This is a genomic window from Synechococcus sp. MU1611 (assembly GCF_020514255.1).
In the GTDB taxonomy this organism is placed as follows: Bacteria; Cyanobacteriota; Cyanobacteriia; order PCC-6307; family Cyanobiaceae; genus Parasynechococcus.
Window position 1 is genome coordinate 112099 of sequence record NZ_VTLC01000004.1, and the last position, 57671, is coordinate 169769.

General features: G+C 55.8%; 51 protein-coding genes (2 of these 51 only partly in view). 19 read left to right on the plus strand and 32 right to left on the minus strand.

Going from position 1 to position 57671, the window contains the following annotated elements; translation table 11 throughout:
- Positions 1–710 carry the 3' portion of a type II secretion system F family protein gene (locus tag FZZ92_RS09395; protein WP_226423076.1) on the plus strand. 556 nt of this gene lie to the left of the window's left edge, so the window shows 710 of its 1266 coding nt (coding positions 557–1266); the start codon falls outside the window, past its left edge; it ends in the stop codon at positions 708–710.
- Positions 711–734: 24 nt separating this feature from the next.
- Here the strand turns inward: FZZ92_RS09395 and FZZ92_RS09400 are convergent, their stop codons facing one another.
- From FZZ92_RS09400 to folK, 3 genes are read right to left on the minus strand one after another with little or no spacing between them, the layout of a single operon-like run.
- Positions 735–2168: an FAD-binding domain-containing protein gene (locus FZZ92_RS09400; protein WP_226423077.1), complete on the minus strand. Its 1434-nt coding sequence runs from the start codon at positions 2166–2168 to the stop codon at positions 735–737.
- Positions 2168–2728 carry an NUDIX hydrolase gene (locus FZZ92_RS09405; protein WP_226423078.1) on the minus strand — a complete coding sequence of 187 codons (561 nt, stop codon included), beginning with the start codon at positions 2726–2728 and terminating at the stop codon, positions 2168–2170. Before FZZ92_RS09405 ends, FZZ92_RS09400 begins: the two co-directional genes overlap by 1 nt.
- A gap of 18 nt (positions 2729–2746) precedes the next feature.
- Positions 2747–3244: a 2-amino-4-hydroxy-6-hydroxymethyldihydropteridine diphosphokinase gene (gene folK, locus FZZ92_RS09410; RefSeq protein WP_226423079.1), complete on the minus strand. Its 498-nt coding sequence runs from the start codon at positions 3242–3244 to the stop codon at positions 2747–2749.
- 87 nt (positions 3245–3331) lie between these two features.
- Between folK and FZZ92_RS09415 the strand changes: the two genes are divergently transcribed.
- A complete protein-coding gene (locus FZZ92_RS09415; protein ID WP_226423080.1) occupies positions 3332–4738 on the plus strand; it encodes a hypothetical protein in 1407 nt (468 codons plus the stop codon).
- A gap of 8 nt (positions 4739–4746) precedes the next feature.
- Positions 4747–6855, plus strand: coding sequence for a magnesium chelatase ATPase subunit D (gene bchD / locus FZZ92_RS09420; protein ID WP_226423081.1), 2109 nt, complete (start codon positions 4747–4749; stop codon positions 6853–6855).
- 50 nt (positions 6856–6905) lie between these two features.
- Here the strand turns inward: bchD and FZZ92_RS09425 are convergent, their stop codons facing one another.
- Positions 6906–7766, minus strand: a complete 861-nt coding sequence (locus FZZ92_RS09425; RefSeq protein WP_226423082.1) for an MlaD family protein — start codon at positions 7764–7766, stop codon at positions 6906–6908.
- Positions 7767–7771: 5 nt separating this feature from the next.
- Positions 7772–8530, minus strand: coding sequence for an ABC transporter ATP-binding protein (locus tag FZZ92_RS09430; protein ID WP_226423148.1), 759 nt, complete (start codon positions 8528–8530; stop codon positions 7772–7774).
- Between the two features lie 149 nt (positions 8531–8679).
- Here FZZ92_RS09430 and yvcK point away from each other — a divergent pair, with 149 nt between their 5' ends.
- Positions 8680–10035, plus strand: a complete 1356-nt coding sequence (gene yvcK / locus FZZ92_RS09435; RefSeq protein WP_115024898.1) for a gluconeogenesis factor YvcK family protein — start codon at positions 8680–8682, stop codon at positions 10033–10035.
- A 7-nt stretch (positions 10036–10042) separates the two neighbouring features.
- Here yvcK and FZZ92_RS09440 read toward each other — a convergent pair whose 3' ends face one another.
- Genes FZZ92_RS09440 through FZZ92_RS09450 form a run of 3 tightly spaced genes read right to left on the minus strand, consistent with a single transcriptional unit; the run spans position 10043 to position 11711 of the window.
- Positions 10043–10609 (minus strand): NAD(P)H-quinone oxidoreductase subunit J, encoded by a 567-nt coding sequence (locus tag FZZ92_RS09440; RefSeq protein ID WP_115024897.1) that lies wholly within the window; start codon positions 10607–10609, stop codon positions 10043–10045.
- Entirely contained in the window at positions 10606–11346 is a 741-nt protein-coding gene (locus FZZ92_RS09445; protein WP_115024896.1) for an NADH dehydrogenase subunit K, read from the minus strand. Before FZZ92_RS09445 ends, FZZ92_RS09440 begins: the two co-directional genes overlap by 4 nt.
- Positions 11347–11348: 2 nt before the next feature.
- Entirely contained in the window at positions 11349–11711 is a 363-nt protein-coding gene (locus FZZ92_RS09450) for an NAD(P)H-quinone oxidoreductase subunit 3 (protein ID WP_011363234.1), read from the minus strand.
- Positions 11712–11794: 83 nt separating this feature from the next.
- Here FZZ92_RS09450 and FZZ92_RS09455 point away from each other — a divergent pair, with 83 nt between their 5' ends.
- From FZZ92_RS09455 to FZZ92_RS09490, 8 genes are all read left to right on the plus strand, one after another.
- Positions 11795–12193: a rubredoxin gene (locus FZZ92_RS09455; protein WP_115024895.1), complete on the plus strand. Its 399-nt coding sequence runs from the start codon at positions 11795–11797 to the stop codon at positions 12191–12193.
- Positions 12194–12202: 9 nt separating this feature from the next.
- Complete coding sequence (locus FZZ92_RS09460) at positions 12203–13204, plus strand: photosynthesis system II assembly factor Ycf48 (protein ID WP_226423083.1); 1002 nt, start codon at positions 12203–12205, stop codon at positions 13202–13204.
- 71 nt (positions 13205–13275) lie between these two features.
- The gene (gene psbE, locus FZZ92_RS09465; protein ID WP_166015668.1) at positions 13276–13524 is read left to right on the plus strand and encodes a cytochrome b559 subunit alpha; all 249 of its coding nucleotides are present in this window, start codon (positions 13276–13278) and stop codon (positions 13522–13524) included.
- Positions 13525–13527: 3 nt separating this feature from the next.
- Entirely contained in the window at positions 13528–13668 is a 141-nt protein-coding gene (gene psbF / locus FZZ92_RS09470) for a cytochrome b559 subunit beta (protein ID WP_226423084.1), read from the plus strand.
- 8 nt (positions 13669–13676) lie between these two features.
- Complete coding sequence (locus tag FZZ92_RS09475) at positions 13677–13796, plus strand: photosystem II reaction center protein L (protein WP_006852026.1); 120 nt, start codon at positions 13677–13679, stop codon at positions 13794–13796.
- A gap of 10 nt (positions 13797–13806) precedes the next feature.
- Positions 13807–14007 carry a photosystem II reaction center protein J gene (locus FZZ92_RS09480; RefSeq protein ID WP_226408986.1) on the plus strand — a complete coding sequence of 67 codons (201 nt, stop codon included), beginning with the start codon at positions 13807–13809 and terminating at the stop codon, positions 14005–14007.
- A 523-nt stretch (positions 14008–14530) separates the two neighbouring features.
- Positions 14531–15532 carry a sulfotransferase family 2 domain-containing protein gene (locus FZZ92_RS09485; protein ID WP_226423085.1) on the plus strand — a complete coding sequence of 334 codons (1002 nt, stop codon included), beginning with the start codon at positions 14531–14533 and terminating at the stop codon, positions 15530–15532.
- 349 nt (positions 15533–15881) lie between these two features.
- Entirely contained in the window at positions 15882–17660 is a 1779-nt protein-coding gene (locus FZZ92_RS09490) for a GSCFA domain-containing protein (protein WP_226423086.1), read from the plus strand.
- Between the two features lie 169 nt (positions 17661–17829).
- On the opposite strand, the gene FZZ92_RS09495 is transcribed toward FZZ92_RS09490, so the two are convergent.
- The 12 genes from FZZ92_RS09495 to FZZ92_RS09550 all read right to left on the minus strand — a co-directional run bounded on the left by FZZ92_RS09495 (position 17830) and on the right by FZZ92_RS09550 (position 34711).
- Complete coding sequence (locus tag FZZ92_RS09495; protein WP_226423087.1) at positions 17830–18864, minus strand: hypothetical protein; 1035 nt, start codon at positions 18862–18864, stop codon at positions 17830–17832.
- A gap of 78 nt (positions 18865–18942) precedes the next feature.
- Positions 18943–20034, minus strand: a complete 1092-nt coding sequence (locus tag FZZ92_RS09500) for a hypothetical protein (RefSeq protein ID WP_226423088.1) — start codon at positions 20032–20034, stop codon at positions 18943–18945.
- A complete protein-coding gene (locus FZZ92_RS09505; RefSeq protein ID WP_226423089.1) occupies positions 20031–21584 on the minus strand; it encodes a hypothetical protein in 1554 nt (517 codons plus the stop codon). Before FZZ92_RS09505 ends, FZZ92_RS09500 begins: the two co-directional genes overlap by 4 nt.
- Positions 21581–23572 carry a hypothetical protein gene (locus FZZ92_RS09510; RefSeq protein ID WP_226423090.1) on the minus strand — a complete coding sequence of 664 codons (1992 nt, stop codon included), beginning with the start codon at positions 23570–23572 and terminating at the stop codon, positions 21581–21583. The genes FZZ92_RS09505 and FZZ92_RS09510 overlap by 4 nt, the downstream gene beginning before the upstream one ends.
- Positions 23573–23781: 209 nt before the next feature.
- Positions 23782–24804, minus strand: a complete 1023-nt coding sequence (locus FZZ92_RS09515) for an NAD-dependent epimerase (RefSeq protein WP_226398727.1) — start codon at positions 24802–24804, stop codon at positions 23782–23784.
- Positions 24804–26207 carry a nucleotide sugar dehydrogenase gene (locus tag FZZ92_RS09520; RefSeq protein WP_226398728.1) on the minus strand — a complete coding sequence of 468 codons (1404 nt, stop codon included), beginning with the start codon at positions 26205–26207 and terminating at the stop codon, positions 24804–24806. Before FZZ92_RS09520 ends, FZZ92_RS09515 begins: the two co-directional genes overlap by 1 nt.
- Positions 26204–27154: a UDP-glucuronic acid decarboxylase family protein gene (locus tag FZZ92_RS09525; RefSeq protein WP_226398729.1), complete on the minus strand. Its 951-nt coding sequence runs from the start codon at positions 27152–27154 to the stop codon at positions 26204–26206. The genes FZZ92_RS09520 and FZZ92_RS09525 overlap by 4 nt, the downstream gene beginning before the upstream one ends.
- A 2-nt stretch (positions 27155–27156) precedes the next feature.
- A complete protein-coding gene (gene hisS, locus FZZ92_RS09530) occupies positions 27157–28449 on the minus strand; it encodes a histidine--tRNA ligase (RefSeq protein ID WP_226398730.1) in 1293 nt (430 codons plus the stop codon).
- A gap of 41 nt (positions 28450–28490) precedes the next feature.
- Positions 28491–29741, minus strand: coding sequence for a glycosyltransferase family 4 protein (locus tag FZZ92_RS09535; protein WP_226423091.1), 1251 nt, complete (start codon positions 29739–29741; stop codon positions 28491–28493).
- Positions 29742–29745: 4 nt separating this feature from the next.
- Positions 29746–30999, minus strand: coding sequence for an HlyD family secretion protein (locus FZZ92_RS09540; protein ID WP_226423092.1), 1254 nt, complete (start codon positions 30997–30999; stop codon positions 29746–29748).
- Positions 30999–33929, minus strand: a complete 2931-nt coding sequence (locus tag FZZ92_RS09545) for a type I secretion system permease/ATPase (protein WP_226423093.1) — start codon at positions 33927–33929, stop codon at positions 30999–31001. The genes FZZ92_RS09540 and FZZ92_RS09545 overlap by 1 nt, the downstream gene beginning before the upstream one ends.
- Positions 33926–34711: a peptidylprolyl isomerase gene (locus tag FZZ92_RS09550; protein ID WP_226423094.1), complete on the minus strand. Its 786-nt coding sequence runs from the start codon at positions 34709–34711 to the stop codon at positions 33926–33928. The genes FZZ92_RS09545 and FZZ92_RS09550 overlap by 4 nt, the downstream gene beginning before the upstream one ends.
- Positions 34712–34811: 100 nt before the next feature.
- On the opposite strand from FZZ92_RS09550, the gene galE reads away from it, so the two are divergent.
- Together galE and selD are read left to right on the plus strand one after the other, a co-directional pair.
- Entirely contained in the window at positions 34812–35846 is a 1035-nt protein-coding gene (galE, locus tag FZZ92_RS09555; protein ID WP_226398735.1) for a UDP-glucose 4-epimerase GalE, read from the plus strand.
- Entirely contained in the window at positions 35843–37867 is a 2025-nt protein-coding gene (selD, locus tag FZZ92_RS09560; protein WP_226398736.1) for a selenide, water dikinase SelD, read from the plus strand. Before galE ends, selD begins: the two co-directional genes overlap by 4 nt.
- Here selD and FZZ92_RS09565 read toward each other — a convergent pair.
- Both FZZ92_RS09565 and FZZ92_RS09570 read right to left on the minus strand, forming a co-directional pair.
- Entirely contained in the window at positions 37812–39305 is a 1494-nt protein-coding gene (locus FZZ92_RS09565) for a hypothetical protein (RefSeq protein WP_226423095.1), read from the minus strand. The two genes, selD and FZZ92_RS09565, sit on opposite strands and share 56 nt — an antisense overlap.
- Entirely contained in the window at positions 39233–40444 is a 1212-nt protein-coding gene (locus FZZ92_RS09570; RefSeq protein WP_226398738.1) for a CCA tRNA nucleotidyltransferase, read from the minus strand. The genes FZZ92_RS09565 and FZZ92_RS09570 overlap by 73 nt, the downstream gene beginning before the upstream one ends.
- 18 nt (positions 40445–40462) lie before the next feature.
- On the opposite strand from FZZ92_RS09570, the gene FZZ92_RS09575 reads away from it, so the two are divergent.
- Together FZZ92_RS09575 and FZZ92_RS09580 are read left to right on the plus strand one after the other, a co-directional pair.
- The gene (locus FZZ92_RS09575) at positions 40463–41476 is read left to right on the plus strand and encodes an SIS domain-containing protein (RefSeq protein WP_226423096.1); all 1014 of its coding nucleotides are present in this window, start codon (positions 40463–40465) and stop codon (positions 41474–41476) included.
- On the plus strand, positions 41473–42024 hold the full coding sequence (locus FZZ92_RS09580) for an HAD family hydrolase (RefSeq protein WP_226423097.1): 552 nt from the start codon (positions 41473–41475) through the stop codon (positions 42022–42024). The genes FZZ92_RS09575 and FZZ92_RS09580 overlap by 4 nt, the downstream gene beginning before the upstream one ends.
- 10 nt (positions 42025–42034) lie before the next feature.
- Here FZZ92_RS09580 and kdsB read toward each other — a convergent pair whose 3' ends face one another.
- From kdsB to FZZ92_RS09595, 3 genes are read right to left on the minus strand one after another with little or no spacing between them, the layout of a single operon-like run.
- Positions 42035–42814 (minus strand): 3-deoxy-manno-octulosonate cytidylyltransferase, encoded by a 780-nt coding sequence (kdsB, locus tag FZZ92_RS09585; RefSeq protein WP_226398741.1) that lies wholly within the window; start codon positions 42812–42814, stop codon positions 42035–42037.
- A complete protein-coding gene (locus tag FZZ92_RS09590) occupies positions 42814–43524 on the minus strand; it encodes a hypothetical protein (protein ID WP_226398742.1) in 711 nt (236 codons plus the stop codon). Before FZZ92_RS09590 ends, kdsB begins: the two co-directional genes overlap by 1 nt.
- 25 nt (positions 43525–43549) lie before the next feature.
- Entirely contained in the window at positions 43550–45940 is a 2391-nt protein-coding gene (locus tag FZZ92_RS09595) for a UvrD-helicase domain-containing protein (RefSeq protein WP_226398743.1), read from the minus strand.
- Between the two features lie 138 nt (positions 45941–46078).
- Here FZZ92_RS09595 and FZZ92_RS09600 point away from each other — a divergent pair, with 138 nt between their 5' ends.
- The 3 genes from FZZ92_RS09600 (at position 46079) to FZZ92_RS09610 (ending at position 49703) form a co-directional block, all read left to right on the plus strand.
- Positions 46079–47887, plus strand: coding sequence for a hypothetical protein (locus tag FZZ92_RS09600; protein ID WP_226423098.1), 1809 nt, complete (start codon positions 46079–46081; stop codon positions 47885–47887).
- Between the two features lie 112 nt (positions 47888–47999).
- On the plus strand, positions 48000–48848 hold the full coding sequence (gene kdsA, locus FZZ92_RS09605) for a 3-deoxy-8-phosphooctulonate synthase (RefSeq protein WP_226423099.1): 849 nt from the start codon (positions 48000–48002) through the stop codon (positions 48846–48848).
- 24 nt (positions 48849–48872) lie between these two features.
- Complete coding sequence (locus FZZ92_RS09610) at positions 48873–49703, plus strand: sulfotransferase family protein (RefSeq protein ID WP_226423100.1); 831 nt, start codon at positions 48873–48875, stop codon at positions 49701–49703.
- Positions 49704–49708: 5 nt separating this feature from the next.
- Here FZZ92_RS09610 and FZZ92_RS09615 read toward each other — a convergent pair whose 3' ends face one another.
- The 7 genes from FZZ92_RS09615 to FZZ92_RS09645 all read right to left on the minus strand — a co-directional run.
- Entirely contained in the window at positions 49709–50569 is an 861-nt protein-coding gene (locus FZZ92_RS09615; protein ID WP_226423101.1) for a sulfotransferase, read from the minus strand.
- On the minus strand, positions 50566–51690 hold the full coding sequence (locus FZZ92_RS09620; protein ID WP_226423102.1) for a glycosyltransferase: 1125 nt from the start codon (positions 51688–51690) through the stop codon (positions 50566–50568). The genes FZZ92_RS09615 and FZZ92_RS09620 overlap by 4 nt, the downstream gene beginning before the upstream one ends.
- Positions 51687–52955 (minus strand): glycosyltransferase, encoded by a 1269-nt coding sequence (locus tag FZZ92_RS09625; protein ID WP_226423103.1) that lies wholly within the window; start codon positions 52953–52955, stop codon positions 51687–51689. The genes FZZ92_RS09620 and FZZ92_RS09625 overlap by 4 nt, the downstream gene beginning before the upstream one ends.
- Positions 52955–54094 (minus strand): glycosyltransferase, encoded by a 1140-nt coding sequence (locus tag FZZ92_RS09630; RefSeq protein WP_226398750.1) that lies wholly within the window; start codon positions 54092–54094, stop codon positions 52955–52957. The genes FZZ92_RS09625 and FZZ92_RS09630 overlap by 1 nt, the downstream gene beginning before the upstream one ends.
- Positions 54091–55038, minus strand: coding sequence for a hypothetical protein (locus tag FZZ92_RS09635; protein ID WP_226423104.1), 948 nt, complete (start codon positions 55036–55038; stop codon positions 54091–54093). Before FZZ92_RS09635 ends, FZZ92_RS09630 begins: the two co-directional genes overlap by 4 nt.
- 221 nt (positions 55039–55259) lie before the next feature.
- Positions 55260–56447, minus strand: coding sequence for a glycosyltransferase (locus FZZ92_RS09640; protein WP_226423105.1), 1188 nt, complete (start codon positions 56445–56447; stop codon positions 55260–55262).
- On the minus strand, positions 56447–57671 hold the 3' portion of the coding sequence (locus FZZ92_RS09645; RefSeq protein WP_226423106.1) for an ABC transporter ATP-binding protein. It continues 614 nt past the right edge of the window; the window shows 1225 of its 1839 coding nt (coding positions 615–1839); the start codon falls outside the window, past its right edge; the stop codon is at positions 56447–56449. The genes FZZ92_RS09640 and FZZ92_RS09645 overlap by 1 nt, the downstream gene beginning before the upstream one ends.

Here is a 57671-nt window from a genome sequence, read left to right on the forward strand (position 1 = left end):
CTTACCCCATTGGCATCTCTGTGATCACGTTTGTTGTTGTCATCATCATGCTGGTCTATGTCATGCCAGTTTTTGTTGAGATGTATTCAAAGTCGGGAGCTGATCTTCCTGGTTTGACTCAATTTCTTGTGGATGCCTCCACTATCATCACTGATCCAATGTTTCTGGCGAAGCTGCTGCCGATCAGCATTATCAGTTTTTTCGTCATTCGTATTTTATCCAGACAAGAACCGGTTCTTCTATGGAAAGACCGCCTGTTTCTCAAGATTCCAGTTGTTAGTGGTCTCGTAACCAAGTCATCTCTGGCCAATTTTTCCAGAACACTGTCATCCCTCAACGATGCTGGTGTCCCCATCTTGGAGGCACTCCAAATATCAAAAAGAACATTATCAAATCGAGTTTTCAAGAATGTGATCACCAAAATGTATTACGAAATTGAATCTGGACAGCCAATCCATAAGGCTTTAGAAAGAGACAAAATCATCCCAGTAATGTTCACCTCAATGTTCCGCATTGGCGAAGAGACTGGAGAGCTGAGCGAAATGGTGAACAAATTGGCTGATTTTTACGAAGATGAGGTTTCTGAAAGCGTCAAAGCTCTTACATCAATTATGGAACCGCTGATGATCGTCTTTGTTGCAGGAGTTGTTGCCGTCATGCTCATCGCGATGTATCTACCCATGTTCTTCATGTTTGAGACGATCCAATAGAAGACCCCTGTATCAGAGGGATCCTCAAGACCGAATCGTCGCGTAAAGCGCCTTGAACTTGGCCTGCTGCCTCTTGTGATCCACCAGTGGTTCGGGGTAATCCCTCCGCTCGAGTGCACCGATCTCTCCGCTGAGCAAATCCTTGGTGTTCACATGGTGCAGCTCCGGCACCCACTGGCGGATGTAATCACCGGCTGCATCGAACTTGGAAGCCTGGGTGGCGGGGTTAAAGATGCGCAACGGCTTGGGATCCATGCCGCTGCTGGCACTCCACTGCCAACCACCATTGTTGGCGGCTAGGTCGCCATCCACTTCCAGCTCCATGAAGGCCCGCTCACCCCAACGCCAGTCGCAGATCAGATCTTTAACCAGATAAGAGGCCACGATCATGCGGCAGCGGTTGTGCATCCAGCCGGTCTGATTCAGCTGACGCATGGCAGCATCAATAATCGGCATTCCGGTCTGGCCCTCCTTCCAGAAGTCGAACCAGTCTTCGTTGTTCTCCCAAGGGAAACGGCGCCACTGCTCGCGATAGGGGCCATCGGCCAGTTCGGGGAAATGGAACAGCGCCTGCTGGTAAAACTCACGCCAGCACAACTCTTGTTCCCACACGGCGATGGCATGGAGCTGCTCCTCGGAGCGGGCCAGCGCGCGGGAGTCTTGGGCGGCACTCCAAGCCTGCCGAGGGCTGAGGGTGCCCACACTGAGGGCAGCACTGAGGGTCGAGGTGCCGGCGGTACCGGGAAAATTGCGATCAGGCTCGTAGCCGAGTAGCGGTCCATCACAGAACCTCGTGAGTTGCTCCAAGGCCGCCGCCTCTCCGGGAAGGCAGGGGCAGATCTCGGTGCCCTTGAAACCATGGCTCTCCCGCAATGCCGCAAGGAAATTTCCCGCCGGCACGTGGACGGGATCCAGATCCACCAGCCCGGTGGGGGCGGCAACGGTGCTGGGCTGCTTGGCCAGCACTTGGCCGCGCCAGTTACGCAAAAAGGGGCCGTAGACCCGGTAAGGATCACCACCACCGGTCTTGACCAGCTCAGGAGCGATCAGCAGCTGATCCCAGTCCACCACCACCTTCCGACCATCGGCCTGGAGCCGCTTCGCCACCTGGCGGTCACGCTCACGGGCGTAGGGCTCCACATCGCGGTTCCACACCACGGCCTCGGCGCCGATTTGCTCTGCCAGCTGTGGCAGCACAACCGGAGGATCCCCCTCGAGAATGACCAGACGGCTACCGGCCTCCCGCCAGCGCTGCTGTAATTCCACCAGGCTCTCGATCAGAAACCACAGACGAGCCGGCGCCATCGCCGGCAGATGCTCCGGAGGATCGATGACCTTGGGGTCGAGCACATACACGCCGGTCACCGCCGGGCTGATCTCCCCAGCGACGGCCAAACCCAGATTGTCCGCCAGGCGCAGATCGCGGCGGTGCCAGAACAAAACGCGAGGGGTCGTCATCAGAGGCCGAGAAGCTGCTTGGCTCGGAACCAGGCGGTGACGCTCTTTCCATCAAGCCATTCATCACCCGAAGCCAGCGCCGCATCCAGTTGCGCTGGACTCATCAGCACCACCTCCAGGTCTTCGTCGTCGTCGCCGGCTGGTGGGTTTTCCAAGGGGGTGAGCTCCCGGGCCAAAAAGCAGTGGATAACCTCATCGGAGTATCCCGGGCACGGGAGCATCGGCCCCAACTCATCCCAGCGGGTCGCGCTGTAGCCGGCTTCTTCACCCAGCTCCCGCTGCATCGACTCCAAGGGATCTTCCCCCTCCTCCAAGGTGCCGGCAGGGAACTCGAGCAAACGTGCCTGCACCGCGAAGCGGTACTGCCGCAACAGCACCACCTGACCGTCATCGGTGAACGGCACCGCAAGGGACGCACCAGGATGTCGGATCATCCCGAAGGTGGCCTCCACCCCCATCGGCAGCTTGATCCGATTGCGTTCAAAACGAATCTTTCGAGCATCGACCGCTTCAACGGTGTCGAGCAACTCAAAGGGTTCCGGGGCCGGCAGCGGCGCCATGGGAGCAGGCGAGAAGGCTCACCAGCATGGCGGGTGAACGCCCTGCATCGCCTGGAGCAGGGGCTCTAAAACAAAGTTGCGCAGGTGCATCCGCGGGTGGGGCAACACCAAACGTGGTAAGTCAAGCCTCAACTCACCCCAAAACAACAGGTCGAGATCAAGAGTGCGGGGTCCCCAGCGCTGCTCCTGCGCACGGTCACGGCCACAGCTCTGTTCCAAACACTGCATTTCCTCCAACAGCTCAAGTGCCGCAACTTCAGACGGCGGACGCTCGATGCGGGAGATCAGGAGAACTGCATTGCAGTACTCGTCTTGACCTGGAGGACCGCCAAGCGGCTGGGTCTTCAGAAACGCAGAACAGCGAACATCTTGAGCTTCCGCATTGCCCCACTCCACAAGAAAAGCCGCCAAGCGGGGTGCAATCCAACGCAGGGTGGATTCAGGAGGTCCGTGAGAGCTGCTCAGGTTCGCCCCGAGCCCAATAGCAAGCGCTCTTTCCAAGGGGAACGATGCCATTGCGATCGTGGCGGCAAAGCACAACTCGACCCTAAGAGCCGAAGCATGCAATGATCAGCCAAAGGGCTTATTCAACGACTCAAGGAAATGTTTTTGGTTCCATTCTTTACAAGATTCCGAACCTCCTTATTCAAGGCAACAACAAAGCCAGAAATCATAACCAAAAAGAATTCACAAGCCGCTAAAAAAATAATCGAGAATTTTCGCCTTCAGGTCACCAAAAATTCTGAACCAACAAATAACACCAATAAGGCACTAGAAGACATAAACAAAACCATCCAAAGCGACGGAGCCACCAATCAACTACTACTCAAGAAATCAGAAATACTTTTAAGCAAAGGAAAAATCCGGCAAGCCCGACAAATACTACAAGACGTCAGCCAGAATAAACGAGACCAAAAGGCAACCACCGAAGCGAAAAAATTACTCGAAATATCACTCCTACTACAACAAGAAGCCAATGAAAACAAATTCAAGAAACTTGTCAATGATTTGCACGAAATAGCACATAGGTACGAAAAAAAACTGCCGCTGCCCGAAGAACTGCTTAACGACCAAGACATCACACCGATAGTTCGCGAAGAAGCTCGCTTAGCTCGATCCGCCGAACTGCCAAAGCTTTCCTATGAGCTTATTGATCAAATCTTGCAAAGCGGGCAAGAATCGCCGTGGCTACTTCAAGACAAAGCCTTATCCCTCAGCATGATGGGACAAAAATCAGCAGCATTGGATATGCTAAGGAGCCTGAAAAAAATAGCCAAAGGGTCAAAACTCACTACTTCAATCAATAAAAGCATCGAATATATCAAGGAAAATTCAAAGTATCATCAATCAAAATCAAAGCTCTATCTCGCCAAACAAACACAATTGATCGCCAGAACCAATGACCTCGACCTTGAATTCATAGCCGATCCCAGCAAAATTGATAACAGAAATCATATAAAATTTTTGATTTTCAGGAAAGCCCGTTCAGTCCTCGAAGACAAACCCAAAGCCTCTCTTTACCTTGTGAATTCAATATTAGATTACTTCCAAGACGATCTCGCAGCTCTGCAGCTAAAAGGTGAAGCGCTCGCTGCACTCAGAAGAAGCGAAGAAGCCATTCAGATTTGGGAAAATTTAGCCCACTCAAAAGACGAAAATATCGCCAACAAAGCATGTGAGCTGATTTCTCAAACCCTTTCGCTGAAAGCAAAACAAATCAGCGCCAACAAGCCTCCAAAAGAAGCACTTTTTTTCTTTATCGAAGAGCACCTCAAACTCAATCTCGCTCCTACCGTGAACGATGAGGTAGAAAAAATCCTTACACAACTTGAGCCATCAAACCCCGATTCATCTGACCCCGAGCTGCAGCAGCACCGGATCCAACTGCTTTTCAACACTCTGGTGATCGAATGCTTTGAGACGCAATGGCGCGATCGGGGCCGTTTGGATGCCAGCGCAACAGCTCAAAAGCCAGGCACGATAAGCAAGACTGCCCTGGAAGCGGGTTGAACGCGTCCATGGCGGCAAGCGGTGTAGCACTCAAGAACGACCAAGCGACCCGCGCTTTTCCTCTGGCCGCAATTACCGGCCATGGAACGCTCAAGCTTGCCCTTTTGTTGGCGGCAGTCGACCCAGGCTTGGGCGGCGTGGTGATCGCCGGGGGACGCGGCACCGGTAAATCTGTCTTGGCCCGGGGGCTGCATGCCCTTCTGCCACCCATCGACGTTCTGGATGCAGAGGGTGGCGTGGGCCGCAACCTCGACCCACAGAACCCAGAGGAATGGGATTCGGCCACCCGAAAGCGGATCTCAGGCGAAGCCCCCTCCACGGTCATCGCCGCCCCCTTCGTCCAGATCCCGCTCGGCATCACCGAAGACCGTCTAGTAGGTGCCGTGGATGTGGCCGCCTCGCTCTCCAGCGGCAGTGCCGTTTTCCAGCCGGGCCTGCTGGCGGATGCCCATCGCGGCGTGCTCTACGTCGATGAACTCAACCTGCTGGACGACGGCATCGTCAACCTGATGCTGGCGGCCGTAGGCAGCGGCGAGAACCGTGTTGAGCGGGAAGGCCTCAGCCTCAGCCACCCCTGCCGTCCCCTGCTGATCGCCACCTACAACCCCGAGGAAGGCAACATTCGCGATCACCTGCTGGATCGCTTTGCCATTGTGTTGTCGGCCAACCAGTTGGTGAGCACCGAGCAGCGGGTGGAAATCACCAATGCGGTCATCAGTCATGGCCAATGCAGCCGCAGCTTTGCCGAAAAGTGGGGGGAAGAAACGGATGCCCTGGCCACCCAGCTGCTACTGGCACGCCAGTGGCTGCCGGATGTGCAGATCAGCCGCGAACAAATCGAATATCTGGTGACTGAAGCCATCCGCGGCGGCGTGGAAGGCCACCGCTCCGAGCTCTACGCAGTACGGGTGGCCAAGGCCCATGCGGCCCTCAGCGGCCGGGATCGGGTGGACGCCGAAGACCTCCAGGTGGCCGTCGCCCTTGTGATCGCACCGCGGGCCTCCCAGATGCCGCCACCGGACCAGCAGATGGAACCGCCGCCGCCGCAAGACCAGGAGCCACCGCCACCGCCGCAGGACCAGGGGGATCAGCAACAGGACAACCCACCCCCACCACCGGAGGGATCGGACGACGAGGAGGCCGACCCACCGGAGGACAACAGCGAGGACGACAGCAGCGACGACGACGAGGGAGACGGCGAGGAGGATCAGGCTCCACCGGCGGTTCCCGAAGAGTTCATGCTCGATCCGGAAGCGATCGAGGTAGACCCCGACCTGCTGCTGTTCAACGCCGCCAAAACAAAAAGCGGCAACAGCGGAAGCCGTTCGGTGGTGCTCAGCGACAGTCGTGGTCGCTATGTGAAACCGATGCTGCCGCGCGGTCCGGTCCGCCGGATCGCCGTGGACGCCACCCTGCGGGCCGCCGCGCCTTACCAGAAGATCCGGCGGGAACGGGAACCCGGTCGCACCGTGATCGTGGAAGAGGGCGACCTCCGGGCAAAGCTTCTGCAGCGCAAAGCCGGTGCCCTAGTGGTGTTCCTGGTCGATGCCAGCGGCTCGATGGCCCTGAACCGGATGCAGAGCGCCAAGGGCGCCGTGATCCGACTGCTCACCGAGGCCTACGAAAACCGCGATGAAGTGGCCCTGATCCCCTTCCGAGGCGATCAGGCCGAAGTGCTTCTGCCCCCCACCCGCTCAATCACGGCAGCCCGCCGCCGGCTGGAATCGATGCCCTGCGGCGGCGGTTCACCACTGGCCCATGGCCTCACCCAGGCCGCCCGTGTCGGTGCGAACGCACTGGCCACTGGCGATCTCGGCCAGGTGGTGGTGGTGGCGATCACCGACGGACGCGGGAACGTGCCACTCAGCACCTCTCTGGGCCAACCCGAGCTGGAGGGCGAGGAGAAACCCGACCTAAAGCAGGAGGTGCTGGATGTAGCAGCCCGTTACCGGATGCTCGGGATCAAGCTGCTGGTGATCGACACCGAGCGCAAGTTCATCGGCAGCGGCATGGGGAAAGATCTCGCCGAAGCCGCCGGAGGCAAATACGTGCAGCTGCCCAAGGCAAGCGATCAGGCGATCGCAGCTGTGGCGATGGATGCGATCACCAACATCTAAACAGAACGATATCGTGAATAAATCGTGAAATCAGAGGCACAATATCGTGCCTATTGAGCGGTCTGGGCCGGGTAAATCTCACCAAACAACTCACCCAAGCCAATGGTGAGATTGCGCACGCCCTGCATGAACTCAGGATCCCCTGTGAGTTGAGCCACATCGCCGCCGACCGCATCGATCTTGGCGGTGAGCTGTGCGGCATTGGCGGCCGTCTGCTTGAGCTCACTCAACGTCTGGGGATTATCGAGAGAGGACGCAATGTTGTTCAGATGCGCCGTCGCCGCCTCCAGATTGCGAATCACCGGAACAGCCTGGGCCAGCTCCTCCTGGAGCTGCACGGTCAACAGCTCAAATTCCTTTGTGGTGGCCTCAATCTGCTCAAGTGATGCAGCCACATTTGGGATGACCCGTTCCTGCTGAGCCTGGGCCAGCAGCTCTTGCAGGGTTTCCGTCACTGTCGAAAGGCTGGCCGCCTCACTCCCTTCCACAGTGCTGCCATCACAGAGTTGCTGTTCAGCCCGGCAGTCAGCAGCACGCGGGAGAGGGGCACCTTTGGGCAACGGTGTGCCGCGACTGACAAGTGAGACCTGCGCATCTCCCCCCAGCAGGGAACCGGAGGCCACCGTGGCCGTGACGGGCAGCGACAGGAGCAGATCACCTTTGTCGATTTCGAGCTCAGCCACCACCGCTTCGGGCGTCACCGCAATCGAGCGCACCGAACCCACCAGGATCCCCCGATAGGTCACAGGGGAGCGCTCCGCCAGCCCAGCCGCATCGTTGAAACGTGCGGTCAGGGTCCAGTGGCTGGAGCCCAAACGAACACCTCGCAACCACAAGGCCGTGGAAGCAAAGCCGATGATGCCGCCGATCACAGTGAATCCGACGATGGCATCACGAACGCTGCGTCGCATGGTGATCAGTGCTCCGCCGGTTGCATCGGTCCGCGCAGGCTACCCGTCCTGAACTGCACGACATAGGGGTTGTCTGTGGTGCGGAACGCATCCACTGAGCCTTCCCACTGAAACTGGCCGTCGTAAAGCATCACCACCCGTTCCGCAGACCGTTCGATCGTGCTGCGTACATGACTCACCACCACCGAACACCCCTGCGCCACGGTGGTGGTTTTCACAATCAAATCCTCAATCCGCGTGCAGGCCACAGGATCGAGGCCTGCCGTGGGCTCGTCGTATAGCAGCAAGGGCATCGACTGATCCCCCCTCTGGGGATCATCAATCAGCGCACGGGCGAAGCTCACCCGCTTCTGCATACCACCACTCAATTCCCCGGCGTAGAGATGGGCCACGTCATAGAGCCCAACAGCTTCGAGGCAGGCATTCACACGATCACGAATCTCCTTCTGCGACAGCTGCGCCCTTTCGCGCAGCAGGAAACCAACGTTCTCCTCCACCGTGAGGGAGGCCAGCAAGGCGGGGTTTTGGAACACCAGCCGAACGTCGGGCGGATCGCTCTGATCCAGCCGTAGATACGTCTGTGGTTGGTCGAACACGCGCAGTTCACCGCTGGTGGGCAACTGCAGACCAGCCAGCAGGCGCAGCACCGTTGACTTTCCCGCACCCGATGGGCCCACCACGGCCAACCGCTCCCCCGGGCGCAGGGTCAGATTGACCCGATTCAGCACAGGCTTAGGTCCCCACTGCATCGTGAGGTCCCGCATCTCCACGACGGGTTCAGACTGCGGCACGATCTGGGCCGAAAAACACAGACATCCTGCCGCCTTTCGACAAGCTCCGTACAGTTTGGTGAACTAGCGGACCAAGTCTTTCCTTGGCGCCAAAGACCCCGAAAAGTAGACGCCAGGCCCGGATGATGCGCGACATGCGGCGTCGGGATCTGATGACCCGATCCCAAAGGGCAGTGCGCTGGCTGCAACCCGGCCTGGTGGTCAAGCGCTGGCTGCTCACATCTGGGTTGGGGCTGTTGATGGCTCTGCTGGGTGCCGCCATCTGGGCCGATCTGAAGCCGATTTACTGGATTTTGGAAACCCTCAGCTGGCTGCTGGGCACCCTCACCACCGTGTTGCCCCGTGAATTTACGGGGCCACTGGTGGTCTTGATCGGCAGTGGCCTGCTCCTCTGGGGTCAAAGCCGCAGCTTCGGCTCGATTCAACAGGCTCTCGCCCCCGACAAAGACACCGTGCTGGTGGATGCCCTGCGGGCCAAGAGCCGCTTGAACCGGGGCCCCAACATCGTGGCCATCGGCGGCGGCACCGGCTTATCGACCCTGCTGAGTGGTTTGAAGCGCTACAGCAGTCACATCACCGCCATCGTCACCGTCGCGGATGACGGCGGCAGCAGCGGTGTGCTCCGGCGGGAATTGGGGGTGCTGCCCCCAGGTGACATCCGCAACTGCCTGGCAGCACTCTCAACAGAAGAGCCTCTGCTCACACGCCTTTTCCAGTACCGCTTCTCGGCCGGTAGCGGCCTGGAAGGTCACAGCTTTGGCAATCTTTTTCTTTCAGCCCTAACGGCCATCACGGGCAATCTGGAAACAGCCATCACCGCCTCCAGTCGTGTTCTGGCAGTTCAAGGACAAGTGGTCCCTGCCACCAATGTGGATGTGCGGCTCTGGGCAGAGCTCGAAAACGGTCAACGGATCGAAGGAGAGAGCAACATCGGAAACGCCCCCAGCCCCATCGTTCGTCTGGGCTGCATTCCGGAACGCCCGCCTGCCCTACCAAGAGCGCTCGAAGCGATCGCCAACGCCGACCTGATCGTGCTCGGGCCGGGCAGCCTCTACACGTCTCTGCTCCCAAATCTGCTGGTGCCGGAGCTAGTGAGTGCCATCAAACGCAGCCGAGCACCACGGCTCTACATCTGCAACCTGATGACACAGCCCGGCGAGACCGACGGCCTGGATGTGCGCGGTCACATCCGGGCGATCGAAGCGCAGCTGGCCAGCCTCGGCATTGAACCCAGGCTGTTTAATGCCGTTCTTGCCCAAGACGACCTTCCACCTTCAGACCTGGTGCGCCACTACCAAAGCCGGGGTGCGGATCCGGTGCGTTGTGATGCCGAAGGGCTTCGATCAGATGGTTATGACGTCACCCAAGCACCTCTGCAGGGAATCCGACCTACAGCGACCTTGCGTCACGATTCCCGCAGCCTGGCTCTAGCGGTCATCAGGTTTTACCGGAGCCATCGCTCCCAACACGCATCCTGAGACGCGATCAATAAGCGTCCTGCATTTCGTAAAAATCTGGCTGGACGTAGTCCTTGCGCAACGGCCAACCTTTCCAGTCCTCCGGCATCAAAAGACGCTTGGGATGGGGATGGCCCTCGAATTGAATGCCGTACATGTCGAACGTTTCACGCTCCTGCCAATCAGCTCCACGAAATAGGCCGTAGATCGATGGAAGCGACGGAGTGCCCTCCCGGCTGAGGAACACTTTGATCCGCACTTCCCGCAGCTTTGCGGAGGGATCAGCCGCCATGGCTTCAACCTGTTCCGCCATTGCTAACAGGTGGTAAAAACAAACCAACTGCTCGCCAGGGCCTTCGTCATACCCGCCCTGGCACTGCAGATAATCGAAGCCATTGCTCTTGAGAGCCGCAGCAATCATCGGGAGAACGGGAGCTTCCACACCGATCTGCTCGACGCCAAGATGATCGGGCTCAAGGCTGTTGTGATCGAAGCCTTGCTTGTTCAGCCATTGGCTGACCGGACCAGGCTCCGGCGCAACGACAGCACCAGCTTCATCGGAAGCGGCAGGTTTTTTGGAGGGGGTTTCGCTCATGACTCGACGGGTTCAGCAGCAGGGGTGAGCACGGCGGCATCTGTGGCCAAGGTCTGACCGGCTGGAGCAGCAGCGAGGGCAGCTTTTTGGGATTCAGCCCGGAGGTAGGCGCCGGTCACAACAGGCTCCACACGCTTCATCTGATGGGAGACCGTCATGTAGCGATGGGTCTGCTGATGCTTGCGCCGCTCCGCCAGCGACTCATCCCCGACTTTCTTGCGCAGCTTGATGACGGCGTCAAAAATGGCTTCGGGGCGGGGCGGGCAGCCAGGTAGATAAAGATCCACCGGAATCAACTTGTCGACGCCGCGCACAGCTGTGGTGGAGTCAGCGCTGAACATGCCGCCTGTGATGGTGCATGCGCCCATGGCGATCACATACTTCGGCTCTGGCATCTGCTCATAGAGCCGTACGAGAGCCGGAGCCATCTTCATGGTGACGGTGCCGGCCACGATCAAAAGATCGGCCTGACGTGGGGAACTGCGAGGAACAAGACCAAAACGGTCAAAGTCGAAACGGGAGCCGAGCAAAGCCGCGAACTCGATAAAGCAGCAGGCCGTTCCATAGAGGAGGGGCCAGAGACTGCTCAGACGTGCCCAGTTATGCAGGTCATCCAAGCTGGTGAGGATGACGTTCTCGCTGAGGTCGTTGGTGACCGTCGGGGCACCAATCGGACCGCAGCTGGCTTCGCGCAGATCGCGAACAGCAGAAATGGAGGGGGATGTGTTTTCAGACATGACTAGCTCCACTCGAGGGCGCCTTTGCGCCAGGCGTAGGCCAAAGCCACCAGGAGAATGGCAATGAAAATCAAGGCTTCAATGAAGGCCAACAAGCCGAGACGGTTGAACGCAACAGCCCAGGGGTAAAGAAACACGGTCTCCACATCAAAGATGACGAAGACCAGCGCGAACATGTAGTAGCGGATATTGAATTGAATCCAGGCGCCGCCAATGGGTTCCATGCCGGATTCGTAGGTGAGCTGGCGCTCACCGGCACGGCTTTTCGGCGCCACCAACTTGTTGGTCACGAGAGCCAACACAGGCACTGCTGCTGCAATCAGCAGAAACCCCAGGAAGGCGTCGTAGCCGGGCAGGGCAAACATGGAGGTCCCCGTAGACGGAACCAGTCTGGCATTCACTGCCAGGAGTTGTCGCCGATAGAGTCAACCCGCCAAGCAACACAGCGGTGAGCGACGAACAACAGTCCGTCCAGCCGGTCGAAGCGACCGAAGCGGTGGAGCCAGCGGTTGAAACCGCCCCGGAAAGCGATCCACGGACCCACCGTTTCGAATGTCGCAGCTGTGGCTACGTCTACGACCCTGAGGAAGGAGTCAAAAAGGTTGGTATCGAAGCCGGAACGGCGTTCGAAGATCTCGACCCGATGTCGTTTCGTTGTCCGGTCTGCAGGAGCAGGGTGGCCGCTTTCCGCGACATCGGCCCGCGCGCCAAAGCCAGCGGCTTCGACGAAAATCTGAATTTTGGCCTCGGTGTCAACCGAATGACCCCAGGACAGAAGAATGTTCTGATCTTTGGCGGCCTTGCCCTCGGCTTCGCCTTCTTCTTATCCCTTTATTCCCTGCGCTGAGGCCAACTCATGAAACGTCTGTTGAACTCTGCGACTCAGCTTTTGCTGGTTCTTGTCCTGGGGGTCAGCCTCAGCGGGTGCGTCACGACTCATGTTCCGATGGCGACATCGAGTCCATGGCAAGCCTTGGACCTCGACACCCAAGCGAATCCATTGGATGTGGCCTTCACCGACAGCCGCCACGGCTATCTGGTGGGCAGCAATCGCATGATTCGAGAAACCAACGACGGCGGAGCTCACTGGAACGAACGCAGCCTTGATCTTCCCGACGAAGAGAACTTCCGGCTGATCAGTATCGATTTCAATGGTGATGAAGGCTGGATTGCCGGACAACCGGGATTGCTGATGCACAGCGAGGACGGCGGCCAGAACTGGACACGACTTTTCCTCGACACAAAACTGCCCGGCGAGCCTTACCTGATTACAGCTTTGGATCGTCACTCAGCGGAGCTAGCCACCAACGTGGGTGCTGTCTACGAGACCCACAACGATGGGTCGAGCTGGGAAGCGAAGGTGACCGATGCGGCGGGAGCCGTGCGAGATCTGCGACGCAGCAATGACGGAAGCTATGTGAGTGTGAGTGGCCTGGGCAACTTCTATGCCACTTGGGAACCGGGCGATTCTGTCTGGCAAGTCCACCAGCGCGTGAGCAGTCAGCGCCTGCAAAGCATTGGCTTTAAACCCGACGGCAATCTCTGGATGGTCGCTCGCGGCGCCCAAATACGCCTCAACGATGAGCCCGGGGATTTCGACAGCTGGAGCAAAGCCATCATTCCCATCACCAATGGCTACGGCTACATGGATCTGGCCTGGGATGACGACGGCGCCATCTGGGCCGGTGGCGGCAACGGCACGCTTCTCGTGAGCCAAGACGGGGGCGACAGCTGGGAGAACGATCCCGTTGGCGACCGTCAACCAAGCAACTTCACGCGCATGGTCTTCGACGGTGAGCATGCTTTTGTGCTCGGAGAGCGCGGCAATTTACTGCGCTGGGTCGGCAACGCTGTGTAACTGAGGTGCAGCCTCAGCCTCAGCTGACCAGCGCTACCTCCTAAGATCATCGTCCTGACACGCCCAACGCCATGGCCGCCGGCTCAACAGGAGAACGTCCGTTCTTCGAAATCATCACGAGCATCCGTTACTGGGTGATTCACGCCGTGACACTCCCTTCCATCTTTTTGGCTGGGTTCCTGTTCGTATCCACCGGCCTCGCCTACGACGCATTCGGCACCCCTCGGCCCGACGCCTACTTCCAGGCATCCGAAAGCAAGGCTCCCGTGGTGAGCCAGCGCTACGAGGGCAAGTCTGATCTCGACATCCGCCTGAAATAAGTCATGACACAATCAACCCCCGTCGCCACAACGCCACGCAACTATCCGATCTTCACGGTTCGTTGGCTGGCTTTGCACACCCTCGGCATCCCGACTGTGTTCTTCCTTGGCGCCCTCGGCGCGATGCAGTTCATTCGCCGCTGATCTGACCTATGGAACGCAATCCCAATCCCAACAACCTTCCGGTTGAGCTCAACCGCACCAGTCTCTATCTGGGTCTGCTGTTCGTCTTCGTGACCGGCGTGCTCATGTCCAGCTACTTCTTCAACTGAGGTTTATTCCATGAGCGGAAAAAAATCCCAATATCCCGACGGTCGAATTCCCGATCGCAATCCTGATGGCACACCGGCTGTGCCCTGGAGAAGCCGCTGGACCGAAGGCGTCCTTCCTCTGTGGCTTGTCGCTACTGCAGGTGGAATGGCCGTCCTGTTTGTTGTGGGTCTATTTTTCTACGGTTCCTACACCGGCGTTGGCTCCGCTTGAGAAAATTTGATCAGACCAAAATCAAGACCGGCATAATGCCGGTTTTTTATTGATCAATTATCAACGTAACTTAAACATCATCCTGAGCCTTAGTCCGTCGGATCACATGGCTCTAATTTTTAGCATTAATGATCAGAGCGAAACTTCTAGCCTGGAGCTTTGCACTTACGTCTAACATCTCGGACTGTTTTTGACACAGTAGATAGTAGTGCTGAAGCTCCTGTTGGGATTGATGCAATTGTAACAAGGTCAGCTCTGCTTCTCTTCGCGCCTCATCTCTTTCTGCTTCCACCTCCTTCAAGACTGCAATCTCTTGTCGCAACGAAGTGAGCTCATCATTCTCCGCAGACATAGCGGAGTCAATGCGAAGTATCAGCTCACTAATTGATGGTTCGACTCTTTCTATCATTCGCCCTTACAAAACAATAGAAGTATTACAAGACCATATCATATCCTTAGAGCGCCTGGCTAGAATTCCAGGTATCTTGTTATCGCAAGATCAAATCAATTCATAGCGCCCACAATGGACAAAGATAAAATGATAAGAGATCTGAATGACCTTAACAAAAAACTTGCCAGAGACTTAGACCAAAGCAAAGCAAAGTCGAGAGTCGTTGACGAAATACTCAAAACAACAATAAGAGATATAGTACCCCTGGAAAGTCATTCCAAATCCAATCAATTAGATGGTGACAACACAAAGCTAACTTTCTCTAAATCGTTCAACAATCCAATCTCAATCGAAAAAAATGAAGATCACGAATTCTCGAGACGACATACATTAGTTCACCTCAAAAGTAATTCAATCTGCACGTGGATCCCAAAAAACTCTTGCTCAACCTTAAGATTTTCGATCGCCAAGGCAAATGGAGCAATTTCGGGAATTGAAGACATAAACTGGATTCACAAAAACAATTCAAGCTTTGCGGCCTCCAATAAAGAGCTTTTAATAGCAGACTATACATTTGTAGTTTTAAGAAATCCGTTCAAGAGACTACTATCTTTCTATTGTGACAAATTGTGCAATAGCGGGAAAGATGACAACGACAAAAGCTATGAAGTAACCCAATCAATCATGGGAACAAACAACAAAACAACATTCGCGGATTTTGTTGAGATCCTATGGCATAATCCAAACCTCAAGAAAGCAAACGAACACATTCAAGATCAGTGCGACTTTTTAATCTACAAAAATTATCACGACTACCTTCCACTCGAACAATACAAAAAGACTGCCTCCACAATACAAGAGAGAGTAGGCCTAACTCTAGAAGACGTAAGGCCATTCAACTCAATCCATACATCCTATGGCTGCAAAGACTCAATCGAATTAAGTTACAAAACCCCAGGGGAATTGATTGGATCGGCAATGGCAGAATCGCAAAAACCAATCGCAGAAAACATGTATAATCCCGATTTAATTAAAAAAGTGGGTTTTTTATATTTTCACGACATCCTTCTATATCTGCAGACAATAAATAATGGCGAAGAAGAGATGGACTATTGGTTGAGGCAAATGTACTGAAAACAAAGGTTGCTCTCAAGTGATTAAGGCTCTGCAGATTGCACGAAAAAATAAGTGCGCCTAAGGAGGCAAGAGCCGGCCTCTAAGTTGAAAATGAGAATGCAACCTATTTTGGCCACAGAGATGATCTGAGCGTGGTTGGACCTGTCGTATATAGCGTTTCACAATGACAACCGAAAATCACCCAGCTCAAGCAAGTATTGAGCCAAAAGGAACCGGGCAAGACCAGAGGGAGTCTCTGTTAAAACCGGCCAGGACTCCGACAGATCTGGCAGCGATAAAGGAGGCGAAAGAGCGGTGGCTATGAAAGGGTGAATTAGAGTGCCTCTACTGACGTCGTCAAAAAAACATGAACAACCCATATCTCGGCTTAAGCGACAAATCATTTTGGAAAAAAGCGGTAGCAGAAAAAAGACCAGAATCACTAGACAATATTTACACAAAAAAATTTTTGATAAGTCAATCGGATCACATAGCAACTGCCGGCTCATGCTTTGCTCAACATGTATCACGAAGCTTGAAAAGCAATGGATTCAAAGTTCTAGACAAAGAGTCATGTGATTACAGTGCAAATTATGGAAATATATACACTGTAGCCCAATTACTACAATTAGCAAAAGAGAGCATTGGAGAGATCCCAATTTCAAATATTGCATGGGAAAAAGATGGAAATTTCATTGATGCTCTAAGGCCAGGAGCAATTTCCTCGCCAATTAACTCAAGCGATGAAGTAACAGAACATAGGCTGCAACATCTACAAGCTGTTAGATCTGTTCTCAAGGAGTTAGATGTCTTTATTTTTACTCTAGGACTTACAGAAGCTTGGATTCGTAGAAAAGACAAAGTAGTATTCCCAAGCGCACCTGGCGTCATAGCAGGGAAGTTCAATGACAAAGTATATAAATTCAAAAACTATAGTTTTGATTCAATTATTTCGGATTTCAAAGAATTTTTCAGAATAGTCAAAGCTTTTAGGGGAGGAAAAGGATTTAAAACAATACTCACAGTATCGCCAGTTCCTTTGACGGCAACAGCTTCCAAGCAGCACATTTTAGTTGCCAACACATACTCAAAGGCCACTTTAAGAGCAGTGGCAGCAAAATTATCAGAAAGATCCTCTATCGATTACTTCCCTTCATACGAAGTAGTCACAAACCCACGTTATTACCAAGGGTCATATGATTCAAATCTGAGAACTGTAAAGCAATCAACTGTTGATAATGTAATGAAATACTTTTTTTTAGAGCATTGCCCTTTTGAATCCATTAATACCATACCCTCCGAAGACTTAGATATTCAATGTGAAGAGCAACTCCTTGAAATGTACTCAGACTTACAAAATAATCAACTTATAACATCAGAAACGAGGAAATGTCATCACACAGAGATAATTGGTGATAGCCATATGAATTCATTTGTTAAAGCCCTCAAAACATACGTTGGGCATCAATTTGCAAATGACTTCTGCATTGTTGACCGAAGAGTAATTAAAAATGGGATAAACCCCAAAAAAGCTGTACAAACCAAAGATATATGCACTTTCGCCAATGATGGCTCTGCAAAAAATATAAAGCTGAATAAATTTGCCAAAAATGCAAGAGAGCAAGTCGAAAGGTTTGAAACATCAAAACGCACAAGATTGATTTTTGTTGGTGGCTTGATGGGTGATTATTTCCTTCGCTTCCATGGCACTTTTACAGAAAAAATGTCACCTGAGATACCCATGATTTCATGTATAAATGAAATTCCAGAATTATTTGATTCAAAAATAACTCAACGTTTGACTTACGCCAAGAGAATAATTCAACAAGCACTTACCTGTTTGCAACCAAAGGATATACGCTGGATTGTCAGCCCATTACCCTCAGAATCATGCGCATTAATACGATTCGGATCTATTTATTTGAATTCGAATTCACAAATAGTTTACAACACTTATTTCAATGAATTGCTGGACCGTATACTAGGAGATTATATAAAGGCGGGCATTATTTTAGCTCAACCCTCTACGAGCATATCAGACACAGGATTCTCTCTCGACAAATATGCTATTAGGGTAGGAACAGATGATGTACACTTGAATGAAGATTATTTTCGTGAATCAATTCCTAATATTTTGTCTAGATAAATAAACTTATTGACGAATGCAAGAGGTCTACAGTATGCAATAATAAGACTAGAGCAATAGATGTTGTCTGGTCCAAAATATAGCAAAGCAAAGCAAAAAAAAGCCGCTCCAATAATGAAATACGGTATAATACAAAACCACTCTTGATGAACCTGAAATATCTACGTGTCTAACATGCAATTGATCTATAAAAGCCAACCAATACATTAGGATCAGAAAAATCGCTGCAATATCGAATCTGGCGTTCATATAGAAGGTTTCTGCTGGCCTTAGAAAAGATAACTGTTTCAATCTTTTCCAGCCAAGAACATTGCTGATCTCCAATTTGGTTGTCGCTTATCGTCGGGGTATTCTGATAGGGACCATAGTTTGAAGCAATGACAGGAATACCAGCCTGGATATATTCAACAAACTTGGTATTGGTCTTGCAGTAATTGAATATATTTTGGGTGAGAGGGGCTAGAGCAACCCACCAGCCTAGAGAAGACAAAACTGACTGAAATTCCTCGTAACTTTCTACTTTATCAAGTGTTGAACATCGATTTGGATACTTTTCAAAAAGTAGTTTAGGCATATCGATTCCAAAAGTCTCAAATACAATGGAGGGATTTCTATGTAGCACTTGATCTAAATCGGGAGTAAGCAGCTCTAGATCATCCGCATGGGTTTGGGTACCCATGTAGCCAATAACAGGATAAACTCTTTTTATAAAGTCAGTACAGCTATATTTTCTATTGTCAAAATGTCGCCAATAAGGCAATACAAAAATTTCAGTCGAGGGCAGAATTTCATTAATTTGATTAGCCAATAGATTTGTTGATGCGATGATCCCGTCTGATAATTCTGCTGCCGCATAAAGAGCCTCTAACATCTTGGCACTCGAATAATGACGCCACTTCTTAATACCAATGGATTTGGGAACAGAGAATAAGAAGTCGTCCAGATGCAGAAAAACCTTCTTGCCATTGTTACGTGCTTCGCGAAGGATTTCATGAATATGGTCCGGCGAATACCAGCGAGAAAGGATTAAATATTCACAGTCAAAAAGGGTAAGGTATCTAGAGAAAGTATCAAGGTGTTTTAACTCAGCCCATGCATGAAGTTGAAACTTGACTTTTTGATCATCAGGCACAAGAGATTGATCAAAAAAATATGCAATTGATTGAGTCGCTTGAATTGTCTCACAAAGAACGGATATTTTCATCTTAAGAGACTCCGGGAAAAATTACTTTTAATTCAGAGAAAAGACAGAGTTCAACAAAGACAGAGTTCAACATAAAATTCAAGTACACAGTATTTGCAAGAATTGAATATAGTTGGATGTAATTTCATCATTGTCTCGAAGAATCGCACTGAGCTGTTGATTCCTAAATGAAGAAGCAATGTTTAGAGGGTACTCTGCAAATGAGATCATATCCTTTGCATTTTGCGCCACCGGTAGAAAAGCATGCTGAGAAATATCAATCGTTTGCTGCTGGTCTTGCCAAACCATAACAGGAACTTTATTGACCATTAAATCAAACAAAACTGAGGAAGGTGCTGAGATACCGAATGAATAAGACTGCCAATTCACCTTGTAGGATGGTTGGTTGACAAGAACTACATTTTTAGGCAGTGAAGCTTCACTGTTAATTGAATATTGGCCACCAGGATGTGGCCTGAGTGCTATCTGTTTTCCTTTGGCGTCTAGATACTCAGCAAGGTCGAAGAACTGCTGCATAAAAAGATTTACACTGCAATTCTCTCCAAACCGGACAGAATGTAAGTTCTCACAAACTATTCCCATTTGTGGAACACTGCGATCTTCAACGTCTGAAGTGAGTTTACGCTTGCTGGTGTACTTCAGCCATGCCGTAGGCCCAAGATTGTAGTAACGGGAATGTTGAAGTTGCCTCAGATTCCGTTGAAGTTCCTTCGGAGTCCAGCCACAAATATACTCCGACGCAAATCCTACTGAGTTGCCATGGTGTTTCTGATGATGCTTATTCATCAAAAATCCAACACACTCAAAGCCATGCTGTAATGTAACTGTACTAATACATGATGGAGCTACTTTAAAAATTTCATGGGTCTCTTTGTGTGAATGTAAATCACTTTCACTTGCTGAGACAAGGAATCCACTTGTATAAGAATTTAATTCTTGCCAAACATCGATAAGGCTATCCATGATCATAAGAGTTGCTTGTGTATCATCTGATATGCTTTGCAATTCATTCATCCATGTTTGCGATTTATCTCGCTGAATAAATGCTTTTGTCACCAAGATAAGAGGATTGATGCCTATATCATCCGCAGTAATATAAATAAGTGGCCTTAAGATATTGACATCTTGCAATAAGTTGACAACAAAACCTCCGATCACCTTGGTCTTCATATCCGTACTTTGAGGGGTTTAATTCTGGTGTGAAAATCAGAGTAAAATACATTTTCGCATCCAAAGAGAATCATCAAAAGATTACGCAGACATGGGGAGACAATTGATTGATGTATTTCACTTTGGAGCAAGCCTAAAATCCGATCAGGATTTTTCTCCGCATACCGAGCAGTGATTAACCTTTCCAAATCAGCCGTACTTTCAGGAATGCTATTTTCTACGTACTGAACACTTAGAATACGATACTGTTGTTTTAATTCGGCGTAAGCATCTTGAGGATATTTATATCGAAGGTATTTGTGCCATCTCTCAAGCAATAGATCTTCTAGATGATTGGCAAAAACAAAATAGATTATATCACCATATTTTTCGATGCCAAAATTAGCATCAGCTGTCATAGACAGTGTGGATCCATCAATGATGGGGAACAGCGAGTTTCTAATATTAAGCTCTGGATTGAGAGGCTGCGGTTTGCTATTGACAATACAAAACTTAACTGAATCCCTGGCTGGCAGTGTAAATACTTTTGATTGTAGAAATGTCAGGAATTTGCCAACTTCAGCTTCGCAGTCGTACGAAGTCGAACATATAGTTTCGAAGACGGAAATTGTATCTTGATTGAACCTGAAAGTTCCATTTTTATAATCCGCAACGAAGTCTCTTGTTGACTGATAAATCAGTTTTGAGAGATCTGAATATAGGTCAAAGCCATTGGATAAAACCTGACAACCATAAGTGAGTGCAGTCAAACAACGATTTGATGATTTAGCTATGGAAAATCTCTGGTGACTAACAGGCATAAATGCAAGATTTGCATCCCTTAAATAATTTATTTCTTTGGCCTCTGTCCATATATCTAATTTTGCTTGCATTGGAAGTCTAGAAATCCTTGTCAAATTTTTCGCCGTCAATGCCCTTTCATTGGTAAGAATAGTCAGATTTATTAAAGGAGATATTTTGTTGATCTGAAAAAGAGCATTGGAATAATTGGATAGATCATTTATCCCAACATTAAAATACGGATTATCTCCGATACCAAACCAAAGAACGTTAAAAGACTTGCTATCCGAGACTGTCTTACTTTTTTGCTCGACGAAGCTTTTGGTCTCAGAAAAGGATATATTGGGGTCTTTTGTATCGTTAATTTTATAAATCAAATCAGGATTGATGAATTTGGAAGCAACATGTTTCATCCTATCTGTCGAGCATAATATGAAATCAATAATTTTAGAAGCCAATTCCAGCCAATCATGAAATTTACGGAAAACACTTAATTTTGGTTCGCTAAAGTAATCATCGAAAAGATCAATGCCGACTTTTACGCCTAAAGTACGGCAAAGAGAAATAATATAAAGGGAGTCAGTCGAGAAAACCTTCGAGATGATAACAAAATCAGCTTCTTGAATTAATCTCACTCTTACATCTTGAACAGGAATGATGCAAATTATGCATCCCTTTTTATCAAAAAAGGGCTCTAATCTTTTATATCTTATCCTGACACCTGCTGCTGTGAGCCATTGCGGGCTAGGTACTATGAAAGTTATTCTCATGGCAATAAATTGCTGAATGATGTAACTTTATTAAGCAAGGGCGCTAAATTAGTAATGACATTCAGTGAAGTTTCGGCATCTAATGTTAACGACATATTCAGGGTAGGACTCCGTAAATAATTTGCACATACCTTGGTTGTACAGACATTATGAAAGCCTTTCAAAGGCGCTTCGCAGGATGCTTGTACAAGGAATTGCTCGATATTCGTTAAATGATGGTGCTCTAATTTATTTGATAGTAAGAGTTTGCTGTCGTACAAGCCCAAATCAAAATGATTGGATAAAACACAGATTTCTGTGGGTGGCAATGTTTTTATAATATTCCTTGCTTGCAATACGATGCGTCCTGTTTCGGAATAAGAGCTTAATGAAAGATAGAGGCCTGCACTATTATTAAAATATAGTTGATGTTTTTGAGCTGACTGTAAATGGCTTAACAGGCACCCAGTAGAGAAAGAATGATATTTTTTCAAATCATCTGCAAGAATCCTTAGTGTGTTTGGATCCTGCAAAATTATATATTGATTGACAAATAATATATTTGGTGTTTTCCTTATGACCAGTTGTAGGTAGTCTACATCGCCATTGAATGAATATTTTATTTTCCAATTCCATTTAGCAGCAAGTGTTTTATAAATTACCTTAAGCTTTTCCTCGTCATCAGGATTTACAAGGAAAATAAAACGAGATATATGAATATTTTGTTGAAATACCAAAGAAAGTAAAAATTCTTCAGTCACAGAAGAAGCTTCGGTAACATTAACGATGACCAATATTTCAGGATTTTCTAATTCAGTAGGAGGATTGTCGTTTTCGAAATTTGAAATTGGGCTGCGAGGTGGATGTAATGCTAAATGTGCATGATTAGCAGATTGTAGAAGAGCTAGAACTGTATCTGTTTGAAATTTTTTAGTTTGATTGTGGATGAATGGCAACACTATTTTATGCACATACTCTTGATCGTTAGCATTTTTTGGAGTCTTTGCCGATAACTTATATAATGGTTCATAATCAGAATCATCCACAATCAAGATATTTGCAGAATCGCATGATTCATTTGTCAATGATGTAGTGAAGCCATTGACAATTAGAGATATTGTTGGATAGGAGTTCTCGGGCAAGAAGAGAACATTTTTATCATCATCCGATATTTTTTGGACTATATTAATACCATGCACAATATTAATCCATCTGCGGAAATCTTCGTTGCTATACACAAGTCCCATATCATAATTTTCAGGACTGATTAGTATTTCTTGTATTTCCTGCACTTCTCCAGCCTCAATGAAGTTTTTAGTAAATTCATCTATGGCAGAAATCCCTGAAAATACATTGCAGCAATCTACAAGTTCAGAGTAGTGATAAGCACCTCGAAGTGCAGAAGGGAAGGGAATACATTTAACGCTATCAACAATACTTGCCACTTCATCGAAGCAAACGATCAATATCGGCATAAATTCATTATCTAATTCTAACAAATAATCCATGTAGCCTTCAGTGAACTTTTGAGAGGTTTTTCGTCTTAATGGTGTGACCCTAAATCCAGTTTCCAGAAGAACTTGAAAACAATAAATATCTTGACCATCTTTTTTGTAATCATTATCCCAAGACAGTCTGAGCTCTTTTCTCTTGGTTATTATTGCATCGATAAGCTTATATTGAATATAAGTTGAAGCGGATTGATGTGTACTCGCCAAATTATTTTCATTCCCTTGTAAATCAATCAGACTCTTAAAGCCAGGGCAACATTTTTTGAGAACTTCACGGCTATCGGAATCTATCTTTTCGACGATATGGCAAGTTTTAATTGACCTTGAGCGTTGATTGAATAACTGATCAAGATAGAAATCCCGTCTCGCCTGAATTTGTCGCATCAAAACAGGAGAGCCGATAAATTCATCGCCGCATAAAATCTCGTCAGCGATCTCGCAGAACTTCTGATAATTTTTATCTTTTTCTTCCTGGTGAAGCTGTTGAATCAGACTCATCATAGTTCTTGTGAGCAGTTAAACCAAATGCTTACAACGCCATCATTGCTTTGCCTATACCAAGGGTACTACATTATAGACCGATGGATGGAGCTAATTTCTACATCACAATGAGTGGTTCAAATGCAACTCGAAAGAATATGGTCACTAGCAGATTAACTGAGCCTGACAGCAAAAATCTGGGGCATTGAAGCTGAGCGAGACTATATTCAGAATTTATAAAAACGAATGAACCATTCTGCAAACTTCTCGATCCCAAAAATAATCGATGTAGAAGGTTTAAAATCAACCCAGTTCTCCAGAGCTGATGTATCAGCGGCAGTGGCCACCACATCACCAGGCTGCATCGGCTGAAAATCCTTGATCGCTTCACGACCGAGCGCCCGCTCCATCACCTCGATGAAACACAACAGTTCAGTGGGCTGGCTATTGCCGATATTGAACACCCGATGTGGAGCCGCCGCAGTGGCCGGATCCGGTTGAAGCGGATCGAAGTCAGGATTGGCAGTCGCTGGTTTGTCGCAGCAGCGCATCACCCCTTCAACGATGTCGTCGATGTAGGTGAAGTCGCGCTGCATCTTGCCGTGGTTGAACACCTTGATCGGCTCACCCGCAAGAATCGCCCGGGCAAACAGCATTGGAGCCATATCGGGTCGCCCCCAAGGTCCGTACACCGTGAAAAAACGCAGCCCTGTAGCCGGCAGCCCATAGAGATGGCTGTACGTGTGGGCTATCAACTCATTGGCCTTTTTACTCGCGGCATAAAGGCTCACCGGGTGATTCACCGGCTGACGTTCGTGAAATGGAAGATTGCGATTGCCGCCATAGACCGAACTGCTTGAGGCGTAAACAAGATTTTCCGTGCCGTAGTGGCGACAGCCTTCAAGCAGATTGCCGAAGCCCACCAAGTTGCTCTGGATATAGGCCGCCGGGTTCTCGAGGGAGTAGCGGACTCCTGCCTGGGCCGCCAGATTCACCACTACCTGGGGCCGTTCCTCGGCAAACAGTGCCGTCAACGACTCACCATCTTCCAAAGCAAAGCACTCAAAGCGCCAAGCTCCGGCCGGAGCCACGGCTTCGATCTGGCGGAGCCTCGCCTGTTTGAGACTGGGGTCGTAGTAGTCGTTGAGATTGTCGAGGCCGACGACCCGATCACCACGCTCCAACAGACGAATCGACAACGCTGCACCAATGAAGCCGGCCGCTCCAGTGACAAGAACTGTGCGCGCCATTAGCCCTCTCCATCCCCCACACGCCAAAGGGTGAGGCCCGCCGCTCTCACCTGTTCGGGGTCGGTGACAGCTCTCGCATCAAAAACCCATGCCGGCTTACGCATCCGACCAGCAAGAGACATCCAATTCAAATTGCTGTATTGCTGCCATTCAGTAAGCACCAACACGGCATCGGCGCCTTTCACGGCGTCTTCGATCGTGCCAGCCTCAGCCCAGCTGCCGGTTCCACTGAGAGCATCAGCCTGTGTTGCTGCCTCCTGTTGAAGGTCTCGGGCCATTTGTTGAGCAGCCACCTTGGGATCGTGAATGGCCAGCTGAGCACCTTCCTCCAAAAGATCGCGGCAGATGCGAATCGCGGGAGCTTCTCGGGTGTCGTTGGTGTCGGCTTTAAAGGCAAAGCCAAGAATCGCCAGCCGCTTGCCGGTCACGGTGCCGAACAGCTTCTCCACCACCAACCGGGCAATGCGGTGCTGTTGCCACGTGTTCAGAGCCACCACGCTCTCCCAATAATCCGCAACCTCCGGCAGGCCGAAATGCCGGCAGAGATACACCAGGTTGAGGATGTCCTTCTGGAAACAGCTACCACCGAACCCCGGACCAGCATTGAGGAATTTCGGGCCAATCCGACTGTCGGTGCCAATCGCCCTAGCAACCTCGCGCACATTCGCCCCACTGGCCTCGCAGAAGGCAGCAATCGAGTTGATCGAGCTGATCCGCTGCGCCAGAAAGGCATTGGCGGTGAGCTTGGAGAGCTCACTGCTCCAGAGGTTGGTGCGCAGTATCTGCTGCTCCGGAACCCAATGGGCGTAGATCTCGGCGAGGGCATCAATGGATTCCGGATCATCACCACCGATCAAGACCCGATCAGGGGCCTCAAGATCTCGGATGGCCGTTCCTTCTGCCAGAAACTCGGGATTGGAGAGCACCGAAAAGGTGCGCTGATCCTTTCCGTCACTGGCTGCTTCCAGGATCGTTTTAATGGCGGCAGCCGTGCGCACCGGCAGGGTGCTCTTCTCAACCACGATCGTGTGGCCGGTGGCCGCCTGAGCCACCTCACGGGCACAGGCTTCCACCCAGCGAAGATCACTAGCCTGACCAGCACCAAGCCCCTTGGTCTTGGTGGGCGTGTTCACCGAAATGAACACCATGTCGGCAGCAGCGATCGAAGCCCCCACATTTGTGGAGAAATGCAGGTTCCGCCCCCGAGCCCTTTCCACAACGCGGTCGAGCCCCGGTTCATACACCGGCAACTTGCTGAGGTCGGCATCATTCCAGGCATCGATGCGTGCCTGGTTGATATCCACCACCTGCACTTGCACCTGCGGGCAGCGATCTGCGATCACCGCCATGGTCGGGCCACCCACGTAGCCCGCACCGATGCAGCAGATCCGTTGAATGGTCACGTCCCGCAGCCGTCGGCAGATCCCAGGAGATTACGGAAGGAGTCGATGGTGGGAGCCAGGCCTTGCTCCAGTGAGACAGTCGGCTGCCAGTTCAGCTGCTGACGGGCGAGATCAATTGCTGGTTGCCGCTGCTGAGGATCATCCTGCGGCAAGGGTTTCTCCTCCAACGGCAAATCCGGGTTGATCCGCATCCGCACCAGCTGCGCCAGCTCGCGGATCGTGAATTCAGCGGGATTGCCGAGGTTGATCGGCCCGGTGCGCTCACTGTTCATCAGGCGGATCAGCCCCTCGATGAGATCACTGACATAACAGAACGAGCGGGTCTGGCGGCCATCTCCGTAGAGCGTCAGTGGTTCGCCCCGCAGGGCCTGAACGATGAAGTTGCTCACCACCCGGCCGTCATCCAGGAGCATGCGCGGGCCATAGGTGTTGAAGATGCGCGCCACCCGCACCTCAACACCATTCATGCGCTGGTAATCAAAACAAAGGGTTTCAGCGATGCGCTTTCCCTCGTCATAGCAACTGCGCACACCGATCGGATTGACGGAACCCCAATAACTCTCGGGCTGGGGATGCACCTCAGGATCGCCATACACCTCACTGGTGCTGGCCAGCAGCAAACGCGCCCCCACCCGCCGAGCCAGTCCCAGCATGTTGTATGTGCCGAGAAAACTGGTCTTGGCCGTTTTGACCGGATTGAACTGATAGTGAATCGGCGAGGCAGGACAGGCCAGATGCCAGATCCGGTCGACCTCCAGCTTGATCGGTTCCGTGACGTCATGGCGAATGAGTTCGAAACGGGGATGGCCAATCCAGCGGGCGATGTTGGCCTTGCGGCCGGTGAAGTAATTGTCGAGACAGATCACCTCATCACCCCCCTCCATCAGGCGGTCGATCAGATGGGAGCCGAGAAAGCCGGCACCGCCAGTGACGAGGTGGATCTGCATACTCAGGGGGTGCGCAGTGCATCCACAATCGCGGCCACCGGCGAGATCGCAACGGTGGATTCCTCACCCTGCTGCTGCAACGGCTTCAGGCGCACCATTCCCGCCTGGGCCTCCTCATCGCCGAGCACCAGAGCCCAGCGCGCACCGCTGCGATCGGCCCGCTTGAACTGCTTGCCGAAAGCGGAGCCCGACGCATCCAGCTCCACACGAAGCCCAGCAGCCCGCAGGTCCCGGGCCAAGGCCAGGGCGACGCGCTCAGCTTCGCCACCTCTGTTCACCAGGTAAACCTCGGCTGATGGAGTCGCCGTCAGTCGGGCGGCGACACCTTGAGGATCCGCCTGCGCAGCAGCCTCAAGCACGAGCAAAAGCCGTTCCATTCCAAGAGCCCAGCCGATGGCGGGGGTCGGGGGGCCGCCCAACTGGCCAATCAAGCCGTCGTAACGGCCACCACCGCAGACGGTGGCCTGGGCAGCAAGTTGATCACTGGTGATCTCGAAGGCCGTGTGGCTGTAGTAATCCAAGCCGCGCACCAGCCGTGGATTGAGCCGGAAGGGAATCCCCAGGGCGGTCAGCCCTCGCTGCACCTCCGCAAAACGTTCACGGCTGGCATCAGAAAGTGAATCAGCCAAGGTGGGCGCGTCCACCAACAGCGCCTGCGTGTCCTTGTTTTTGGAGTCGAGGATGCGCAACGGATTGGTGCTCAGGCGCACCTGGGAATCAGGATCAAGGGCCTCTGAGCGCTGCTCCAGCCAAGCAACAAGAGCAGCGCGGTAGGCCTGACGGTCTTCCGCAGTGCCGAGGCTGTTCAGTTCCAGCTGCAGCCCACCCACACCCAGATTGGCCAGCAAATCCCAGGCCAGTGCAATCACCTCAACATCGCTGCGGGCCTGCTCTGCTCCGAGCCACTCCACCCCGATCTGGTGGAACTGCCGCTGCCGGCCCGCCTGGGGACGTTCGTAGCGAAACATCGGCCCGGCATACCAGAGCTTCTGGGCGCCCTGGCTGAGCAAGCCGTGCTGGAGGGCAGCACGCACCACGGATGCGGTGCCTTCCGGCCGCAAGGTGCAGGAGCGATCGCCCCGGTCCTGAAAGCTGTACATCTCCTTGCCCACCACATCGGTGCCCTCACCGATGCCACGGCAGAACAGATCTGTTGTCTCCAGGAGCGGCGTCCGGATCTCCCCGAACCCAGACCGCTGGAACTGCTCCCGCGCCATGGCCTCCACCGCCTGCCAACGCTGAAGCGCCTCGGGCAGCAGATCGACCATGCCCCTGAGGCTCTGGAGCTGACTCACGTGCGGGATGCAGGTACAGCGGCTCAGTCTGCCGGGTGGCCTCAGGCCATGATGCTGCGGCTCCCCACCAGATCCATCAAGGCCAGCTGTCGGGTGACACAGGCATTCAGTTCATAGGTGCGTTCCACCGTCTCACGGGCGGCCGCACCAAACGCAGCAGCGCGCTCTGGGTCGTTGAGCAGCTCCACCACCGCCGCGGCCAAATCAGTTGGAGAAAAGAAATCCACCAATAAACCGTTGTGGCCGTGACGGATGACCTCTCGCACCGGAGCTGTGTCGGATCCCACCACCGCACAACCGCAACCCATCGCCTCCAGCAGGCTCCAGCTCATCACGAAGGGATAGGTGAGATAAACGTGACAGGCGGAGAGCTGCAGCAGAGGGATGAACTGGCTGTAGGGCAATGACCCGGTGAAATGCACCCGGCTCGGGTCGTACTGGCCCTTGATCTCCGCCAAAAACCGGTCTCCCCATTCGCCTTCGGGACAAGCCGCTCCATAGCTCACTCCCTTGGTGCTGCCGACCACCACCAAACGAGCCTGAGGATGCTGCCGCTGCAGCGCAGGGATAGCCCTGATAAAGGTGTGGCACCCCCGATAGGGTTCCAACGTACGGTTCACAAAGGTGACAATCGGTTGGCCCTTCTCCAGCACAGTCCCATCAGGCAGCTTCAGCGGCACCGGTGATGAATTGGGCCGGGCCTGCTGAAGATCAACCCCGTCATGGATGACGCTGATTTTTTGCCGCCAGTGCTCCGGAAAGCTGCTGGCCTGGAAATAAGTGGGAGAGATGTTCCAGTCGGCCTGCTCGAGAGTGAGATGCAGATAGGCGTTCTTCATGGTGAGCTTCGCCTGCCCTTGCCAACTCCCGTTGTCCTGGAATTCCGGATCGAAGTTGGAGTCGAAGCCGGTCTCGTTGTAGAAAAACTCCTGATAGCAAAGCAGTGGCGCATCGGGCCAAATCGCCTTCAAAAACAGTGGTTCACCCCACCCGGGATGGGCACAGATCAAATCGGGCATGAAGCCCTTCGCCTTGAGCTGCTCAGCAGCACGGGCACAGCCCTCAGCTCGGATGATTTTTGATTCGGTTTCCATGACCAGGGGGTGAACACCCTTGGTGTTGCCGCGTTCAAGGCGATAACGGAAATGGTTAAGGCTCTCGGGCATGCCGCGCCCGCGATCAAGAGCACCAATCCCCAGGGCCACCAGTTGGTGCTGCCCCTGCTGAGCCAGGCGCTGAATGATGTGGACGTACTGCCCTGGAAAGTTCTGATGAACGAAAAGAATCCGCACGAACTCAAAGACGCTGAAGCGATTCCGCCTTGTCCTGGAATTCTCCCAGCAAGAGCTGCAGGTAGGACACCTTGCGCAACTTGATGTTCGCCGTCAGGCTCATGCCCACCTGCAGGGGCAAAGACGATCCGGACTTGAGCTTCAGCTGTTGATCATCCAGCTGAATCTTGACCGGGAAACTGAGTTCCTGACGCTGCTCCTGGGGATCAGGCTCCAGGGCATCGGAACCGATGCGGGTCACTTTGCCCTTGAGAACTCCGAAGTCACTGGAGGGGAAGGAGTCGATGCTGATGTCGGCAGGCATGCAGGCATCGAGATCGTCTGGACAACCCGGTAGCACCTGCACGAAACCGATCTTGTTGCTGGGCACCTCCACTTTCGCTTCGAGCGAACCCATAGGCACCACCTTCATCACCGTCTGGGTGGATTGGGCCGTAAAGCCACGGGAGGTGGGCTTGAGATCAAAGACCACACCATCCACAGGCGACCTCAGCTGCTGGTATCGAAGGGTGACCCTGCTCTCCACCAAGCGCCCATTGAGATCGGCAAGATCAGACTTCAACTGGGCCGTCTGTTGATCGAGCAGGGCAATCTGACGCAGGCGTTCCGCCTTGCTCTGCATCAGTTTGCCGCGGGTTTCAGCAACGATATTTTGCTGATTGAGGTACTGCACTTCAGAGAAAGCACCAGCGGTCTGCAACTGCTTATAACGCTCCAGAATTTCAGCCTGAAGGGTGAGATTGTTCTCCAGCATCAGCACCTCTTCCTGGTTCATCTGCATGGTGTTGCGTTTTTCCTCCTCCTTGAGCGTCAATTGCTCCTGTTTGAGCTTGATCGTCTTCTCCAAGCTGTTGCGGAGTTCCTCGCTGGCTTCTGTGTCCAGCTTCATCAGCACCTGGCCAGCCTTCACCCGATCACCCTCCTTCACAAGGATCTGATCAGCCACACCTCCCACAGGCATCTGGATGTCCTGAACGGAACCAATCGGCTCGAGCTTGCCGGGTGCCACGACAATTTCTTCGGTACGAGCGAAGGCCAGCCAAGCCACCCCAAACAAAGTGCTGCCGATCAAGGCCCAGGTGACGGTGCTCATCCAGAAGCGACCCTGCTGGAGGATCGATTCGTCGTAGGTGGTGAGATCGGAGGCATCTTGCGGGGCACCGGGGTCGATACGGCTCAGAACGTTGCGTGACGTGGCGACCAACGTGCTGGAGCTCTGCTTGATGAGGGCCGTCACCTTTTGAGGATTCATCTTCATCAGGAACTCTCCTGCTGGCGATAAAGGGCGTAATAGCGACCGCGCTGGCTCATTAATTCCTCGTGCGTGCCGACCTCAACAACAGCTCCCTGGTGAAGCATCACGATCACGTCGGCCTGGCGAATGGTCGACAAACGATGGGTTATGAAGAAGACAGTGCGGTCGTTGAGATTGCCAAGAAGGTTGTCGCAGACCTTCCGTTCGGTTTCGTAGTCGAGGGCGCTGGTGGCCTCATCCATTACCAGCAGCTTGGGGTTGCTGAGCAAGGTGCGGGCAATGGCAACGCGCTGTCGCTGTCCTCCGCTGAGAGCAGCGCCCCGTTCACCCACAGGCGTGCTGTAGCCACTGGGAAGATCCATGATGAAGTCGTGGGCATTGGCGAGACGCGCAGCCCGCACGATCTCCTCACTGGAGGCTTCCGGATTTGTGAGCGCAATGTTGTCGCTCACAGTTCCGCTGAAGAGCAGGGGATCCTGCGGAACGATGCCGATCTGACGGCGCAGGGAATAAAGCTCGACCTTTCCAATGTCGTAGTCATCGATCAGGATCCGGCCTTGATCAGGCTCATAGAGCCGGGGCAGCAGTTTCATCAAGGTGCTCTTGCCACTGCCGCTCTGGCCAACGATGCCCACAAAGGTGCCTGCGGGAATCTCAAGATTCACCTCTTTCAGCACCTGCGGCTGCCCGGGGCGGAAGCGGAAGAAGAGATTCTCAAACCGGACATCCCCTTTGAGCGGAGGCAGCATCACCTTCGACTTATCAACTTCATCGGATTCCTCCGGCGTATCGATCACATCCGCAAGCCGTTCAAAGCTGACGCGCAACTCCTGGATGTTTTGCCAGATCGTGGACAAGCGCAGCAGGGGCTGGGTCACGTAACCGGAAATGATCCGGAACGCGATCAGCTGACCGAGGGTCAGATCGCCACTGAGCACCATGGAGGCACCGATCCAGAGCACCATCAGCTGAGAAATCTTCTGCAGCACCTGGCTGGTCTGATTCAGGGCTGTACCTGTGATCGTTTTCTCAAAGGTGCGGGCGATGTACTGGGAATAGAACCCCTGCCAGCGCCAGCGGCTGACCATCTCCACGTTCTGAGCCTTCACCGTCTGGATGCCGGTGAGCACCTCCACCAGATGGCTCTGGGTCTTGGCGTTTTCTTCGGCGGCAGCACGGAACTGACGGCGGAAGAGGGGAGCCCCCAGCACTGTCAAACCGATCTGGATCGGAAGAACGGAGAGGGCGATCAAGGTGAGCAGCCAGCTGTAAATCAGCATCACCGCGATGTAGATCACGGAAAAGGCGGCATCCAGGATGGTGGTAAGGGCCTGACCGGTGAGGAAGTTGCGGATCTTTTCCAGTTCGGCCACCCGAGTGCCAAGTTCGCCCACAGGGCGACGGTCGAAATAGCCAAGGGGTAGACGCAACAGGTGATCGATCACCTCAGCTCCGAGACGCTGATCGATGCGGTTGGTGGTTTCAGCAAAAAGGAAGGTCTTAAGGCTGCCGAGCACCCCTTCCAGGATCGTGACCACCACAAGTGCAATGCCCAGCACCTGCAGGGTGTCGAGACTGCGCTGGCTGATCACCTTGTCGATGATCACCTGGATCAACAACGGATTGGCGAGGGTGAACAGCTGCACCACAAAGCTGGCAGCCAACACCTGCATCAAGACGCCGCGGTAGCGCTTGAGAGCGGGCCAGAACCACCCGGGACCGAACTTCTGATCGGGGCTGCTGTTGGACCGTTCCATCAAGAGCAGCTCGATCCCTTCGGGAAACTGCTCGGCCAGATCATCCGGCGCCAAGGTCACCATGCCCTGCTTGGGCGAGGCCAGCTTGAGCCCGCGCTCGTTGCTGGCGATCACCAGCGCGAACCCCCCCTTCCACGGCAGCATCGACGGCACCTGAAGCCTGGTCCCTGCTGCTGCCGGAACCCGTGCAGCCATCACATGGAGGCCAAGGCTTGCCGCCAGCTGACCGCAGAGCTGGAGATTGGGGGTGAGACCGCGGCGGAGATTGTCCTGCAGGACTTTCTCGATCGCATCACGGCGGAACGGCAGCTTCATCAGCTGCGCCAGCATCTGGAAACAGGCCAGGGTTTCCTGGAGGGAACCCTCGGCCCGGATCAAACGCAGGCTTTCAACAACATTGCGCTCCGGGCTGAAACTGCTGACGGGGGGCAGCGCCTCTGCGTCCTGGATCGTCGAAGCTGAGACGAGTGAGCCAGAGCTGTTGCCCGTCGTTTCTTCGGCGTTACAAGAAAGCCCAGAAGCAGGCAGGGACACCAACCGCAGCGAAAACGGCTCACAAGCCGGAAGATCCCTGGATGAACGGACGGGCCGACCTACCGTCAGGTCACCCCATGCACTGGTGAGGAAGAGGAGCTTCCCGGCAGCCAAGGCCCCATCTACTGCAGCTGGCTCAGGGAAACAACGCTCGGCCGATTGCAGGGCACCCTCCAACTTTTCAAGGGCAGAGCTGTCGGCTTCAGGGGTGCTCTGCTCAAGAACCTCCAGGAGCTTGAGCAATTCCTGGGGCCAGAGCTGTTGATCGCACCAGTGACGGAATGAGGCTTCGCTGGCATAGAGCTCACACCAGAGTTCATCCGAGATGGCACAAGCAATCACCTCCTCAGCAGCGATCACGTTTTCGCAGGGAGTGCCGCACAGCAGGCTTGCGGCCCCGACCACACTGCCGGGGCCGAACTTGCCCACCGTGGTGAGACGACCGTTATGACGACCAACAAGCCTGGCCTGGCCTTGGAGAATGACCAGTATTCGAGCCGGGATGTCGTTGGGATCTGACAACTGACCCCCGAGATCAAACCGGAGCACACGGCAAGAACTCTTCAAATTGGAGAGCGAGGCTTCGGAGACGCCGCGGAAGGCCGGATGCTCCAGCAATGGGAAAGGCGGTGTCTGGGTCATCGGGAGATGCTGAAGTCGATGAAGCCGCTGGTGGAAGCTGGCTCTGAGGTTTCCGAAGCCAGCTTGCTCAAGCTGGCGGTGGTTTCTTGGTCAACCCAGAGGTCGAACATCTCCTGGCACATCTGGACGGAGACCTCATCGGTGAACGTCGCTGGCGCGTAACGCTCCAACCGAACCACCAGCCACCAATCCGAGATCCGAAAGGGTTCCAGCAGAACCCCGGGCTGAGCGACCCGCAGCTTCTCGACCAAAGCCGGATGTGCCTGGGTTAAAGAGACGGGACCCACGATTCCGTTGGTGTCGCGTTCCGGTCCCTCGGCGTAGCGCTTGGCCAGATCAGCGAAGTTGGATTCACCGGATTCGATCTGCAAGTAGAGCTCCTGCGCCAGAAAGCTGTTCTCGAGGCGAAGCAGGCTGTAAACAACCTGATCCAGTTCGTTCTTGCGTTCAAGGAAACGGGCCTCCGCCTTGGCCGCGAAACGCTCCCGCATCCAGCTATGGCGGCGGATGCTGTGGCGAAGACGCTCAAGAACCTCGTCTTCGCTGCGGCCCAGCATCTCCAGCAGATCCACCCACTGCGCCAAGCCATCGAACCCACGCTGCTGGAGCAAGCCGAGCCGAGCCTGCTCCAACTGCTCTTCGGAGATCACGACGTGTGCGATTGCCTGGCTGGTCACCATCTGCTCCACCAAGGGCTTGAGCAGGTTGAAGCGATCGAGCAAAGCCCTCCCTTCAACACCGATCGCTCTCTGCAACTCCGGAACAACCGTTCCGCGATCCACAAGTCCAGTGCAATGGACGAAAACTAGGTTGAATCGCTTAGGCCGTCATCCTGTCGCAACCAAGTTGATTCAGAATCGACAGATCAGAGCGATTAAGAACATGGGCCGGCGCGTGCTCGTCACCGGTGGAGCCGGCTTCATCGGGAGTCACACCTGCCTTGTGCTGCTGGAACAGGGCCATGACCTTGTGGTTCTGGACAACTTCGACAACAGCAGTCCGGAAGCTTTACGGAGGGTGCAGGAGCTGGCGGGTTCAACCCAGCTGAGCCTGGTGGAGGGGGATGTGCGCGACCCCAGCGCTGTGGATCAGGCCTTCCGTGCTGCCGGAACCGTGCATGGCGTGATTCATTTCGCCGGGCTGAAAGCCGTTGGGGAATCGGTCGCCAACCCCCTCCTCTACTGGGACGTGAATGTGAATGGCAGCCGCGTTCTGGCGGCAGCGATGGAACGCCACGGCTGCCGAACCCTGGTGTTCAGCAGCACATCTACCGCCTACGGAGAACCCGAGACGTTCCCTCTGCGGGAAGACATGCCAACGGCGCCGGTGCACCCCTATGCCCAGACCAAAGTGGCGGTGGAGCAGATGCTGGCGGCCCTCTGCCGCTCGGGCTCCTGGCAGGTGGCCTGCCTTCGTTACTTCAATCCCGTCGGCGCACATCCCAGTGGACGCATCGGTGAGGACCCGCTGGGAATTCCCAACAACCTGTTTCCCTTCATCACGCAGGTGGCCGCAGGGCGCCGCAAACACTTGCGCGTCTTCGGCCAGGACTACCCCACACCGGATGGCACAGGCATCCGTGATTACTTACATGTGATGGATCTGGCCGAAGCCCATGGCATGGCCCTTGACCATTTGTTCAAACGCCAAGCAGCCGATCCCTTGACGCTCAACATCGGCACCGGCCGTGGACTCAGCGTGCTGGATGTGGTGCACGGCTTCGAACAGGCCACAGGATTGACCATCCCCTACGAGGTGGTGGAGCGTCGACCGGGCGATGTGCCCCGCCTGGAGGCCTGCCCGCTAGCCGCACAAACCGTGCTCGGTTGGAGCGCCCGCCGAAGCCTGGAGGAGATGTGCCGTGATGGCTGGGCCTGGCAGCAGGCCAATCCAACGGGGTACCGGCCCAACCCATGACTGCAGCTGGTGGGCTGATTTTGGCCGGCGGCGGACACAGCCATGCGCTTCTGCTCAAACGCTGGGCCATGCGGCCGGAGCGACGCCCAGAGCACAGCATCACGCTGGTTAATCGGTCCAGCACAACTCTGTATTCCGGGATGGTGCCGGGGTTGATCGCCGCCCTCTACAAGCGAGATGAGCTCGCCATCGACCTGCGCCAGCTCTGTGACCGAGCCGGGGTTGCCTTCGTGGAAGCGGAAATCACCGGATTAAACCCTCAGGCCAAATGTCTGAGGCTGCGCGATCGGCCTGCACTTCACTTCGATTGGCTCAGCCTGGATGTGGGATCCGTGAGCCGACCAAGCGCCGCTGGGATCCCGATTAAGCCCTTGGAAGCGTCGCTCGCCTTTCTCGAAAGCGAAAACCCAGCTGATCCGAAGCCCCTGCGGGTGATCGGAGCGGGAGCTGCCGGCCTGGAAGTCGTCCTGGCACTGCGACGCCGCTGGCCGCAGCGGGAGTTGCAACTGCAACAGCGCAGCGGACAGCTCAATCCAGGGATCCAAGAGGTGCTGCAACGGGCCCGAATCGCATTGATCGAGAACGACACACCACACAGCGGACCCAACCTGCTCTGCACCGGAAGCCAGGGGCCTGACTGGCTGGCGACGACCGGCCTGCCGCTGGATCCCAATGGCCGGATCCGCACCGATCGCTGCCTGAGGGTGGAAGACCATCCATCCCTGTTCGCCAGTGGCGACTGTGCCGTGATCAGCGGATCACCCCGCCCTGCATCCGGGGTATGGGCAGTACGCGCCGGACGTCCCTTGGCCACCAATCTGGAAGCGGCCTGCCAGGGCCAACCCCTGCGCCCCTGGCATCCGCAGCGTCAGGCGCTGCAGCTGATCGGAAGCCATCAGGATGCTGCCTGGGCGCGATGGGGCAGCTTGCGGCTGGGGCCATCCCCCCTGCTCTGGCGTCTGAAGCAACGCATCGATCGCGCGTTCATGGACGGATTTCAACCACCGGCATCAATGGCTGATGCCGAGCCAATGGCCTGCCGGGGCTGCGCAGCCAAGCTGCCGGCACAACCCCTTGAAGCAGCACTGGAGCGGGTGAGACTGAGGGGACAGCCCGAAGACGCTGCCCGTGTCCCCGGCGATCAGGAGCTGCTGCAAAGCGTGGATGGCTTTCCAGCCCTCGTGAGTGACCCCTGGCTTAACGGCCGCCTGACGACCCTGCATGCCTGCTCTGATCTCTGGGCCTGCGGAGCTGCAGTGTCCAGCGCCATGGCAACGATCACGCTGCCAATGGTCCCGACTAATGAACAGCAAGAGCTGCTGGTGCAGACCCTGGCCGGCATCCGCTCGGTGCTGGATGAACAGGGCGCCGAGCTGATCGGTGGCCACACGATGGAGTCGCGCAGCCCTGCACCGGTGCCGGCCAGCCTCGGGGTGCAGGTCACCCTCACGGTGAACGGCGCCAGCCCATCGCCCTGGCTCAAATCAGGGCTGCGGCCCGGGGATGCCCTGCTGATCAGTCGTCCGCTGGGCACCGGCGTGCTGTTTGCAGGGGCAATGGCCGGCGCCAGCAAAGCTGCCGATCTGGATGCTGCACTGCGGGAGATGGCCTGCAGCCAGCACATGCTGCTTGAGCAAATCGAGCCAATCCGCGAGGGCATTCACGCCTGCACCGACATCACCGGTTTCGGCCTGCTTGGCCATTTAGGCGAAATGCTCCAGAACAGCCCAGAACTGATCGTCAAGCTGGACGGTCCTGCCATCCCGGCCTACCCCGGTGCGCTTGACCTGTTCGAACGCGGCGTCTCCAGCACCCTGGCCCCCTCCAACCGGGCAGCCTGGCGATGGCTAGAGGGCCCGATTCAGCTGAAACAACATCCCTCCGCAGCACTACTGGAGCTACTGGTGGACCCGCAGACCTGCGGCCCCCTGCTGCTGGCCTGCAGCAGCGAAGCCGCTGCCCAGCTCACTCAGAACGGCCTATGGCTTCAGATCGGCAATGCAACAGCTGCGCATGGGTGAGGTCGTTGGCTTGCGGTTCGCAGTTGAAACCCGCCTGCTCAACCTGTGACAGCAGGGGTTTGAGCTTGCGCTCCATCGCCGGCGGCGGCCCGCTGCTGGCCAGCCAGAGCTGCTTCGGCGGATCCGGCTCCTGCAGCCGTTGCTTCAGCGCTTCCTTTCCGCCCCAGGGTGATGAAGGCAAAGGGATCCGACCCATCGCCGCCTCCATCCGGTCGCTGAGATTGAAAAGACGCTCCCTGGGGCTGTAGCGCTCCTCCAACCCGCTGGTGCGCTTACTAATTAAACGGAACTGGTCCTGTTCTCTTACACCGCCGACGCCGGCATCAAGTTCGGTGAACCCCGGTCCCCACCAGCTGGCCAAGAACAACACCAGCACGACCAGACCACAGCCGCGGCCGAAGCGATTGAGCTCCAACCCCCCCAGCTGCACCGCCAGGACAGGCACCACAGCGGGCAGCAGCACGACGAAATAGCGGCTGAAGGCCATCGGCTTGATAAACGACACGGCAACAACCCCAACAACCATCAACAGGGATGGCATCAGACCGCTTCGATCCAGCAGATTCCACGCCGGCCAAGGCAAACGATGCAGCCCTCCCCAGCGCCGCAGAACCACCAACAGCAGCACAATCAGGGCCAATTTGGGCAGCGGCCAGAGGCCAAGGCCGCGGGCCAGGGTCTCCTCAAACAGGGCGTAATCCGGCACACCAATCCAGCTGCCGGCCCGTGAGCTGAACAGGTAGTCCGCGGCGTAGGCCATCCATGCCAAGGCAGGGAGAGCTCCGATCAGGGCGGCAGCAGCAAAGCTCCAGCGGCGTCGCCAGCCATCCCAAGCCGCAGCCGCCAGCACCAGAAACAATCCATAGAAATGGGTCAAGCCGGCTAAACCAGCCACCGCGCCATAAGCGATGGGATGGCCGGAACGGCGCCACCACCAGACGAGAGCCACCACCAGCACCAGCACGGCATAGCTCTTGCCCTCGATCGCAAAACGGATCGGATAAGGACTGCAAAAGGCCAACAGCGCTGCTGTGGCCGCCACCCTGGTTCTTGCGCCCACCTGGGCAAGGGCCATCGCCTGACGGACCATCACCAGGCCACCGGCCAGATACGCCAGCCAAGACAGCAAGCGCAGGCTGACCGGGCTCTGGCCGACCAAATGCCCCCAGAGCCAAAGAAGGCCGTAGTAAGCAGGGGGATGGGTGTCTTCCCGCAGCATCTCAAGCAGGCTGCTGAAGCTGGGCTGAAAACTTTTGCCGACGCTGTAAAGCTCATCGCTCCAGAGGGCCGTGGCATCGATCAACAGCAAGGCCCGCAGACCAAAGGACAGACAAAGGGCCACCACCACCAAAATCCAGCTGCGTTTCATCGGCTGCGGTCCTGGGCTGCACTGCGCTGCCGGCGCAACTCTTCGCCGATCCCAGGCCCCGGTTGCCATCCCGCAGCAATCAGTTCACGCGCTGTCTGCGGCGCCTGAATCGTGCGCCAGCGCCCCCACCAACGCAACAGCGGTTTCCATTGCTTCGGGCGGAGGGTCACCGCCAGAGCCACCGCCTCCGGCGGCCAACCCTGTTGCTCAAGAGCCGTCGACCAAATCGACGGGGTGGCCTCCAAAGGTGGGGGCGTCTTAACCAGCCAGTCGCAGAGAGCCACACACTGCTGAAGCCATTGCTGTTGTCGGCCAGGAATTTGCAGCCGTTGCGCGACAGCAACCGGGTCTGCTGCTCCCATAAGAAGAGCCGGCATCAGGGGAAGACCGAGCCGTTGGGCCCAGTGCAGCCGCTGCATGCGTCCTGGATCCTGCTGAAGCTGGGGGTCCAACAGCAGCAAGGCCTGCCACTGCTCCAACAAGTCCAGCGCCTGCGGCCAGGGTTCCCGCTCCAGCAGACGCTCCAACTCCATCCGCAGACGACTGGCAAGAGCCGGCGGAGCTGTCAACGCTGCATCACCGTGGCCCCAGGCCCATGGCCACTGCTGCACGGTGCTGCGGATCTGCTCACTGCTCTCCTGCGCAAGCTGAAACCCAAGCCTCGCGGCGTAACGGGCAGCGCGGATCGCCCGGGTCGGATCATCCTGCACGCTGCCCGCGTGCAAGAAGCGGAACTGGCCTGAGGCCAGATCCTCCTGGCCATGGTGGAGATCGATCAGCTCACCGGTCACCAGATCGAGGGCCATGGCATTGATCGTGAAGTCCCGGCGCGCGAGGTCAGCCTGGAGGGTTCCCACTCTCACCACGGGATTCTCCGCAGGGGCGGGGTAGTGCTCCTGCCGCGCCGTGGCCAGATCCAGGGGAATTCCATCCAGCTGAAACGCCACCGTGCCGAAAGCCCCATGCTCCTGAACACAACTAATGCGCTTAGAGCCGAGCCGGCGATCCAGTTCCGCCACGAGCGCAGCGGCATCTCCCTCAACCACCCAGTCCAGATCAGGTACACCCGACCAGACGCGCCCATAGCGCTGATGCAACATCTGATCGCGCACGACCCCGCCAACAAGGGCCAAACGCGGGATGCCGAGTGATCGTGCAGCAGCCTGCAACGCCTCCAGAACGGAAGACGGCACACCTGGAAGATCCATTGCAGGGCGTGCAGGAGAATGGGCCGATCATCACGGATCAAGTCCTTGTCCGCACTCACCCGCTGCCTTGAGGAGGAAGCCTCAGCGATCGCCACAGCTGCCGCACGCTTGAGCAGCGACCAGGTGGAAGCCGCCCTGGCCCTTCTGGAGCGCTGTGCAGACCGTAAGGCCAAGCTGGTGATTACTGGTGTAGGCAAGAGCGGAATCGTGGCCCGCAAGATCGCAGCCACGTTCTCTTCAATCGGGCTCATGGCCCTGTTCCTCAATCCCACCGATGCACTCCATGGCGATCTGGGTGTGGTGGCCGCCGAGGACGTCTGTCTGCTGCTCTCAAATAGCGGAGAGACCACCGAACTGCTGGAGGTGCTGCCCCACCTAACCCGACGGGGAACCGGGCGGATCGCCATCGTCGGACGGGCTGACTCATCCTTGGCCCGCGGCAGTGACGTGGTGCTGGAAGCCGGCGTGGACCGTGAGGTGTGCCCCCTGAATCTGGCCCCCACCGCCAGCACAGCCGTGGCCATGGCCATCGGCGATGCCCTGGCGGCGGTCTGGATGGAGCGGCGCGGCATTTCACCGGCAGATTTCGCCCTGAATCACCCCGCCGGATCCCTGGGCAAGCAGCTGACCCTCACAGCCGCCGACCTAATGGTTCCCGCCAGCCAACTGCACCCTTTTCAGCCCCACACCCCCTTGCCCGAAGTAATCGGCGGGCTGACGCGCGACGGCATCGGCAGTGGTTGGGTTGAAAACCCAGACAGCCCGGGAAGCCTGCTCGGCATCCTCACCGATGGTGACCTGCGCCGTGCCCTGCAGGATCACGGCGCTGAAACCTGGAGCCAACTGACGGCAAAGGATCTGATGACCGCCGATCCGATCACAGCGAAGGCCGATGTTTTGGTGGTGAAGGCTCTGGAGCAGATGGAACACAACCGGCGAAAACCCGTCTCTGTGCTGCCCGTGGTGAATCAAGAGCACCAATTGATGGGTCTATTGCGCCTGCATGATCTGGTTCAGGCCGGTCTCGCGTGAACAAACTGCGCTGGTGGTTGCTAAGGCGCCGCCTGAGATCAATTGAACTGCTCGTGCTGGACGTGGATGGCGTCCTCACCGATGGGGGCCTCTGGTTCGATGCCGAGGGGCAACTGATCAAGCGCTTCGATGTGCGCGATGGTCTTGGGATCCGCCTGCTTCAACAGGCGGGGCTGCATATCGCCTTCCTCAGTGGAGGCCAGGGAGGAGCGACAGAGGTTCGTGCCCGGCAACTGGGCATCAGCCATTGCCTTGTCGGCATCAAGGACAAGCCGGCTGCCCTCACGGCCCTTCAAAACGAACTTGGAGTTAGCGCTGAGCAAACGGCCTTTGTGGGCGATGACCTCAACGATCTGGCCGTCAGGCCGGTGGTGGCACTGTTGTTCGCACCCGCCGACGCCTGTCGGCCCGTCCGGCACGGTGCCGATGCGGTGCTCCGCCGCCAGGGCGGCCATGGGGCCGTCCGTGAGCTGGCGGAGCGCATCCTTCAGGGGCGTGGACGCTGGGGCAACTTGCGCCGCGACGGCTGGAAAGACCGCAACGATTGAGGTGTAGAGGTCAGACCATCGCCCGGGCCTGTTCGAGCTGCTCGGCGGTGTCCACCGACAGAGACGTGCCCTGAACCCGGAAGGTGGCGATGGTCAGGCCAGCCTCGATCAGCCGCAGCTGCTCCAGCCGTTCGAGATCCTCCAGTGGTGATGCCGGCAGCTGATCCCATGCGGCCAACACATCTCCCCGGAAGCCGTACATCCCCACATGCCCCCAATAGGTGGTGTGCTGATGCCAATCGGCCTCGGCTACATCGCGCACATGGGGGATGGCAGAGCGCGAGAAATACAGGGCGCGGCCGTCGTGGGCCAGCAATGTTTTCACGACATTGGGGTTGTGCACCGACTCGGGCTTCAGCCCGTAAACAGGAGTGACCACTGCTGGCACAGGATCCTGACTCCGAAATTCCTCAGCCATGGCATCAATCACGGCAGGATCGATGAACGGTTGATCGCCCTGAACGTTGATTACGGCGGTCTCTTCCGCCACGGGGTCCGCATCTCCCCAACCCAGGGCCATCAAAGGATGGGCCACGGAAGCGATGCGCTCACTGCCGGAGTTGCAGGATTCAGCGGTCATCAGCACCGGAAACCCCCATCCCTCAGCCAAGGTCTGAAGCTTGGCGCTATCGGTGCACAGCACTACCGCTTCTACGCCACGAGCCTCACGGCAGCGTTCCAGAACACGCTGGATCATTGGTTTGCCACCAATGTCAGCCAGCACCTTGTTGGGCAGTCGAGAGGACTGAAGCCTGGCCGGAACAGCCACCACACACTTACGAATCGCCATCAATCCCAGAGTTTCATTGCATCGTCGCGGGCGCTGAACCATTCAGCGGCCAAGGCGCCACCCATGGTGCGCTGTTCGCGGAACCAGGGGCCTCCCAGGGTCCAGTGCAGCATCGGGGAAGCCTGCTCGGACTCCGGCGGAGCCTGCACGTCCACCAGATGATTCCAGCCCCCCTGGATGGCGCCGATCTCATGGTCACCCTCGAGCCAGTGGAAGCGGTGCAGCTCAAGCCCCGTTGCCGTGTTCACGTAATCAGGCGTGAGCTTGGTGCAGCGGCTGCAGTTGAGCAGCATCAGGGAACTCCAATTCTTCTTGGGGTAAGGGCTCTGCACCTCGCCGAGAAATTTCACAGTCTCCCCAGGCACATGCTCGTGCTGCACGCACATGGCCCCATAGGCGTCATCGCGCTGATCCCAGAGCGCCTTGATGTCGGCCCGGCAGAGCATGTCGCAATCCATGAACAGGGCCCAGCCCTGGTAGCCCATCAGATGGGGGACGAGAAAACGCGTGAAGGAAAAAGCTGTGCTCTGCTTGGGGTCCCGTTCGCGCCTAAACAACCCTTGGGCCTCCAACTGAGGGGTCACCAGCGGCGTGATCGCCAGAGGGACACTGCTGTTCTGATACAGGCTGTCGATCAGAACGTTGGTGGCTGCCCGCTCTCTCGGGTCGTAGCCGATGAAAATGGGAATCGGCTGGCTGATAGTCGACACAGGCCGGAGATGGCTGTTGGCGAGATTAAGCGGTGGTAACAGGTTCAATCGGCGCCAGGCGCGGATCGAGGATCTTGGGGCCCATCCCCGCAAACTTGACCGCGATCGACACCTTCTCGCCGCTGCCGAAGGTGTGGGTGATTTCACCAACCCCGAAGCTGGCGTGGATGACCTGATCGCCGACCTGCCAGCTGCGGCCTGGAGCAGGGCCGGCCTGCCGGCGACGCACGGCATTGGCGGGGGCCGATGTCGGCTTGTCGCGGTCCACCCGGGTGAGCCGGTCGAGGCGTCGTTCACGCCGGAGCGCCGCCCCACCGGTCTGCGGAATATCGCCCTGGATCAGGGCTTCCGGCAGCTCGGAAAGAAACACTGAAGGCACCGCCGCTTCACGCATGCCGCCCCAGAGACGACGCTCACAGGCATGGGAAATGAACAACCGTTCCTTGGCCCGAGTGATGCCCACGTAACAAAGCCGGCGTTCTTCCTCCAGCGAGGCCGGGTCATCCAAGGATCGATAGCTGGGGAACAATCCCTGCTCAAGACCCACCAAGCACACCACAGGGAATTCGAGACCCTTGCTGCTGTGCAAGGTCATCAATGTGACGCGATCGGCCGCCGTGTCTTTGCTATCGGCATCGCTGGAGAGGGCCGCCGTGGCCAGGAATCCCTCCAGATCACCCTCCTCGTTTTCCTCCTGGTACTGAAGAGCGGCATTGACCAGTTCCTGGAGGTTGCGGCGCCGCTCATCCGCTTCATCGGTGCCATCGGCAATCAATTCACTGACGTAGCCGCTCTTCTCCATCACCTGCTGAATCAGTTCCGATGGCGCCACGTCACGGCTGCGGGCTTTCAGGTCATTGACCAGGTCACAGAACTGCAACAAACCCTTGGCCGAACGGCCGCCGAGGGAGCGCACCGCCTCAGGATCACTCACCACATCCCATAGCGGGATTCCCAGTTGATTGGCTGCATCGTTGAGGCGCTGGATTGTGGTTTTGCCAATGCCGCGTTTGGGCACGTTGATCACCCGCAGCAGGCTGACGGTGTCGGCCGGATTGATCAGCAGCCGCAGATAGGCCAGCAGATCCTTGATTTCGCGCCGGTCGTAGAAGCGCAGGCCCCCCACAACGATGTAAGGGATACCCCAGCGCACCAGGGATTCCTCGATCGCACGGGACTGAGCATTGGTGCGATACAGCACGGCCATGTCGCCCCAACTCAGCTCGGGGTTGGCGGCTTCCATCGTGCGCAGGCGGTGCACCACGGCTTCCGCTTCGGCAATCTCGTCGTCGCACCGGGTGAGGGTGATCAGCTCCCCTTCACCACGGGTGGGACGGAGCACCTTGTCGATCCGTTCGCTGTTGTTGGCGATCAGAGCATTCGCCGCCTCAAGGATCGTGGCGGTGGAGCGGTAGTTCTCCTCCAGCTTCACCATCGTCCGGGTGGAGTCATCCGGCGCCTGATCGCCGAAGTCGTCCTGAAATCCCATCAGGATCGTGAAGTCAGCCGCTCGGAAGCTGTAGATGCTCTGGTCGGCGTCACCAACCACAAAAACCGAGCGGCCTGACCAGTCATCAACATCCTGAGGCTCCTTGCCGTCGGTGACCAGCAGCTTGATCAAGTCGTACTGGGTGCGGTTGGTGTCCTGGTATTCATCCACGAGCACATGGCGAAAGCGGCGATGCCAGTAGCTGCGCACCTGCTCGTTCTGCTGGAGCAACTGCACCGGAAGCAACAGCAGATCGTCGAAATCCAGGGCGTTGTTCGCCGCCAAGGCTTTGCGATAACGCCGGTAGACATCGGCCGTGAGCTTGCCCCGCTGGCCTTCTGCATTGGCCTCGAGCTGGTCCGGCAGCCAACCCTGGTTCTTGGCATTGCTGATGGCCCAACGGGTCTTTTTGGGCTCGAACCGCTTGGGATCCAGCTGGAGTTCCTGGGTCACGATCTCCTTCACCAAGCTCTGGGCGTCAGCCTCGTCGTAGATCGAAAACTGCTTGGTCCAGGTGAGTCCTTCCGCGTCCTTGAACTTGTCGATGTCGTAGCGGAGCATCCGCGCAAACAGGGCATGGAAGGTGCCGATCCACAGCTCCTTGGTCACCTCCCTGTAGATACGTGAACGCAGCTGGCGCTGCTCCACCGGGGGCAGAGTGCTCCAGGGCTGGCCGTACTGGCTTTGGGCCAAACGCTGCGCCAGGAGAACCTCGAGCCGCTCCTTCATCTCGCGGGCGGCTTTGTTGGTGAAGGTCACCGCCAGGATCTGGGCGGGATCCGCACCGTGCTCACCGATCAAGTGAGCAATCCGATGGGTGAGGGCGCGAGTTTTACCACTGCCAGCGCCTGCCACCACCAGCAGGGGCCCCTCGTGATGGTCAACCGCCCGTCGCTGGGCGTCGTTGAGGCCGGCCAAAAAGCTCATGGATGGAGATTAGTGGTGCTTAGATGCCTCCAACGCAACTGCGATGGCCTTCCCCTGAGCTTCGACTTGACCCAGGCTCTGCAGGCCAAGGTCGTCGACCTGGTCGAGCCCAAACCCGATCAAGACATTCGCTAGGCCATGCGAGAGACGACCACGGTCTTTGAACAACGCTGGAGCTTCTGGCTGTCAGTGCTATCTGGCGCGGCCTTAATCGTCAGCGCGAGCGTGGCGCTCTGGCTTCAGTTCGGCGCAAGCAGATTCAGCACTCTTCCAGAAACGACAAGAGAGTCTCTACTGAACCAATACAACGCCATCGCCCATGGGGGATTCATCGCTGTTTTGGCTGTTCTCGCTGGGCTACTGATTCGTTCCATTGTCAAAGCAGGCACGCAGGAAGAAAAAACAAGACCACAAAAATCCTGGCTTTCAGCATTCACAGACTTCATCAAACAACATCCAGTCGTCACGATCGTGCTAACGATCTATGTGGTGCTGATGGTGCAGGAAAGCAGCTGGTTCTACAAGGAGATTCTCACCTGGTACGACGACATCTTTAGCGATCAACTCCTCAACAATTTCAGCCTCAGAGAGAAGTTGATCAATGAAACGATGGGACGAAACGATTTTCGCTTCTTTCCTCTTTCGCATCAAGATCTTCACATCCTCAGCTGGATGACGCCCTACATCAAGGTCTGGTCATTGGTGAGTGCTCTTGAACTCATTGCGACCATCATCCTGGGCTGCAAGTTGATTGAACGCGTCAAGAAAAACGTCACCAGTGCTTCACTTATCCTAATGGGAACGCTTCTGTTCCTCTTCACAAGCGCATCCGCTTACAACTATTTCCAATTCATTTACAGCGAGAGATTTCTCACATTTCTGCTCGCGCTGTACGCCTATCACTACTGCGTTTACCTGGACTCAGGCCAGCTTCGAAACGGCCGACTCGCACTGCTTTTCGCGCTGTTCATCCCATTTTTCAAAGACACTGCAGTGCTGTTAGCCATGATCCCTGCAGCCACCACGATCGTTGCCGGCAGCTTTGGAGCCATGCCCAACCGCCCAGCATGGGGATCGATCAAGCCCTCCGAATGGAGAGAGGCTTATGCGTTGGAAATCGCCATCGTCAGCCTGGTGCTGTTCTTTCTGGCCTCGTTTGCGATTCTCAGTGCACTTCCCAGCCTTGCCGCTGATGTGCCGCGCTACGACTCACATCTGGGCTTTTCAGTGTTGGCACTCGACATTCGTCTGATCGTCTTGCTGGGCTTCATCGCATCACGCCTATGGCTGATCGGCCGCAAACGAACAAACGTCACTGCCCTCGACGGACTCAACTTTGCGGTGCTGGCCTATGGCTTTGCCCTGTACGCATTAGTAGGCCTGGAAGGCAGCAACTACATGAGCCTGCCGATTCAGTTTGTCGCCGTTCTCGACATCTTGATGATCTGGGAAAGCCTTCTAGCTTCGAAGCTGCAACAACGCATCAACAGTCGTCAGGCTCAAGCTGTGGCCCTTGGCACCACGTTGCTGCTGCTGAATGTTGAAGATCGACAAGCCGCCACATTCCGACAACGCGCACAACTAATCAGCTGGAAACAACGTTCATGGCGAACAACCCTGAACGAAGCCAGAGCCATCACAAAACATGCCAAGGAGAACGGAGAAACAGTCAACCTGATCTACTCAAAGGGATGGTTCAAACATTCCGACCAGATGAAAGCTCTTACCTACGACCGTCTTGTGTATTACGACATCGACACCAGGCGCTACATCATCAAAGCCGGTATCGGAAAAGGCGAGTTCTACGCACCTCAACGGGGAGATTATTTGGTTGACATCGACACTGGCCAGAAACTAACCCAATACGGCATCGATCTCTCCAACTACGACTTGCTGTATCAAGAGGATCCAAGCCGTCAGTACGCACGTATCTTCCGCCACCGCTGATCAGCCAGAAGCGGGGGCAGAGGCGACAGCCCAACAAATTTGCAACCTAATCCCCTGATACGAATTGATTGAAGGCGGGTAGGCTCGCCGATCATTGGACGTGATTGAAACCGTGGCGCATCAGATCCAACTGGGCGACATCACTTTCGCGAACGATCGACCCTTCGCCCTGCTGGGTGGCGTGAACGTTCTCGAAGATCTTGACTTTGCCCTGCGTTGCGCCGGCCACTACAAAGACGTCTGCGGAAGGCTGAACATTCCGCTGGTGTTCAAGGCGTCTTACGACAAAGCCAACCGCTCTTCCATTCATTCCTTCCGCGGCCCCGGCCTCGAGGAAGGGCTGCAAATCCTGCAGGCGGTGAAGGACACCCACGGCATTCCGGTGATTACTGATGTGCACAGTCCGGAGGAAGCCGTAGCTGCCGCCAAGGTCGCGGACATCATCCAGCTTCCGGCCTTCCTGGCCAGGCAGACCGATCTGGTCCGGGCCATGGCGGAAACCGGTGCGGTGATCAACATCAAGAAGCCACAGTTCCTCAGCCCAGAACAGATGCGCAACATCGTGGACAAATTCCGCGAATGCGGGAACGAGAAGCTGATGCTGTGCGAGCGAGGCACCAACTTCGGTTACGACAATCTCGTGGTGGACATGCTGGGGTTTGGCGTGATGAAGCGAACCTGCGATGACCTTCCGCTGATCTTCGATGTCACCCACGCCCTGCAGTGCAGGGATCCAGGTGGTGCTGCCTCCGGCGGACGTCGCTCCCAGGTTGTCGACCTGGCCCGCTCAGGCATGGCGGTTGGCCTGGCCGGCTTGTTCCTGGAAGCACACCCTGACCCAGCGCAAGCCCGTTGTGATGGCCCCAGCGCCTTACCTCTTGATCAGCTGGAACCATTTCTCACTCAGATCAAAGCCATCGACGATCTGGTGAAAGACATGCGAGACCTACGCATCAACTGATGCGCGCTCAAAAGGCAGAACGTCTTGGCCTCTGACGCAACTTTTCTGCTCGGCGTTGGTGCCCAGAAAGCAGGAACCTCCTGGCTGCACGATCAACTGCAACGCCGAGGCGACGCCGATTTCGGCTTTCTGAAGGAGTACCACGTTTTCGATGCTCTCGAGCTGGAACGCTTTGCATGCTTCCGGCCCAAGCAACCCACACCGCTGAAGTGGCGCACCTGGCGTCGGGCACGGTTCATCGAACGTCCCGAGCGCTACTTCGACTACTTCGCATCACTGCTCAAGCCACCCCAGATCCGCCTGACGGGGGACATCACCCCCTCCTATGCCGGGTTGAAAGCGGAGAGCTATCAGCGCATCCAGCAGGCCTTCGCGAAACGCGGCGTGCAAACGCGGGCGGTGTTCATCATGCGCGACCCAGTCGAACGGTTTTTGTCGCAGCAGCGCATGCAACTGCGCAAGCGTGGCTTGCTCACACCCGCGCATGAAATCGAGCACCTGGATAAGGCCAGCATCAAGCTGCTCAAGCGTGAATCTCCTCGGAACGATTACCCCGCCACCCTCGATGCACTGCGGGGCGGACTCGCTGAATCGGAGGTCTTCATCGGCTTGTACGAAACCCTGTTCACGCCAGCAGCACATCAGGATTTATGCCGGTATCTCGGCATCCCAGAGCAAATACCCGATTTGAGCCACCGGGTGAACGCCAGCCAAGCCACCACCTCGGTTCCGCCGGAGCTGTTGCAGCGCCTGGGCCGGCACTTCGCCCCTTTGGTGACAGCTGTGCAGGAACGCTGTCCGGATCTAGCAGTTGAGCAGCACTGGGCCACCGCCATGACCTGGCGGGGGGGCTGAGGCCATCAGCGGCAAAGCAAGTTGTTGGAATAGACCAGGCGGCGGTTCATCCGGGCAACGCCAGGCAGGAGCAAGCCGAGATGCGCAGCCGTTGGTTCTTGCGCCCCCAACCAGACACCGTCGTAAGCAATCGTTCGGCTGCGATCCGCATCGAAACGCACCCGGTTCCCCGCGAGGATGTGGCTGCTGCTGTTGAGACCAGGAGCCAGCATCGTCTCCTGGAAATCGATCGACAACCAGGCGCAGAGCAACTGCAAACTGCGCTGGGGCTGAAGCGCAAATTCCTCATAACCCAGACGAAAAACCGGGTACGGAGACTGGCGAAAAGCCCTCTCAAACTTGGCATTGACACGCCACCAGCGCGCCAGCTGACGCGCTGCCGGCAAGCGTTGGCCTGCCTTACGACCGGCCTGGGCCCGGGAATGAACCCAGGAGCGCACATCACGCACGAGATGAATGATCCGGATGTCAAACATCGCCTCGGGCAGCCGCGTCATCTCCAGATCGTCCTGATACGAGTCCACATGCCACACCGCCTCACCAGCGTGGGGTGAACCCGTCAGCAGCCGCTGCACTTTCTCCTGCATCGACGTTTGGTCATGCAGGCGCAGCCACTCGAGCTGAGGTCCCCAGAGTGGGCACTCCGCCGCAATGGCACCACAGGTGCAACGCCGCTCAAACCGATGGGCACCGCGTAGTTGACTGGGCCCGCGATGTTCGTCACCAGGCTGCGGCGTCGCCAGAATTCGCGCCGCCTCACCCAGGCCAATGATCTGCGGATGCGCCCCCAGGGCCAAATCCAGCATCGTCGTGCCGCTGTGGCCGAGACCACGGATCAGCAGCACCTTCAATCGCTTGCTGCTCATCGGCTGTGGCCCATCAAATCGTTGAGGAGCATTGTGATCTGATCCACGTGATGCGCCACGGTGAATTGGGCCTGAGCCCGACGGTGCCCCGCAACACCCCAAGCAGCCGCAAGATCTGGGCGATCCACCAGCAAGGCCATTGCCTCCGCCATGGCCAGGCGATCGCCTTCCTCCACCAGGCGACCGGTCTGCTGATCCACAACCACGTCAGGAATCCCACCATGGCGGGTTGCCACAACGGGCAGACCACAAAGTTGAGCTTCCATCACGGAGACCGGGCATCCCTCCTCATCACCATCCTCCGCTGTGCGGGAATGCTGCAGAAACGCCCGCGCGCGCCGCATCTCCTCCACCACCGCATCGGGTGGAAGCACGCCAGGGAACTGAACCAGCTGCTCTAGGCCGAGCTGGCGCACCCGTTCCTGCACGACAGGAAGCAACGGTCCATCACCCACCATCACCAGGCGGCACGAATCGGCCTGATCCGTCAGGCCTTGTAGGAGGGCAAAGGCTTCCAAGGTGTCCAACGGCCCTTTTTTCGACACAAAGCGACCCACCGCCAGAAACCGCGGAGGCATGGAGGCGGGAGTAGCCCCCTGAAAGCGCTCCTCATCGGCACCGGATGGACTGATCACCAGCTGTGCTGGCTCGGCGCCAAGGGCGATCAGACGGCTCCGCATCGTTTGGTTCTTGACGATTACAGCCGAGGTGAGCTGAAACAAACGGCGATAGCGCTGTTCCAAGCGCTTCAGGTAGCGGTCGGCAGAGGCATCGGCACCGCGGAAGTGAACCGCCAGGGGAACTCCCGTGCGAGCCAGCTCCATCACCCGAACGGCATGAAAGCCGAACTCCACCATCACCACATCCGGCCGGTGACGTCGCACCAAAAGCACAGCCACAATGGAAGCGGGCAGCGTGGCCAGTCGAAGCCAGCCCAACCGGGTGCAGACCTTACTAATCAGTATCGCCAGCCCATAGAGCGCTTTAAGGGGCTCTCGCCAGGGAATCTCATCCCCGAAACAGGCCTCCACCGCAAACGGCAAGCGGGCCAGATTCGCGCGCACGAAGGTTTCCGTCCGCGCCCGCCGGGTCGGCGCCAGCACTAGAACACGTGCTGTCATGACAACGCCAGGATCGACCGCCAAAGCGGTTCCAACTGGGGCCAATCCAACGCAGCGATTCGTTCCCTGGCCGCCGCACCCATCCGCCGACAACACACTGGATCCGAGGCCAGCTTCACCATCGCGGCGGCCAGAGCAATCGGATCATCACTTGGCACGACCAAACCGCTCACACCAGGCTCAACCACCTCCAAGGGGCCAGGGGAAGCATCCGTCACGATCACCGCCAGACCGGCAGCCATGGCCTCCAGGAGTGCATTGGGCATGCCTTCAAAACGGGAGGGCAACACGAACACAGCAGCCTCCGCCAGGAACCGCTCCGGATCAGGGCGGAACCCCATGCATCGCAACCGACCCGAGACCCCGAGATCCTGCGCCTGCTGCTGCAACGTCTCGAGCTCCGGCCCATCACCCACCAAGGTGACGGGCCAGTCTGCTGCAGCTCCGCTCAGCCTTGGCAAGGCGTTGATCAACACGTCCAGTCCCTTCTGCGGCACCAACCTGGCAACACTGATAAAGCCAACGGCGCTCGCCTGACCTCCACGTGCACCAGCCCTGGGGGCACCCGGCAAGGGATTGGGCAGCAAGGCCGACCGCTCCCAGGGCCCCATGGGTTCCAGAGCCGAAAGAACACCGGCTGTGTTGGCTGTCACCACATCCGCGCGGCGATAGGCAAAGGGTCGCAGGCGCTGCCACACCTCCGGGAGCAGCTGAAGTGAGGGGTCGTTGCGCTCTGACACCACGAGGTGAATCGGAAGGTCCCAGGCAGCACAACAGCACGTGATGTTGGTGCGGGTGAGCAGGGCCAGGACCCGATGGGGCAGCTGACGACGGAACTGCCGGCGCAGCTGACGGAGACGAAAACCAGCCGTCGCCTCTGTTCCCACACGAAAAAGCTGCATAGCAAGGCCCCGACCCCCTGGACAGACACGGGCTTGGAACCAGCGTTCGAACCAGCGCAGCTGCAGCTGAAACAACCAGCGGATCAGCTTGTCGAGCTGCGCCAGGGTGAAACGACCAGCGCGGGCCCACCAGGAGCGATGGTTCGGTAGCCCCAGTTCAAGCAGAGGGATGCCGTCAGGAAGGGCATGGGCCACAGGATGCCCTGGGATGAGCGTTACCAGCTTCACCTTCAAACCCTGAGCAGCGAAATGGCGGGCGGCTATCAAGGCAACTTTTTGAGCGCCCCCCGCTCCGAGATGCGGCAGCACCAGCCACAGATCATCACGACCTGAATCCGCCAGCAGAGGCTCTTGCTCTTGCATCACAGAGACCCCATCAAATCAAGAAACACAGGTCGCAAGCTCTCAGGTGCATTGCGCTGGCGGACCGCTTGAGCCTTGGACGCAAAGGCCACGCGCGCAGCTTTGTCCTCCAAGGCCTGGCGCAAGGGTTGTTCCATGTCGGTTGAGGCGACTTGCTCGGACACAAGCCAACCGTTCAATCCTGGATCAATCAGGTCCGAAGGGCCGGTGGGACAGTCCACCGCCAGACAAGGAAGACCGGAGGCCATCGCCTCGAGCAACACATTGGGATACCCCTCAAAGCGAGAGGAGAGAACAAACAAGGCACTGGCCTTGTACCAATCCCCCACATTGCCGACGTTCCCCGGAAGGATCAAACGTGAGGACTCAGTGCCCATCTGCGCGCGCAACCGAGCCGCCTGATTGACCCCGCGATACAGCGCATCGTCGATGCCAAGAATCACCAACGACCAATCGGGGAAGTCAGCCTGCAAGCCAGCGAACGCGGCCACCAAGCGATCAAAGCCTTTCTGATGGAGCTTGGTTCCAACCGCCAGGATCAACTTCTGGCCCGGCGGAACGGAACGCTCCGGATTCAGCCAGGGAGCCAGACGCGGTATCGGCCAAACAATCGCGTTGGGCAAAACCGCTGTGCGGCGGGCCAAGCCGCGTTGATGGAGCCACTGAGCAATGCCCTGCGTTTGCACCAGATGCAAATGAGCTCTGGGATAGGCCAAACGACGCAGCAGGCGCCAACGCCAAGCCAGCGGCCGAGCCGGAGGGTAGTTGCGCTCCGAAAGCACCAGGCATGACGACAGACCGACCGAAGCCAACGCCAACTTGATTGATGGCAGCGTCGTCATCCCGATCAAGAGATCTGGTTGTTCTCGCTGAAGCAGCTTGCGCAAGCGCAAGAGCTTCAACGGCCAAAACAAGGCACGATCCAACAGCCCCGGCAGGGCAGGCTCCTGCACGCGGCGGAGACCAGCGGGGACGGGATAGAAGTCGTGGCTGGCGGACTTTGAGGTCAACAAGGTGACGCTCCAACCTTCCTCCGACAGCCATTCGGCCCATTGAAGGGTGACGCGCTCTGCACCACCGATTTTGAGCGAATCAATGAAAAGAAGTGCCGACCTGCGCGGCTGTGCTGCAGCCTTCATGGCTCGGGCTCGGTGAGTTGCCTCTGCACCAGCGCCGCGATCGTGTCGTTCAAACTTCCTTCAGAGGAGTGATTCAGCAGACGCGCCCACTGACGGCACGCCTGCGGGGTAACGGAACCACCCGCCAGGTGAAGCTCCATACAACTCTGCTGCAAAGCCTCAAGGAACAGGAGATGGTTTTCCTGAGGCGTTCTTCCCCTGACACGTCGCCTCGGGGCGAGCCCTGCAGCGTTGGCGGTCGTCCAAGCGTTCAACAAGGTCAACGCATCACTGCGTACCCTTCCGTATTCACGCGGGTCGAGCAGAAAGCCAAGGGCAAGACCGCGCCCGATGTTGCTGGACATGCGGAACAACGCATCAGCATTCATCTGATCCCTGTCGATCGCACGACTGAATTCAGCCAAGCGTTGCCAACACCTCGCCAGCAAAGGCATGTCCCCCTGAAGAAGAGCGAGGTGATAGAGAGCACTGCTGATCGACACATACAGCTTCCCAAGATTCTGCCGATTGGACTGCGGACAACAGGTTGTTGCTTCGTCGCTGCGCAGCTTCTCTGCCATGCCCTCCAAAGCGGCTACCAACTCCTGAGCGCGCGCCGAATTCTCTAGGCGAAGAATCAGATAAGCCTCAGCGACGAGCGCATAGGAGCGCCGGGTGAGGTCAATGTCGGCACGATGCGAAAGCCAACGAAAAACCTCATCGCTTTGGTGGAGATCACGGGGGCGAGATCCGGTGCGAAAAAGAACCCGATCCACAGCTCGATAGTCCGACGCAATCAGGGATCGCTCCATCAGAGCAAAGGCCTCAGGCAATGCACCAGCCCTTAACGCCAGGGTGCACTGCATCGAGACAACATCGATCGCATTCGGCCACCGGCGCCACGCCGCATCAGCAATCCAAGAAGCCTGTTGATACTGATGAAGGCGAAGGCTGCCATCGAACATGAGATAGCTCGTTGAAGCTGACGTCAGCCTCCCTTGCGTGAGCCGAAACACAGCAACGCCTAACGCGTGACCCAGGCGGCTGTTTCGACAGACATACGCCAACGGACTGGTCCAAAGCTGTTCACGCCGCTGGTTGAAAGATTTCAGCAACGCAAAAATCGGCGGGGCAACGCGTTTAAGCCATCTCTTGACAGCAACCAGCTGGAGCGAGAGCTGCTCCTTCATCCAACGCATTCCCCTTGAGAACGCAGCAGCTTCAGCATGCGACGGGTTCGACTTTGATAGGTGTAACCCTCAATTCCGCTCAATCGCTCATCGAGACGTGGACCCTCTCCTGCCAAAACACGTTGGAGCTGCTCGCTGAACTCCAACGGATCCGGTGGGCAGAGGCAACAAATGGCCTCAAAGGCATGAAGGGCATGAATCCGCGTGGAGACCACAGGCAACCCAGCGAAGAGGTACTCGAAAAATTTCATCGGAAACATCGCGCGGGTGTAGGGATTGCACTGCAATGGCAACCAGGCGCACTGAAAGGCAGCCAAAAACTGTGGGAGTTGGCTGTAGGGCTTCGGGCCAAGCCAATGCACATTGCTGAGACCACACAACTGCGAGAGATCCGTGCTGGGCTCACCCTCTGACTGTGGCCCGATGAAAACGAATTGCCACTCAGGGCAACGAACGGCGACTGCACGAATCAGCGCAAAATCAAGTTTGTAGCTGCTGATCGCACCAACGAAACCAATTTTGGGCTCTGGAATTCCTACCAACTCCGGCGGAAAGACGAACGTGGGGTCATGACGAAGTTCAAGTGAGGCGGAAAAATGATCCCGGTCAGCAACATTGGGCTCGTAACAGATTCGTTCTGTATACGTTGCCAGCCGTTCAGCGAGATACGGCGACGTTGTGAATACCTGGTCGACGGAGCGACATAAGCGGGCTTCTTCAGATTCAATCAAACTCTTGGGCATACAGGGCTGCTCCTGAACCGCATCAACCGCGTGATAGATCGACAGTTCGAACCCTTTCAACGGCAAATAGAGCAACGTCAGCGGGTTGTAGGTCCAAAGCCAAGGGGAACGGAAGCGCAACAACCAACAAGCCAGTGACACGCTGAAACGAACCATCAAGCGGTTCAGGCGTAGCGCAATCCCACGGGATCCACCGGGCACAACCAAGGGAGACAACACCCAGATCCCCGGTCGCACCGCCCGCAGGAAACGCAGCCCAAGAAACAGCCTCCGTAGGATCCTTCTGAAATCCTGGGTTTTGGTTTGAACCGAGCGAAGACCAAGAGATTCAACGTACAAAACTCGCTCACCTTCAGCGGCGAGTGCACAAGCAACGTGCTGCTTGTTTGTCCACAGGGGATGATCCCAGTCAGCCGTAGAGAGCAGAACGATATCTGCCATTAAGTGTTTTCAATGCGATACATATCCCTGAACGTTTCCGAATTCTCGCAGAGAGAGACAAAATCGCCCTGAGCGTGGATCTTGCCATTTTCAATCTCGACAATTCGGTCGCACTTTTTGACTGTTGACAGCCGATGGGCGATCACGATGGTTGTGCAGCGACGCCCCACCAGATCCAAGGCCTGAAGAAGATCATGCTCTGTTCTGTTGTCAAGAGCACTTGTCGCTTCATCCAAGACAAGAACCTTGGCACCACGATAAAAGGCTCGTGCCAGCGCGAGACGCTGACGTTGCCCCCCAGACAACTTGACGCCGTTTTCTCCAATCATGGTGTAAAGGCCATAGGGCATTTGAGCCACAACATCATCAAACTGAGCCGTCTTCAACGCAGCCCAAATATCCTCATCGTCGATCGAATCATTGTCCAATCCGAACGCCACATTGTCGCGAATACTTCCATCAAAAAGACGAATATCTTGAGGCACCAAGGCGCAATTGGCCTGCCACGCAGGCAAGTCTTGCGGACTCACAGGAATGCCGTCCAACATGAGCTGACCCGATGATGGCTGGAGCAAACCCAGCAACAGATGGGCAATTGTGGTTTTTCCGCTTCCCGTGCGCCCAACCAAAGCAAAACGGGAGCCAATCGGAATCGAGAGATTGACTGCATCAACAATTAATTTTTCGCTGCGCCGATACAAAAAACTGACATCCTTCAACTGAATCAGCCGGCGGGGCATTAACCCTTCTGGGGTTGGTACACCAGGAGAAGACAAAAGAAGTCGCTCAGGCTTCAGATCCAACAAGTCCAGCGCATCTTTTATTTCAGGGAGGCCACCACGCAAACGGTTCAGACTACGGAATGTGTTCTGCAGCGGCCCAGAAATCTTCAACAACGTGAACATGATTGCGAACAAATCGGGAATCGCATTACGCACATCACTGGAATCCCCATTCAAAACAGCTGGGGCCAAACCGACCAAGAAAAGAATCGAAACACCAGCAGGCTCGATCAAAAAGCGCGGAACATCAGGCAGTAAGCGCGTCAGTCGATCGTACCTTTTTGCAATGACTCCATCCGAAGAAAAGCGAGTCACAAAATATTTATCAGCCGAGTACAGATGAACATCACGTATGGATCGCAACGACTCCATCAACAAAAGATTGATCCGTCTTCCATAACGAACACGCTGCTTGGTCGCCAACCTTAAATAAGGAGTAATA

What these genes read in the sequence shown, in the direction of transcription:
- FZZ92_RS09400 (WP_226423077.1), bottom strand. Translation starts at nt 2,168, where the DNA reads ATGACGACCCCTCGCGTTTTGTTCTGGCACCGCCGCGATCTGCGCCTG.
- FZZ92_RS09405 (WP_226423078.1), bottom strand. Translation starts at nt 2,728, where the DNA reads ATGGCGCCGCTGCCGGCCCCGGAACCCTTTGAGTTGCTCGACACCGTT.
- folK (WP_226423079.1), bottom strand. Translation starts at nt 3,244, where the DNA reads ATGGCATCGTTCCCCTTGGAAAGAGCGCTTGCTATTGGGCTCGGGGCG.
- FZZ92_RS09415 (WP_226423080.1), top strand. Translation starts at nt 3,332, where the DNA reads ATGTTTTTGGTTCCATTCTTTACAAGATTCCGAACCTCCTTATTCAAG.
- bchD (WP_226423081.1), top strand. Translation starts at nt 4,747, where the DNA reads ATGGCGGCAAGCGGTGTAGCACTCAAGAACGACCAAGCGACCCGCGCT.
- FZZ92_RS09425 (WP_226423082.1), bottom strand. Translation starts at nt 7,766, where the DNA reads ATGCGACGCAGCGTTCGTGATGCCATCGTCGGATTCACTGTGATCGGC.
- FZZ92_RS09430 (WP_226423148.1), bottom strand. Translation starts at nt 8,530, where the DNA reads ATGCGGGACCTCACGATGCAGTGGGGACCTAAGCCTGTGCTGAATCGG.
- yvcK (WP_115024898.1), top strand. Translation starts at nt 8,680, where the DNA reads ATGATGCGCGACATGCGGCGTCGGGATCTGATGACCCGATCCCAAAGG.
- FZZ92_RS09440 (WP_115024897.1), bottom strand. Translation starts at nt 10,609, where the DNA reads ATGAGCGAAACCCCCTCCAAAAAACCTGCCGCTTCCGATGAAGCTGGT.
- FZZ92_RS09445 (WP_115024896.1), bottom strand. Translation starts at nt 11,346, where the DNA reads ATGTCTGAAAACACATCCCCCTCCATTTCTGCTGTTCGCGATCTGCGC.
- FZZ92_RS09450 (WP_011363234.1), bottom strand. Translation starts at nt 11,711, where the DNA reads ATGTTTGCCCTGCCCGGCTACGACGCCTTCCTGGGGTTTCTGCTGATT.
- FZZ92_RS09460 (WP_226423083.1), top strand. Translation starts at nt 12,203, where the DNA reads ATGAAACGTCTGTTGAACTCTGCGACTCAGCTTTTGCTGGTTCTTGTC.
- psbE (WP_166015668.1), top strand. Translation starts at nt 13,276, where the DNA reads ATGGCCGCCGGCTCAACAGGAGAACGTCCGTTCTTCGAAATCATCACG.
- psbF (WP_226423084.1), top strand. Translation starts at nt 13,528, where the DNA reads ATGACACAATCAACCCCCGTCGCCACAACGCCACGCAACTATCCGATC.
- FZZ92_RS09475 (WP_006852026.1), top strand. Translation starts at nt 13,677, where the DNA reads ATGGAACGCAATCCCAATCCCAACAACCTTCCGGTTGAGCTCAACCGC.
- FZZ92_RS09480 (WP_226408986.1), top strand. Translation starts at nt 13,807, where the DNA reads ATGAGCGGAAAAAAATCCCAATATCCCGACGGTCGAATTCCCGATCGC.
- FZZ92_RS09485 (WP_226423085.1), top strand. Translation starts at nt 14,531, where the DNA reads ATGGACAAAGATAAAATGATAAGAGATCTGAATGACCTTAACAAAAAA.
- FZZ92_RS09490 (WP_226423086.1), top strand. Translation starts at nt 15,882, where the DNA reads ATGAACAACCCATATCTCGGCTTAAGCGACAAATCATTTTGGAAAAAA.
- FZZ92_RS09495 (WP_226423087.1), bottom strand. Translation starts at nt 18,864, where the DNA reads ATGAAAATATCCGTTCTTTGTGAGACAATTCAAGCGACTCAATCAATT.
- FZZ92_RS09500 (WP_226423088.1), bottom strand. Translation starts at nt 20,034, where the DNA reads ATGAAGACCAAGGTGATCGGAGGTTTTGTTGTCAACTTATTGCAAGAT.
- FZZ92_RS09505 (WP_226423089.1), bottom strand. Translation starts at nt 21,584, where the DNA reads ATGAGAATAACTTTCATAGTACCTAGCCCGCAATGGCTCACAGCAGCA.
- FZZ92_RS09510 (WP_226423090.1), bottom strand. Translation starts at nt 23,572, where the DNA reads ATGAGTCTGATTCAACAGCTTCACCAGGAAGAAAAAGATAAAAATTAT.
- FZZ92_RS09515 (WP_226398727.1), bottom strand. Translation starts at nt 24,804, where the DNA reads ATGGCGCGCACAGTTCTTGTCACTGGAGCGGCCGGCTTCATTGGTGCA.
- FZZ92_RS09525 (WP_226398729.1), bottom strand. Translation starts at nt 27,154, where the DNA reads ATGCAGATCCACCTCGTCACTGGCGGTGCCGGCTTTCTCGGCTCCCAT.
- FZZ92_RS09540 (WP_226423092.1), bottom strand. Translation starts at nt 30,999, where the DNA reads ATGAAGATGAATCCTCAAAAGGTGACGGCCCTCATCAAGCAGAGCTCC.
- FZZ92_RS09545 (WP_226423093.1), bottom strand. Translation starts at nt 33,929, where the DNA reads ATGACCCAGACACCGCCTTTCCCATTGCTGGAGCATCCGGCCTTCCGC.
- galE (WP_226398735.1), top strand. Translation starts at nt 34,812, where the DNA reads ATGGGCCGGCGCGTGCTCGTCACCGGTGGAGCCGGCTTCATCGGGAGT.
- selD (WP_226398736.1), top strand. Translation starts at nt 35,843, where the DNA reads ATGACTGCAGCTGGTGGGCTGATTTTGGCCGGCGGCGGACACAGCCAT.
- FZZ92_RS09565 (WP_226423095.1), bottom strand. Translation starts at nt 39,305, where the DNA reads ATGGCAACCGGGGCCTGGGATCGGCGAAGAGTTGCGCCGGCAGCGCAG.
- FZZ92_RS09570 (WP_226398738.1), bottom strand. Translation starts at nt 40,444, where the DNA reads ATGGATCTTCCAGGTGTGCCGTCTTCCGTTCTGGAGGCGTTGCAGGCT.
- FZZ92_RS09575 (WP_226423096.1), top strand. Translation starts at nt 40,463, where the DNA reads ATGGGCCGATCATCACGGATCAAGTCCTTGTCCGCACTCACCCGCTGC.
- kdsB (WP_226398741.1), bottom strand. Translation starts at nt 42,814, where the DNA reads ATGGCGATTCGTAAGTGTGTGGTGGCTGTTCCGGCCAGGCTTCAGTCC.
- FZZ92_RS09595 (WP_226398743.1), bottom strand. Translation starts at nt 45,940, where the DNA reads ATGAGCTTTTTGGCCGGCCTCAACGACGCCCAGCGACGGGCGGTTGAC.
- FZZ92_RS09600 (WP_226423098.1), top strand. Translation starts at nt 46,079, where the DNA reads ATGCGAGAGACGACCACGGTCTTTGAACAACGCTGGAGCTTCTGGCTG.
- FZZ92_RS09615 (WP_226423101.1), bottom strand. Translation starts at nt 50,569, where the DNA reads ATGAGCAGCAAGCGATTGAAGGTGCTGCTGATCCGTGGTCTCGGCCAC.
- FZZ92_RS09620 (WP_226423102.1), bottom strand. Translation starts at nt 51,690, where the DNA reads ATGACAGCACGTGTTCTAGTGCTGGCGCCGACCCGGCGGGCGCGGACG.
- FZZ92_RS09625 (WP_226423103.1), bottom strand. Translation starts at nt 52,955, where the DNA reads ATGCAAGAGCAAGAGCCTCTGCTGGCGGATTCAGGTCGTGATGATCTG.
- FZZ92_RS09630 (WP_226398750.1), bottom strand. Translation starts at nt 54,094, where the DNA reads ATGAAGGCTGCAGCACAGCCGCGCAGGTCGGCACTTCTTTTCATTGAT.
- FZZ92_RS09635 (WP_226423104.1), bottom strand. Translation starts at nt 55,038, where the DNA reads ATGTTCGATGGCAGCCTTCGCCTTCATCAGTATCAACAGGCTTCTTGG.
- FZZ92_RS09640 (WP_226423105.1), bottom strand. Translation starts at nt 56,447, where the DNA reads ATGGCAGATATCGTTCTGCTCTCTACGGCTGACTGGGATCATCCCCTG.